The organism is Ruegeria sp. CDSA221, from assembly GCF_059611825.1.
On record NZ_JBXWPK010000001.1, the window covers coordinates 456,616 to 514,286 of the forward strand.

A 57,671-nucleotide genomic window follows, 5' to 3' on the forward strand; every position below is an offset into this window, starting at 1 on the left:
AATTGGCAAGAATGCAGCGGTTGAGCTGGCTGCGCGTCCACGTCCGGAAATCAGTGGTCAATAGCACCTACGCTTCAACGCCTACTGCCCAAGCATGAGGTTCGGCAGCCACAAGGTCAACGCAGGGAAGAACACGACCAGGGCCAGCAAGACAGCCAATGCGATTAGGAACACTCCGGCTTCACGCACGACCTGACCAACTCTGGCACCAGACTGGGCAGCGGTCACGAACAGCAAAATGCCAACCGGTGGAGTAACCAGACCAATCGCACCGGCCAGGACCACCACAAGTCCAAACTGAACTATATCCACCCCCGCCATGATCGCTGTAGGTGCCACAATCGGGGCCACAACGATTGTGATGATCACCGGGTCCAGTACCGTCCCCAGAATCAGCATAAAAACCGCCACAAGCGCCAAAAACATTGTCGGAGTGGGCTGAATCCCATTCACCATTGAAACGAATTGCGCCCCAACCCCCATGCGTGCGGTGATCCAGATGAATGCACCGGACACACTGACGATGATCAGGACCTTGGCGCTGTCAATCGCCGCATCCCCAAGCGCCGCACAAAAGCTGCGCAGCGTCGTCTCGCGATAAATGAGAAGTGAGACAATTATCGAATACAGTACGGCAATCGAACCAATTTCTGAAACAGTTGCGAAGCCAGATACCATCCCTCCAATGACGACAACTGGCAGGATCAGCGCAAGGATACTGCGCCGCAATGCGTCCCAAACCGCACGCCAGCCCTGCCAACGCTGAGCGGGATATCCGCGCTTGATCGAAACGACGATCGATACGCCCAAAAGGAAAATCCCCATGAGAATCCCGGGCAAAATCGCAGCCACGAAAAGTCGCGTGATATCTGCACCCGTAAACAGCGCAAAAACGACCATCGGAATTGAGGGGGGAATGACAATTCCGATGGTCGCAGAGGCTGCAGTCACCGCCGCCGCGTAGGCAGGGCTATACCCATCGCGTTTCATTGCGGGGATCATTACTGATCCAACTGCGGCGACATCAGCTATGGCAGAGCCTGAGATACCGGCGAAAATCATGCTCGACCCGATATTGGCATGGCTCAATCCACCCCGGATATGCGCCAAAAGAGTCCGGGCGAGATCCAGCAATCGCGCACTCATGCCTCCGGCGTTCATGATTGTGCCAACAGCCATGAAGTAGACCAGCGCCGTAAAGGCGGAATTGTCGAGGCCCTGAACCAATCCCTGCACCACGACCGAGGGGCGCATGATCGGTGCATAGACAAACGCAAAAGCTACGACCGAAAGTGCCATCGCAAAAAACACCGGAAACCGTAGCAGCATCAGGACAATCATTACGGCTACGGTGAACGCAGTCTCTAACACGGCTTCAGTCCTTTCGAACGAGTGCCGTGATACTGACCAAGATCAGTAAAAACGACCCCACCATCACTGGAAAGAACTTCTGGTTTGCATGCGCACCAGGTATTGATGTCAGATCAATCTGCGCATAGCGGGCCGCAGCCTCAGACGCGTGATACAACAGGAATCCACCGCTCACCGCCATGGAAAGCTGTAAAACAATTTGCCCTACCCTGCGCAGGGACCGGATGTTTGGCACAGGTATGAAATCGACGGATATATGCGAACGTTTCATCCACAACAGAGGGGCGCCCAGCCAAGCCAACCACATCAACCCGATTGTTGAAACATCTCTTGCCCAAGGCAACCCCAGCGCAAAAAAGTAGCGCAGAATGACCTGCGTAGACTCCAGCAACACCAACCCGACCAAAAGCCCCCCCAGCACAGCCCGCAAAAACCATGTAAGGGAGGTGTCGATCTGTTTAGACCAATCAACGACGTGCAACATGAACCTCAGAGACCTCTGATCTGGTCGTACAACCCAGCGGGCCACATCTCTCCGTCAAGTTTTTCGATGACTGGGGCTATGGCCTCCTGAAAGGCCTCAATATCCGGCGTCGAAATCGTGACACCACGCTCCGCCGCAAGCGCCTGAGCGGCCTCCATCCGGGCTTCTCCGGCCGCGTTTATAGTCGCAGAAGTGACAGTTGCGGCTTCGGTCACCCAACCCTTTTGCTCCTCTGTAAGTGTGTCCCACTTTCCACCTGACATCCAAAGCCCCATGCCGGCATGGACGGTATTGATTGGCGCGTAATAGGGACTGGCCTCATCATAGCCCGCGTCAAGGTAATCTACGAGACCTTGATCTTGACCATCTACCGTTCCGGTTTTTAAAGCGATCATAAGTTCGGGCGACGGGATCGGTGTCGGCACCGCACCAAACGCTTCGTAGGTCGCTACGATGGCCGGGTGCATTGCTACACGCACCCTTTGGCCCGAAAGGTCTTCGGGTTTGACAACTTCAATATCACGGGTGGAAACCGCACGTGGATAGCGATCGCCAACATACCCGACATAATGAATTCCGGTCGCAGTGTCAGCGCGGTCCATCATGGCCTTGAACAGCTCGCTTTCTGTAAACCGGTGTAGATGCGCTTGATCTTCAAACAGATAAGGCGCGAAGAGCACTGAAAAGTCCGACGCTTCCTTCATGAAGCTGACGCCGACAAGTTCAAACAGATGCAGATCCAGATCACCGGCCCGCAGTTGAGCCCAGTGATCCGGAATACCCCCCATTGCGCCGCCGCCGACAATATCCACGGCAACCGTTCCGCCGGATAGGGTGTCCAGTGACTCGGCAAAAATCTCGGCACTTTCCTGAAACACCGAATTTGTTGGTGCGGTATGACCTAACAAAAGTGTGACATCTGCTGCATATGTAGCGCCTGCGCTTAATGTCAGTGATGCAATAGTACCGTTCATCAATCTCGTAAGCATTCCCATGAGTTTTCCCCTCCGTATTCGGTTTCAAACAACCCTGAATTAATCCAATCGGCATCTCTCTAAACTGGACAGCCATTGGCGCGGTTGTTTCCGGGGCCGATCTCAGAATTCACATTGAGCGCATCAGAGATGTCGCAAGCCTTGCAAGCTGACGGCACATCGGTAGCGTTGGTCTACATTTCGAACCTATTAGCCAAAACCGCCCCCAATTCGGCTAACGATTGTAGCCTAATGTCGTAGAAACCATTGTGTGTAATACATAATTTTTGCCCCATTAATATCCTATTGGATATGTATTAGAAAACTACAAAGAGGTTGCCGCAATGGAAATCCCGAGACAGCTCCCAAACCTAGTGAGCGAGGAAAAGGCACTCAATCTAACCTGAGAAATCCGCCTTAGGTCGGTCATCCTGGCCAGGATGACGCATCGCGCTTGTCAAAAAAGATGCAAAACTTCGGTTTTTGTGCAGACTAGAAAAGAAACCGAAGGGAGAATGCGCATGTGCCAGGTATTTGCCGGTCAAGACCCGGAACGTTATGCGAGCGCAACGCGGCGCATTCGTATTAATGGCCAAAGCACGAGCATCAGACTCGAAAATGCATTTTGGCAAGTCATTGATACGATTGCGGATAATGACGGGATGACGACACCGGTTTTCATCTCGAAGCTGCATAGCGAAGTTCTGGAGCTTCGCGGAGAACCCGTTAATTTTACGTCGCTTTTACGCTGTGCCTGTTTGAAATTCATGGAGATTTCTACCCATGATGAACAGCCAGCGGTAGCCGCGGAATAGCCGCGGAGTTCTTAGAATATAAATTCTGCAGGGTAGTAAGCCTATACTACCTGCCTAGCCAATGATGGTCTGTAGACTGCTTCTGTCACAACAGAAGGGGGAAGCGGGCTTTGGCAAAAGCAATACACTCGATGATACGTGTTCTGAACGAGGCACGATCCGTCAGCTTCTACGGCACAGCATTCGGCCTCAAAGTTGCCGATCGTCTTGATTTCGAGAATTTTACGCTCGTTTATCTCAGCAACTCTGAAAGTAGTTTCGAGCTGGAACTGACCATCAACAAAGGCCAGACCGAAGCCTATGAGCTGGGAAATGGCTACGGCCATTTTGCGGTGTCTGTCGATAACCTTGATGAAGAACATGCGCGGTTCGAACGCGAAGGGTTATCTCCACGTAAGCTCGTCGAGTTTGCCCCGGACGGCAGACTTGTCGGCCGCTTCTTCTTTGTCACCGACCCGGATGGCTATGAGATTGAAGTTCTCGAACGGTCTGGTCGCTTTCAGTAAAATCAAAGGGAGGAAAAGATGGAGAGTTTAAAACGCCGGAAGGGACTGACACGTCGACAGCTTTTGTCCAATGCGACAGCAATAGGCGCGTCCTTCGTCGTCGGTGCAACATTCATCGCCGCACCAAACGCAGCCTGGGCCGTCGAAACGTCAGTTCTAAAGCCCGAGACATTTGCAACGCTGGTTCAGATGGCACGCGATATCTACCCGCACGACAAAGTGGGTGACGAATTCTACGTGATCGCGGTCAAAGGATATGACACCGACGAAGCCGCAGCATCTGTCGAGGCCGGTATTGACGCCCTGAACGCGGCTGCACAGGGCAAGGGATATGACAGCTACCTGGGCACCGGCTGGGAACGAGATCGCGTCGATATTCTGCGCAGCATGGAAGATAGCCCGTTTTTCCAGACAGTTCGCGGTGGTCTTGTGACCGGTCTTTACAACCAAAAAGCCGTTTGGCCAATTTTTGGGTATGAGGGCTCCTCTTTCGAGTTCGGGGGGTACATCGACCGAGGCTTCAACGACATCAACTGGCTTTAAAGGGAGAGATGGCACCATGACGGCACCTTTTGATCTCACCGACGACAGCGTTGTTGTCGTAATTGGAACCGGCGCTGGCGGCGGCGTTCTGTCAAACGAATTGGCGCAGAAAGGCATTAGTGTTGTCGCGCTCGAAGCTGGCGGGCGATACCTGCCAGAAGATTATGTAAATGACGAATGGGAAAGTTTCGGCCAGCTTGCCTGGGTCGACCCTCGAACGACATCGGGTGACTGGCGTGTTGCAAAGGATTTTTCTGGCCTGCCTGCCTGGATCGTCAAGGCCGTTGGCGGCACCACAACGCATTGGGCCGGAGCGTCGCTGCGCTTTCAGGACCACGAGTGGAAGGCCGCGACGACCTATGGTGACGTTCAGGGTGCAAACCTATTGGACTGGCCCATCGACCCGCGCGAGATGGATGATTACTATACCAAAGCCGAAAACAAACTGGGTGTGACCCGAACCGGAGATCGTGCCGGCTTGCCGGGAAACAACAACTATCTCGTCTTCGAAAAAGGCGCAAAGGCGCTTGGGTACGAGCAGGTTAATACCGGTCGTATGGCAATCAACTCTGCCGAAACCGAAGATCGCTTGGCCTGCCAACAAACCGGGTTTTGTTTTCAAGGATGTAAGTGGGGTGCGAAATGGTCCGCAGCGTACACTGATATCCCAGCAGGCGAGGCCACCGGCAACCTAGAGGTGCGCGAAAACTCCCATGTCGCACGCATCCTGCACAATGATGAAGGCAAAGTCACCGGCGTCGAATACTTCGACAAAGATGGCAATCTTCAGATGCAACAGGCCCGTGTAGTTTGTGTTGCGGGCAACTCGTTCGAAAGCCCGAGAATGCTTTTGAACTCTGCCTCTTCGATGTTCCCTGACGGTTTGGCAAACAGCTCTGGCCAGGTTGGGCGGAACTATATGCGTCACATGACCGGTTCGGTCTATGCTGTCTTCGATCAACCCGTGAAAATGTGGCGCGGCACCACGATGGCAGGGATCATCCAAGATGAATCACGTCATGATCCAAGTCGCGGTTTTGTCGGCGGTTATGAACTTGAAACTCTGGCTCTTGGGTTGCCATTCATGGCGGCCTTCTTGGATCCGGGCGCTTGGGGCCGTGAATTCACATCAGCTTTGGATTCATACGAGAATATGGCCGGTATGTGGATCGTTGGCGAAGACATGCCACAAGAAACAAACCGCGTTACGCTCAACCACGAAGTGAAAGACCAGCATGGACTGCCAGTCGTGAATGTACATTTCGATGATCACCCAAATGACATTGCAATGCGCAATCACGCCTATGCGCAAGGCGCTGCTGTCTATGAAGCGGTTGGTGCGACACGGGTCTTCCCGACGCCACCTTACCCCTCCACCCATAACCTCGGGACAAATCGAATGTCCGAGAATCCGCGGGACGGCGTGGTGAATAAATGGGGCCAGACCCATGACATTTCCAACCTCTTCATCTCGGATGGTTCGCAGTTCACAACCGGCGCTGCCGAGAACCCGACACTGACCATTGTGGCTCTTGCCATCCGTCAAGCCGACCACCTTGCCGAACAAATGTCAGCGGGTAATCTCTGAAACTTTATTTGCGTGCCCGGGCAATCCGGGCACCAAAACATCATATTTGGATCGCATTATTTCAGCGTGAATCCGCTGGATTTTGAAGATACAAGAAAAACTATGCCAGAGCCCATGTTTTTAAGGGCATTTCATCGTTGTATTCGGTGCTCAGCCTAGACTCAGAAGGCTGAAATTGCTAGTTTAAGATACATAATAAAAAGCCAAAATAGCACGCGGACAAACATATCGCTTTTTGTCACGGTTGTTGCCCCGTTGTTTTTTTGGCGAACCGAACAAACAGGGAACTGCGAGATTAGGCATGGTTGATATTTTCTCGAAAAAAGACGGCCCGCGCCGTGAAGACCAAGACGCAAGGCGCCTTCTGCAAGGGAACGGCGCAACCATTCGTCGACTAGCAGATCAAATCAGCGGCGGCGGATACTCGCGCTCCCGCGCTGCCATGGCAAACGCCAAGAAAGAACCAGAGCCGGAGGGCCTGAACATCCATGTCTATGGCGGTCCATCTGCGCCCTCGGAACTAAATCCCGTCGTTCGCATCAGTACAAATGAACGTGTTTTTGTTATGGATGCGAACTCTGGTAAACAAATGGAGTTCCTAGGACAAATACGCGTAAACGATGGCGTAAAGTTCTTCGCTCTGGCGACCAAAGAGAATGGGTTCGTATCTCCACTCCCCGATGAAGTCACAGAAGTTTTGAGCGACCTGAACAACATCGTAATCGAGTCTGATGAAATAAAGGAAAAGCTCGCAGATGTCATAACACGTCGTCTCGAACTTTGAGGCCATCCCAGAAGTAGCCGTTTTTTGAACCGCCTATCTATTAGAGGTGGTGTCAGTGAAAGAAAAACATGCGAAACAGATCCTCCACCTTCCCCAAAACCCCCCTCACGCAAGTCAGCAACGACAGCGACCAAAGAGCGACAATGAACGCTTGGGAAGCTTTCGTCGACACTGGGCGAAAGTCCGAAGAAGTCGAGAAAACCGTAAGACGGGAAATTCTGGACTCGTGGACGAGGTGCACAGATTTAGGCATCAACGCACTGACGCCGGCGGGCACACCGCAAAAAATTGGCGACGAACGCGTAGACGAATTGAAGCGGAAAAACGCTTCTTTATGCCGTGCTGCGCGCTCGGCTTTTCTGCGGCTTGGTCCCCATTTGTCAGAGTCCGGTGCTGTCCTTCTTTTGACCGACCGAAACGGAACAATAATCGATGCCATTGGCGATGATAAAACCCTGGACGAAGGGCGTGATATCCAACTGGAAGTAGGCGGTGTCTGGGACGAAAATGTCATTGGCACAAACGGTATCGGCACAGCTTTGCGCACAGGAAAACCAACCTATGTGCACGCGTCAGAACACTTCTGTCAGGGCATCAAATCCTGGACCTGTGCCGGTGTTCCGATCTTTGATCCGCTTGACCGGCAAGTCTTAGGGGTCGTCGATCTGTCGGGACCACTGGATATTTTTCGCCCCCATAATTTAGCGCTGGTTGTGGCCGCCGCAAAAGAAATTGAAATCGCTCTGGCAGAACAACAAAGGGAAGAACGAACCAATTTGCTTGAGGCGTTTATCGATTTGCAAAAGCCGCGCAGCACAGACGACACTGTCGTCTTGCTGGATTCAACCGGCCGGATCGTTTTCAGTCGAAATACCGAGGTTGAACCTATTCTGAAAACTGGCGGCCTACCGATCGGAAAACAGCTTTTGTCCTGGACGCCAGATATGACGGACGGGGATCTGGTCGCAGCATTACCATCTTCACTGAGCGGTATTGAGATAGATATTCTTAAGTCCGGAACGCAGATTCAAGGCGCGGCACTAATACTTGCAGAGAAAAGAACGTCCCCGACACCTACACGATCCACTGGGATCACCATTCGGCCACGGCATGGCGTTGAAGAAGACGAGATCCAAATTCTCGGCGAATGTCCTAAGATGCTGGAAGCTATCGAATTCGCCCACCGGGCCGCAAAGGCAAACGTCACGGTTCTTGTTCAGGGCGAAACAGGCGTTGGAAAAGAACTGTTCGCCCGTCTCATCCACAGCCATCACGCCGATAAAAAAGCCCCCTTCATTGCCGTCAACTGTGCAGCGATTTCGGGTGAACTTATCGGGGGTGAACTGTTCGGCCATGTTGCCGGGGCCTTTACCGGTGCCTTACGTGAAGGTCGGCCCGGAAAGTTTGAGCTGGCAAATGGCGGTGTCCTTTGCCTGGACGAAGTTGGCGATATGCCACCCGAGCTGCAAACATATCTGCTGCGCACGCTAGAGCAGAGGGCGCTTTATCGAATTGGCTGCGACAAACGCCGGCCGATTGACGTTCAACTGGTGGCGGTGACAAACAGAAACCTTCGGCAGGACATCGAAGCCGGCCGGTTCCGCAGGGATCTTTTCTATCGAATTGGCACCATAGTCATCGATGTACCTCCACTGCGTGAACGTGGGCGGGACATCGTCTTGCTGACTGAACATTTCAATCAAAAACTGTCAGCGAATTTTGATCGTGAACCGCTGCAATTTGATCAAGATGCCATGGCCGCTCTTCAAAGCTATCATTGGCCTGGAAATGTCCGTGAATTGCGCAACATAGTCGAACGGCTTTGCCTGTTGCACGGTACCGCAAGGGTATCTTTCGCCGATCTACCCGAAGAGATTTCCAGCCCCGAACCAAGCGACAGCATGTTTGGGAATACACCCCGGAATGTATCCACCAATTTCAATCTGCATGGAATTGAATCCGAAGCCATCCAACGTGCCATTGAGCAGGAAAATGGGAACCTGACGAAGGTGGCTCAATCACTCGGAATTTCGCGCCCAACTTTGTACCGGAAGATAAACCTGTACGGTCTTGGCCGCGGGAAATAATAGATGCGGCGACAGATCAAATCTGCCGCCGCATTTAGGGACCGATTTTCCATGGGGAGACGGACAGAACAGGTTCCCTAATTAGGCTGTTATTCGCGACTCTAAGGAACGATGACAGCGCGTCCCGTGAACTTGCGATTTTTAAAATCGTCAATCGCTTGATTGATGTTATCAAGCGAATACTCAGTCTGGTGCATCTTCACCAACCCATCGGCATTCAGCTCCATCAACTCTACAAGTTCGGTATAGTCTCCAACCAGGCTACCGCCGATTTTGATCTCATTGACTACCAGGTCGACAGTCGGGATCTCGATCTTACCACCATAACCCACAACGATCAGTTCGCCGCCTTGCCGCAAAAGCTTCCAGCAAATGTTCTCGACGCCAAGCTCGCCGACAAAGTCGATGACAACATGGCTACCACCGCCAGTTACATCCATGACCTGTTCGATCAGATCCGGACCACCATCAAGAACAATGTCGGCACCAAGTTCCTTGGCCAAAACCTGCGCGCCTGGCTCACGGTCTACTGCGATAACTCGGGCGCCGCACAGGTTCTTCAAACACTGAATCGCAATATGCCCTAGGCCACCAACGCCCAGAACAGTGACATATGCGCCTGGGTAAACCAGTTCGGCCGCACGCTTTGCAGCGCGATATGCAGTAATGCCCGCATCAGCCATAGGGGCAACTTCCAACGGAGTCACATTGGTGTTCAACTTGATCAATGAGCTCTCGTTTGTAACGAAATACTCTGCAAATCCGCCGTCCAGACCGAGGCCGGGAAACAAGCCATGATCACAATACATATCGTGGCCATACCGACAGTTTAAACAGATCCCGCAACTGCGATGTGGATGGCAAATCACCGCATCACCGGGTTTGACAGAGGTCACGTTGCTGCCAACATCTTCCACCCAACCGGCATTCTCATGGCCCATAATGTAAGGCAAAAGGCTGCCTTCGACATCCATGATATCTTTCCAGACGCCTTCAATGATGTGCAAATCAGTACGGCACAAACCTGCGGCACCGACTTTCACAATCACCTCATCCGGAGAATTTACCGTTGGGGCAGCGACCTCTTCGATCTTTAGCTGAACATTCATGGCCGGATCGTAATCATACAAGCGTGCGGCTTTCATGTTTCATTCCTTTTCTTAACTTATTTTCGGGTCTTCAAAAGCGATAGGTTACGGGCGGCCCAACAATTCGGCACCGCCACCCAGGGCCGGGCCTTCGGTCGGATCGGCTTCACCTTCTGACAGGTCACCGACCAGTGTTTCAGTGGTCAGGATCAGCGTTGCGACTGATGTCGCATTGACCAAGGCACTGGCAGTGACACGAACGGGATCGATTATTCCTGCTTCAAACATGTCTCGGAACTCGCCCTTTGACGCATCAAAACCGTGCCCTCTTGGACCGGCCGTAATGGATGCAATCACTGCATTCGGATCCGCGCCGGCGTTGCTGGCGATCCGTTCGACTGGACGGGTCAGAACCGAGCGAACCAATTCAACACCTTTGCTGACATCGCCGTCATTCGCCGAAACAATGCCTTCCAGGACCGAGCCAATCTGAGCAAGCGCCGTTCCACCACCTGCGACGACCCCATCTTCAGAGGCCGCGCGAACCGCACAGAGGGAGTCCTCGATCAACTGAATTTTGCGCTTTTGTTCAACAGGTGTGAAACCACCGGCATAGATAACAGCAGTTCCGCCGGATAGTTTGGACACACGCTCACGCAACTTGTCCTGCTCAATATTCGGCGGAGCGGCGTCATGCTGGCGCTGCACCTGCGCGCGTCGAGCGCGCACAGCAGCCGGGTCACCGTCACCCTTCAGTATGCTGGTCAGAGAGGATGTAACCCGCGCCTTTTGAGCACCACCTAGTTGTGCCAACGTGACGTTTTCGATCTTTTTGCCAAGGTCACGCGCAAGCACTTCACCGCCGGTCATGATCGCAAGATCATCCATCATCGCGGCGCGCCAGTGACCATACTCGGGAGGGTGCACAATCAGGTATTTGCCCGCACCGTTATTGTCCATCAACGAGATCACGACTTCTGGCGCAATTTCTTCAGCGATCACCAACAAAGGTCGTTTCTGTTCGTCGGCAATGCGTCTTGCATTATCCAGAATCTCAGGACGCAGGATTTTTTGATCCGTCATCAAAATCAGCGGATTCTCCAGGACCGCTTCCATGTTTTCACGGTCCGTCACCATATGATGTGAGATATAGCCCCGTTCGAAGGACATACCCTCGACCACCTCAAGCGTTGTGTCGATCGTCACCCCGAAATCGGCAGTGATTACACCCTCTTTCCCTACACGTTTGAAAGCTTCGGCAACCAACGATCCCAGTTCAGGTTCTGTTGCGGACACCCGCGCGACGGATTCCAGATAGCTGGAATTGTCGTCGCAGGACCGCGATGCCTCATCCAGCGCGTTGATGATTTTGTGTACAGCCAGCTCTATGCCTTTGCACAAATCCACGGGTTTGACACCCTCGGCGGTCAATTCGACGCCTTTCTGGATCAACGCATTGGCCAGAACTATTGCAGTGGTCGTACCGTCGCCCGCGACTTCATTGGTCTGCATCGACACTTCACGGACCACTTGGGCACCCATGTTTTCAAACCGGTCGGACAACTCAATTTCGGATGCGATGGATACACCGTCCCGGGTCACCAAAGGGGTGCCGACGGGCCGGTCAATCATCGCGTTCAGCCCCTTGGGACCAAGGGTCGGCTCCACTGCCGCGGCCAGTTTGGAAACACCCTTGGCGAGCGCCCGCCGTGCTGTTCCGTTGTGTATCAGTAGTTTTGCCATGACTTCTCCCTTCCATCGGCTTAGAACCGATGGCTTCTTATGTTGACGGTTACGCGTGAAACGTTTTTAGCTGCGGGCTTCAGAAACTCTTGGTGGCACCCGGTTCTGGATGAAATCGATCAATGTCGGTCCATCTTCACCAATTTCAACCTCCTTGTACCGTGTGGATTGAAGCCCCCGACAAAGCGCGCCGTTGAACTCCATGTTGATGCGAACACCCCTGAGCTTACCCAGGTAGTCGCGCAATCCAGCCGCTGTTAGACGGTCACCTTCCCAAGTGACAAAAGCCGGATCTTCTGCTGATTTTGCCAAGTTTTGGGACAGCAGCAATTCGCGGTAACGCGGTTTCTGCTTGGACTCCTCACCGCCGGAAAACTCGATGGCGTCAAATTCTGAAAGTGTCATGTTGACGATCTTGGGCCCGGAAAAACCTTTGGCTTCCAACCCAAGCAATACGGTTTCCTGACGGCGTATAAATGCCTTCTCCAGAAACTTCGCACGGATTGAATTGAGATCATCACCATTACAATATTCAGCGAACACTTCGGTGAAGTCTTTCTCACCGTTAACGCCGTCATTCACTCGATCTGCAAAACAGTGATCATTAAGGGTGACTCTCACCTTACGAACCCAACTCAGCTTGCCAAGCTCATGGCGAATATCAAACGCCATGAGAAAAGCAAAATTTGGAGAGCACCAATAGGTCGGGAGCCGAAATTCGACCTCTACAAGTTTTGAATCGATGTTCACATCAACAAGTTCGACAAACCCCATATCGGTGATCGGTTCGTCCAACTCAGGGTCCGTGACCAGATCGAGACGTTGCCAAATCTCCAACTCCAGCTCATCTTTGTGCATCTCCAAAAACATCGGCTTACTCCGCCGCGATCTGCACTGGTGATGCGCTAAGCTCAGCCTTCTTAGCTTCGACATCGATATCGTAAAGCGCTGCTGCATTCAGACCCAGGATCTTTTCTTTGATCTCATCGGTCAGTTGAACGCCGCGTTCTTTGGCGATGTCTTCAGGGATCTGATACTCCCAGAATTGCTCAACAAGCCATTGAGGGGTCCAGATTGCATAGTCCGAGCCGAACAGTATCTTATCCTCGCCGATCCAGAACAGCAGTTCCGCCATCACTTCACCGAAATACCTGGGACGGGTGAAAATGAACGGCATGGCAACGGCAAGACCGCCGTAGACATTGGTTTCCTGCGTCGCAATCCAGCAGAAATCATCCAAGCGCGGCAATCCGCAATGCTCAATTATCCAGTTCAGATTCTGAAAATCGGTAGCGGCGTAATCCACATCACGAACGTCAAACGCATCCATGCTGAGCGGAATGATGGTCGGACCTTTGTGAACATGGATATTCTTGATACCCAGCTTGTCGCACAGTTCAAAGCACTTGTAAGCGGCAGGGTCATTGAGGGCCCAACCTTTGCTTTCTCCGTTCCATTCAGCGGTGTACATTTTGACACCTTGGATATCGAAGTTTTCCTTCATGTAATGGATGTATTCCAGCGCTTTCTCACCGTCTCTCGGATCGAATGACCCGTTCACGATAAAGCGCTCAGGATGGCGCGAGGCCATTGTGCTGCTGCGCTCAATGCTAGAAAAACCATTCTTGTAGAAGTCGCGCAGATATGTCGACTGGATGATCGCCACATCATCAGGCCCATCGATGAACAGATCCCGATAGACATCGTCTTCCGAGTACTTTTCGAACCGTCCTTTTTCCCACAGCTGTTCCGGCGGGCTTAGGTTGGTGTGGTAAGCATAAAAGCAGTCAATGAACTGCTTACCGTGAATATTGCTCTGGTTTTCCGGGCTGCCGTCCCAAAAATGAGTGTGACCGTCGACCACGAATATTTCTTTGCCATCTTTGGTTTTAAACATCGATTCCTCCTCAGGTAGTCTGAATTTTCACGCCGTGAAGTTTGGGAATGCGAACCCGAGCAAAGCCGGGTTCGCACATCGATTTTGTCACTCGATATATTCGAAGACGTCGTCCATGTTTCCAAACAGGACGACGGTGTTGTCATCGACCCGGACCATCCGGCCATAATGAGTGGACGTGTTGACTTCGAAAGTTTCCGCAGTCATTTCGCGACCCAGAAATTCACTGATCTCATCCATTTTGAAAACCAGTTTGCCCTCGCCGTCGACACGGATGGTCGCAGGGTTGTGGGTTACTGTGACTTTGGGATCTTCGCCCATGAACTCGGCAATCGCCCGGGCTTCAACAGAGTCATTCATGGTCACACCGCACTGATGCGAAATGGTCTGTTCAAACTTGATTTCGTTCATCGGCTTGAAGATGTTTTGTTTTGAAGCGTCGCGTGCTGTACTCGACATCGTAAATTCTCCTTTGGGTTAGCGGCTCAGGCCAAGTTCAGACAGGATTTGGCCAAGACGCTCTTGCGAGACGGCTTTGACATCTTCGAAAGCAACGGGCTTGGAATGCGGCTGTGACCAGACTGGTTGCAACGCCAGTACGGCTTTGTCAGCCAGATCAGCATGTTTCTTGATCCAAGTTTGGAACAATGCCTTGTTATGCGCACCATGCTCTTCGTCGTTTGCCAGCAGGTACATTAGGTCGATTGTGTTCGCGAGGTTGCGCTCATAATCGGCCTCGGCGGCCGAGATAACTGGCGGCGTAATGAAGTCATTGTTCGCAGCGGCGGCCTGCATCAGGAAACCCGACCGGAAAAGCTCACCAACCAGCGGTTCAAAGATCAGATTGATCGCGAAATACTGCTCAAGGTAGTCTTCCGACCCCATGATGGTTTCGATCGCCTCGCGGCACGGTTGCCACATTGGATCTTCCAGCCAGGCTTTCTTGCCCAGTTCATCGTTCCAACCTTCGATATCCATTCCGATCTCGGCCAGATACAACGTGATATCCTGGCACAACCGCATTTTGTAGGACGAGTTGGTCAGCGTGGCGTTGTTGATCATCTGAGTATAGCCATACCGCTGGGCTTGCATCAGAGATGTGCCAAGACCAAACTCTGCATGTTTCCAGGCACCCAAATGAGTTTGCAGGATACGCTCCCAAGCCTTGTCAAACGACTTGTGGGCCCCAGCTTTGCGCGCATTGTCGACGACCGATTTTACCATTGAACAGATTTTGGATTGACGCTGATAATGCGTGCGCTCCCATTCCTGATCAGGGGCTCGGAAGGCGTGCCAGTTTGAACTCAGCGCAGCTGTATTGTCCTTTTGATAGGCACCGCCGCCTTTGCCGCCTTCGAACTCGATGATCCAGTTTTGGATCAGATAGCGTTCGGGATCTGGTTGCACGTCGACGGTTACGTCTTCGTAATGCGTGGCGCGTTTGCCGCGTGGTTCAAAATAGTTGTATTTGCGGCTGGTCGATCCGACGAACGTTGCAGCGCCTGCGGCACCGGATCCAACGGAACTTGATGTAGCTACCATGGTAGCCTCCCTTGTTGTGTTTCATTCACATGACTAGCGATCAACCCAGCATCAGTGGGTCGATGAACCGGAAGTCGGTGTGAATTTGTCGTAAAAAACGCGCTCGCCATCGAAGTCGTTCATGAACAGCACCGGCGTCAGTGCATCGATCATCGGAGGGGGGCCGCAGGCGTAAACATCGCCTTCTCCATCGACGTCCAATTCCTTTAGATATTCGTCCACGATCTCGTGAACGAAGCCCCTAGAACCCGTCCAGTTATCGTCATCATCTGCGTGGCTTAACACTGGGATGAATTTGACATTCGCATTGGCGCCAGTGATCTCTGCGATCTCGTCCAGCTTGAACAGATCCTCTTGCGTGCGAGCCCCGTAAAAGAAATAAATATCGCGATCTTCGCCACTGCTGAGTTGATCATGCAGTATTGACCAGACCGGCGACATGCCGGAACCCGCCCCGACCAGGATCACCGGTCCTTGTCGGCCTTCCCGTCGGAAACACATTCCGTACGGTCCGCTGATTTCGACGGTGGCTCCTTTTTTGATCCCCCCTGCGTCGAGCTCGTTTGAGAACCTCCCGTCTGGGTATTTTTTGATGATGAAGGAGAGTTTCTGGGCTTCGCTCGGCGAATTTGCCATGGAGAACGAGCGTGTAATCTTCTCCCCTTTTTCGGTGGTAACCGTGATGTCGACATATTGCCCCGCCCAAAATTTGAGCGGTGTATCAATTTCAATATCAACACCGCGAATGTCATGGGTCAGCTTTTGGAAATCGACAATTCGGCCATTGAATTCTTTGACCGGAATGGATTTCGATAAAACCTCCTCGTCATAGTTCAGGAGTTCAATTTCGACGTCGCTATACGCCACAGTTCTGCACATCAGAACGTGTCCACTTTCCTTCTCAAAGTCATTGAGTGCGAAGGTTGAATACTTGAGCATTTCGGTTTCGCCATCCAACTGGACACATTTGCAAGCCGAACACTGGCCTTCTTTGCATCCATGCGGCAGAGCTATGCCTTGGCGGAAAGCGGCATCGAGAATGGTTTCATCCTCTTCAACCTCTATTTCCAAGCCAACCGGCTCAAAACGAACCCTGTATATTTCACCCATTAGTCGAGTCTCCTGTGTCCCGAAATCACGCGCGGAATTCGGACCTTCCTGTATGCAAGGGCCAATCAAGGCCCTTGCAAAAGATTGCTTTAGTTGAAGGGTGTGATGGTGAAACCAGCACGGTACTCGGCCAGATGTGCTTCACGCTCACCGTCCGACATGCCACGCAGTGCATTAAGCGGCGAGCCAAGGGTATGACCGCGAACATCGTCCAGCGTCCACATATCCTTGTTGTCAAAGCGCAGATGCGGCTGCGGCACCAGTGTCTTACCGTCTTCACGAACGAAGTTGAGGTCTTTGATGGCATCCGCCAGATCCCAACCGTCGTAAACGGTTTCCCACTCACGTTTGCCTGAGAACTTGCCCATCGCCGGCGTTGGCCGACCCTGGTATTCGTCTGCGAACGCTTCAACAGCGGTCCAGCGATCAAGCTCATGTGCAAAGGTGTGCAGCTGACCGTCGATTTCGTCGACAACCATGTCTTCGCGGATCAGGCACGGCACCAGGCACGACCAGCAGCGATGCGGATAAACATAGCCAACTTCTTCGTTGAAGGTGATGACTTTCTGGCCCGGAACGCTCAACTTGGCATACCATTTCCAGAAGTCGCCAAACTCGGCATACCAACCCGGATACTTGTGCTCAAACCACTCAAAATCTTTCTCGGTCTGAGCTTCAATCCGCCAGAAGTTCACCGGCCAACCGACTGCGAAGAACTGAGCAACTTTGTGCACATAGTTCTTCTCGGTGATCCGCTTCCAGGCTTCCTGCACATCGTCGTGATGTACTTTTACGCCGTATTTCTCGAGCGGCAGCATGTAGGTCCGGTAGTAGTCTTCAAAGATCCAGCGATGCCACATCTCCGCATAGGATTCCTTTTCCTTGTCGCGGTTGGTGGTGCCATATTCGATGAACGTACCGATCGCCGCATCAACGATGGCGTGGTTCTGCCAGAAGGAGTACCGCAGGTCGCGTTCCAAAAGCAGATGGTTCTCTGGCTCTTTCAGGGCCGCCATCAGAAGCGAGTGACCGTTACCGATGTGACGGCTTTCGTCAGACTGAACCGACAGGAACACAGTTGGCAAAGCATAATCGCCATTGCGGGCGGCCTCTGAAGGCATTGCCACAAAGAGAGTGTTCGTAAACGCGGTTTCAGCAACAACGGTCAGATACATGCATGCGGCGGTCATTGTGTCGCCGGTGATGAACCCTTCGCCGAATTGACGGCCAATGGTGGTGGCATAACACTTACCAAAGGCTTCTTCGGTGATGTCGAAACCAGCCGGATCGATGTAGTTTTCCATGTACCACTTTTTCAGGTTCATCTGAATTGTGGAGTGACGGAATTCATCAACCATCTGCATAGTGAAACCTGTGCGCAGGTCTTCACCCGGCGCCAGACGAGCCACCATGGCCATCGAACGCGCAGCCGAAATTTCCGGGAACGGAATGATCGCCAGGAACAGCTTCATCCATTCGATCCAGCGCGGTTCAACGTTGCGGAACATGTCACCACGCAGCGCAGCGTCGAGCGCACCGTATACCCGGTTGTCTTTCTCTTCTTCCATCGGGAAGTAAGAGCGCAGAACCTGCTTCATCGGGTCGCGCGGCGCTTTGGTGATCTTATAGTCTGTGGGGAAAGTATTCGCTTCCTGAACATAGGTTGGATTCCAACCCAGGTCCGAAATCTTCTTGGTGGCCTCCCCTACCGAGATTCCTCTCTGAGAGGTAATTTTATTTAGCGTAATCGCCATGCCATGAGACTCCTTTGTTGCTGACCAATTTCTCGGTCGGTTGGAGACAGCGCATGCTGCCGTTTCTTCGACCCGATCACTGAACAGAGCCAAAAGGCACGGTCAGTTGATCCAGTCGTTCGGATCACGGCAAAGGTTTCGGAATGTATGCTCGGCGCTACGCGTCAGTTCCTGCCGAAATCATCGGCGGGCACTCACTTCTTTGGCCGAACCCTCCCTGGTCCTTCGTTCTTGATGGTCCCCGTTTGAACGGGAACGCGGCGTTATGCCTAATTACATGCAAGGGGCATGCCAGATTTTGGATTTGGGTGGTATTTTGGCTTGGAAAAGCAGGGTATTTTATCTAACATATTGTTTTATATGTTTATTTTATTTCTAAAAATTCTACTTCGTTCACACATGCAGTGAAGAGATCGTGTTTTGACAGTTCCAGAATCCTGTCAAAACTGTCACGTTGCTTTACAAACTTTACGTTCACACCGCTGTTTACACTTAGCGTTACGATTAGGCCGCACGCACGGTAACATGTATTTTTTCTGCGCTTATATTCCGACTTCAGAGGCTTCTTTGCTCGAATTGACGACACACTCTGTGCTGCGTTGAACCTGTTCCGGACCACGCGCCACTTTCAGAGTGCATCTACAGGAGCGCAAATACGTAAGCCCACTACCCGAGCGCTTGGCAACCCAATGCGCAAAACCGATCGCGAATCACCACCTTGGTCAAACAGGCATGCCCAACGACAGCAGGACGTTGAATTTTCCCTTTGTAAAACAATGAAACTAATCCGCGTTACACTCTGTAAACATGTTTAACTAATCGCGCCAAGGTTGTGAAAAAAGATGCTTTTTCGAGGCATATTTTGCGCTGAACATTCTTTGTAGACCAGACAACTGATGATAATTTGAGCACTGCAAACATCGCACGTCTTCAGTCAGGTCAGCCGCAATCGGGCGAAGCGTTTTGAGGCAGCACAGTCGAGTAAGGACAGTGTTTAATCGTATCTTTTCGGGGGATCAAATGAGCGACCAAGGCACAATCAAAATCGCCCCAGGTCGCCGCGTGGCAGTGCCTCAAATGTCAGTTCGGTCGTTCGGTTTTCACAGCGTAAGGCATCTGGTCCCAAATCGCTTCGATATCGCTGCTCAAGAGCGCGTGGAGTTCCCGCAGTATTTGTTCACGAAGATCACCCGAAGTTTGTGCCAGCGCCTCTTGCGCGGCTACGAGGTTTATCGGGCTTGGCTCGGAAGCCGCCTTTTCAGCCGCATGTGTCAGCAAGCTGTCCTTACCGCACAAATCCAGACTGATTTTGTGCAGGCCCTGAAAGAACCGATCGGTTACGTCTTTCTGTTTCACGAGAAGTCTCTCATCTGTTCCAAGCAACAGCTCGAATTTCTAAAGGAGGTTTGAATGGCCGGTCAATCCTCAGCAGTCTCGGATTTGTTTCTCAAGCGCATGGAACTAATCAACGGTTTGTCGCAAGCCAATGTAGAGCACCTGCGCATTTTACAACAAATCGCCGGCTACGACATCTTACTGATGAAAGACCCGGACTGTGCGCAGACGCTCGATGCAATTGACAAATCTTCGAACGAATTGACCGCTTCACAGGAACATATCGACGCTTTGGAACGCGATGTTGCGAAGATCGATGAACAAATTGAAAACGCCCGCAATCTGGAGGACGGATAATGGTCGAAAATAGTGCCGCAGGGCTTTCTTTGTTTGACCTTCTGGGCCGAGACTGGGCATTGGATGATGCAATAGATCAGGTTCTCTTCAATAAAGAAGACAGTTGTGCAGCCTTCAAACTGACATCTGGAAAATTGGCGTTGGCTGCTGTCGAAGATCTGGAAAGTCCAAAAATTCGAACCCGAATGGATTTGGAAACCGGTCGGACAACCATCCGTCCGCGCGAAAACCCGATAGCGCCGGTTAAGACCCCGGACATCTCTGTCCGTACTGACCTATCCATCGTTCGTTTTGGAGCGCAGGGCTTCGCGGCAATCTGTGACGGCGGGGTTCTACGGCAGATCACGGCGGGGGGACAGGTTGTTGACAGGCTCAAGCTGCAAGATCGGAACGTAACAGGTGCCGCAGGCACTAATAATGGCGATCAAATCGCCATTGCGGCAGACACGCTGATTGATGTCATCTCAACATCAGAATTGACGTCCGTAATCACACTCACAACAAGTCATCCTGTTGTTTGCCTGTCATATTCCGACGATGGCTGCGCTCTTGCTAGCTGGGGTGATGGCAAACTGACCCTGTTTGATCTGGGCGCCCCCGATACGGCCCCTGTCACATATGACATCGCAAGCGAGATTACGGAAATCAAATGGCGTCATACAGCAAACCATCTGTGTTGTGCCTCAGCTGACAACAGCTTTTATCTTATCGACCGCAGTGCGGGATCGGTCCAGCAGGTCGAAGGATACCCTGCACCGGTTCGCAATGTCGCGTTCAGCAAATCGGCCAATGCGCTCGTGACATCAGGTGCGTTCCGTCTTGTTGGCTGGGACGCAAATGACCTGCCGCAGAATGACGAGGCAGGCACACCAATCGCTACTGGCAAACCCGGCTTTGTCGTTCTGAACGCGATTGCCGCACATCCCAAGCGGGACGTTGTCGCAACAGGATATACCAGTGGTCTGGTGACTTTAGCCAGCGTCGGAACTCCACAAGACATGATGTTGCATCAAGAACGCGGAACCGAAGTGACCAGCCTGGCCTGGTCAAAGACCGGAGAGCATCTGGCAATCGGTTTTGCATCTGGAAAGGCTGCACTGGCGACCTTCCCTTCTCAGATGTTCAAATAAACCACTCCACCCAAGCCATCAGGAGATAGAAAATGTCCAAGACCTTGTCCCCGGAAGAGCAAAGTAAAGATAAATACTTCGCTCAACTATCGAAAATTTCAGAAGCGATGATCGAAGAACATGGCAAAGACTTTGCCATGGGCGCTTTGGTAATGGCGGCGCAATGGATCGCTAAGAACCAGTTGGGCCCGCAAGAAGATATCGTGCACTAGAACTAACTGTGCAGAACTGCCAACACGCCAGCCGCGTCAACCGCAAGCATCCGCCTCATCTGATCAACGGTTACTTCGGAAATCAGCGGCGTCATGCGCCCGATGCCATCATGTGCATCTGGCCCTTCAGCATTGCGAACCGCAGCCAGATCCTGCCCGAAATCACCGTTTAGAACATGAGAATACGCACACATCTCTTGCAAGCGCAGAGTGACGAAATAGAGGCAATCCCCGGTTTCGTCGAACTGGCCTGCGTATGGTTTGGATCCACGTTTTCCGGAACCAGAGAAAGAGGTATGAACAGCAGTGCCCAGGATAGCCTTAACCTGTTGGCGCCAAGCGGCATACGTCCCATCCTGATCAAATTCCAGGCCTGCGCGGTAAAGTCGTTCGCTTACTGCTTTGAACGCGCGACCGCCTGCAATATGACGCCGCCAAAAGTCTTGAGCTTCTTCGATGGTCGTGCACTCGACAAATCGTTTGGCCAGCTTCGGTCTGGATACAAACGCCAGCGCCATGTCCACATCTTCAGAAATAGATCGTGCAATCTGCATAGACGGCGTCGGCAAATCATGTTGGAAAAGCAACCGGATCGCGTCCAACTGTTCGATCATTCGAAACGTCAATGCGCGAAGCGCCTCCCACTGATCTGTTGTAAGCCCACTGTCCGGCAAATTGACTGCCTCAACCGACGCAGAGTGCAGAGACGCAACCCAGATGGCAGCCTGATCAAACATAAAGAACGTATCGACTGCATGGCTGTCGGTACCAATGTCCCAATCTTCAAGAAAGCTAAAGCCGCGAAATCGGACAATCGTCTTTCGCCAAACGTCATCCAGGTCGAGACCTTTTGCCGACCACATTTGCCGGGTCCGCGCAAGAAGTTGAGGGGAAACACCGGGATAGCTGCGTTCAAAAGAGCCTGGGAAAACATGAGACGTGTCAGATTGCATGTCGAATTTGTCTCTCATTGGGTTGCGTCAGTCTATCAACGATCTCTGACGCGACAAACCATCAATGCAAGGCAACCGCGCCAAACGATACGTAATTTCGACCGATCTTTGGCATTTGAGGTCTGAGGGGTAATCCAATGGTTATGAGTTTCCGACATTCGCAACGTCAGACCGGGCTTTTGAACCACTCGATGGCGCAAGCGATCAAGTTGATGCGGATGCATAAGTTCGAACTACTGAACCACTTGGCACAAGTCACAGAAGAAAACCCGTTTCTCGAAGCTGGTTCTGAGGACCTTGGAGAGCAATCAGGCGGGTTAGTTGCGCCCATGACTGACATGTCCGACACTGTTGCCGACACCAAGACCAGCCTTTACCAAAATATAGCTGAACAACTGCCGCTGATTTTCGACAAAAAAAGCGACATCAGCATTGCATTGGCATTCCTGGCCGAGATCGAACCCAGCGGATGGCTTGGGGCTTCGGTGGATGACGTCGCAGCTGCCTATGGCTTTTGCCCCAAAACCTGCGCCGAAGTCCTGTCAAAGCTGCAAACAGTCGAACCGGCTGGACTGTTTGCCCGCGACCTCAAGGAATGCCTGCGCCTACAGGCGAGTGACCGCGGAATTCTAAGCGGAGCTATGTCGAAACTGATCGACAATCTCGACGCACTGATGGATTGCGATCTGCCAGGTTTGGCACGAAAACTCGGGGTGGATCTGGCAGATATTGCACGATGTCTGGATGACATACGCAAAATGAATCCAAAACCAGGAGCTAACTTCGAAAGTGATGAAACACTGGCACGGGAAAGTGACGCCACAGTAGAGATCGTTGGTTCCGACCTGTTGATAGCGTTGAATTCGTCAAGCTTTCCGACTGTTCGACTATCGCAGGCGCTGAACTCGAGCGAGCCTGCCAAAGCCGCACTGCAAAATCACCACGTTTCAATGATACGACAAGCCAAGTCATTGCGTTCAGCATTGGAGGTCAGAAACGCAACTGCGATGGCAGTAATTACAGCGATATGTATGCGTCAACGCAGGTTTCTTGCACGCGGATTCTATTCGTTGCGCCCAATGCGCATGAGTGATGTTGCCGAAGACACTGGCTTCAGCGAAGCGACGATAAGTCGGGTCGTGTCAGGTCTGACGATTCAATGTCCATTGGGTAATATTTTGGCCAAATCGCTTTTTTGTGCACCAATTGCCCAGGGTGCCCTGTCCGAGACCAAACATGTGGCGTTGCATCAAATCAGGCGTTTAATTGCGTCCGAAGACAAATTCGCTCCTCTCAGTGATGGAGACATCGCAGTTCATGTGAATAAATCTGGTTTCGCTCTGTCTAGGCGAACAATTACCAAGTACCGGCAATCACTTGGACTTAGCGCACCCAGCGTCAGACGAAAAAAAGCCGAAATAGAAATGCTGTCGATAACCGCAAGAAAGGGAAGAACCTTAGGTCAGCGGGGATTTGGCGAGAAACAGAACCTGGGAACCTGAATGTCCCAAGGTAACCCCCAGTGAAACCCGCTATTATTCAGTCAACTGAGAAACAGGCGACGCCTGAAACGAAACAACCATGAACCGAACACCAAACGAGTTCGTAGAGCCGGTTATGTTGCGTAGCTTACGCCCTGTCTCGCTCGATGACCTTGGGGCCGTGCACGCGGCCCTTCAAAACCACGACCTGGTCCGCTGGCTGGGGGCATTGCCATTGAATGTCGATTGGGAAACGTCCCGGAAGTACCTTGAGTTCCTCCTGGACCCAGAAGTGGAATCTGCGGCAATCTGTTTAGGTGACCGACTGGTCGGAACCGTCAGCAATGGCCTTGAATTATCATTCTGGCTGGAACCTCGCCTTCACCGTCGCGGCTTGGGAAATTGGGCTATCTCGACTTTTATCCAGAGGCTTCCATCTCATTGTCACACGATTACTGCATGCTGCATGATAGACAATTTCGCGGCTTCGGCAGTACTGGGGCAAATCGGGTTCCAGCGAGATAACCTGCCGTTAAGACGATTTTCGTTTGTTCACGAACACTCTGTTCCGATGTGGCGACACACACTGAAACGGTTCCCTGAAATTTAGGAATCCCAGCACAAATTTCGCTTGCTAATTTACATTGCCAGCTATTGATACTCAACCTCTGCGGATTACTTTGATAGCGTTGAGATACTCCGGAAGCTCGGTAGGGAAAAGCCTTGCCGAGGAAACCAATAGCTGAGGACGTCCTTACATATGTGCACTGTGGTGACCTTGTGAAAATAGCGTGCTCATTAATCACCAGCAGCGCGCCTAAAACAAGCGGAGCGCCAAGGGGCGATCAGGTATCTTCCTGAGCGGACTATTGATCACGCCCCTACGATCACAGCAGGATAGAAATTGAAAAGGAAACAACTGAAATGACAAAAGCAGGCTCGTCAGACAGATCATTCTTACACGGACATGCTGACGGAGGCGTATGGGATAAGGCCGGTGCTCCCACGGGCGAAGATGGGTGGGATCCGATTGATCTCGGGAACGGGATTTTTATGTTGGAAGTCGGCAGTGGGAACCCCGGCGGGACGCTCGGGCTTTTGGTTGGTGATGAAGGTTCTGTCCTGATCGACAATGGTTTGCAAAAAGCCGCCGATGTCACTGTATCCACAACCGAGAAGCTGGCTGGCGGACCGATAGATTTTCTTATCAGTACGCACCTTCATGGCGATCACGTCGGCTGTAATGCGAATTACGCGGCAAGGGGCGCAACTATTCTAGCCCATGACGAAACACGCCGCGCGCTGTTGGAAGATGATCAGTTCGACAAGGCCGGACTGCCGGTCATCACTTTCAATGACAGGATGACGTTCCACCTGAATGGGCAGACAATTGAACTGATGCACTTTGCTAATGCGCACACCGTCAGCGACACAATCGTCCATTTTGTCGAGGCTAATGTCATTCATGCTGCTGATCTGTTCTTTAACAAGATCTATCCGTTCGTCGATCTTGAGAATGGCGGTAGCATCGACGGGTTTATTTCAGCTCAAAGACAGATCATCGATTTGGCCAACGACGACACTGTTATCATTGCAGGGCACGGTCCGGCGGGTAACAAGTTCGACATGCAGGCTTCGGTCGATTTGATGCTTGCGATCAAGGACACGATGAAACCCCTCGTCGATCAGGGCATGTCCATGGATGAAGTCCTGGCGCAAAATCCGTTATCCGTCTTTGAGAAGTTCGCCTGGTTTCACATTCCAACCGAGCGGATGACGATGATCATCTATTGTCTGCTGGCAGAGAGCTGAAATTCTCTTGGCCGAAATCACCTCCTAGAATTTGGCCGTCGAGAATAAGGGCACAATGCGAGGCAGTTAACTGCCTCGCTCAAAACCCCACACAGCCCGCAAAAGGCGCGCTTCACAGATGATAATGGACCCGCAAGATCAGCGGAATTCGCTAGCCTGTGCCAGTTGAGGCAACGGTAGCGCAGCGAGTGTTAACCAGCCTTCTGGAGATACAAGTGTAAGGGATTTCTTCCAGGTTGCAGAGAAAGGCACCTGGCGAAGAAACGGAACAGATATCTCCTGCAATAGGTTCGAAGTCCGCTCGGAAATGTACGGTGCTTTTTACACAGATAACCGCGTAGTTCGTTGGGTCTAATCCGATATGAGTAAAATGCGCGCGATCAAGACATTGGTTCCGTATACTTGTGACAACAAGGTCAATACTTGCCTCGTGCCCAACCAAACGTAGGGCAGCTGTCTCGCCCAGCGTAGCTACCCCACCGCCATACATTTTTCCGGTATAGCGACAAAGGCCATCACCCAAAGCCAGAACTTCAAACTCTGCTTTGACTGGAACGTGCCCAGCCAAGTTGGACTTTGCACCGACCGCAAGTTTTATCCGTGCACCTTCTCCGGCCTTATGGGCTTGTTTTGCACTTTCAGGGTCATGGAACAGACCCATTAAGACACTCTTTGTCCCGCCCTCAATCAGTGCTGCCAGCAAGCCTGTAGTATCTGATGTCCCGCCCGCACCAGCGTTGTCCTGGACATCTGCGACAACAATGGGTTTTCCCCGCCTTTCGCGACATATCGAAACGGTTTCCTCCAGAGACAACATCGAACAATCAAGATCGGCTTCGCGAGATACGAACAAATGCACGACGTCTTCCGCGGCAGCAGCAGCTTTCTGGGCGGTGGCCGCGTAGGCAAGACATGATGGGCCTGTGTCTGAGAAATCCGCCGCGGTGAAGCCGAGGGCAATTTCTGCCAGAATTTCCTGCTTCTCAAATCTTTCGGGCAACTGATAGATCTCGCTGAATGGCTTGGAGCCCGTATGTTGCGCATGCAGAGGGATGAGGTAAGGCACCGGTTGGAAAGCCTTGTAGAGCGTTTCGCCCGCTAGCAACCGCTGCAGGACAGGAACGCATCGTGCGCCCGTTTCCGCCATATCCAAGTGGGGATAGGTTCTGAAAACAGACAAATAGTCTGCATTGTCGACCATCTCAGCCGAGATGTTGGCGTGAAGGTCCAAACTTGCGACCACTGGCACTTCGAAGCCCACAACTTCACGTACACGACGCAGAAGCTCTCCCTCACCGTCAGCGAAGCTTTCGGTGACCATTGCCCCGTGGAGATCGAGATAAACGCCATCAATGTCGCCCACATCCCGGATGCGATCCAACAACATCTCGCAAATTGTTTCGAATGCGTGATCGGTTACATGTGCGGACGGTTCGGCAGAACACCACAGGGTTGGTGCGACTTCAAATCCTGCTGCCGCTGCAGCCTTCGCAAAACCGGCGATAGGTAGGTTCATGCCAAACGTTTCCGATATCACCTGCGCACCGTGCAACATGCCGGGCCAGGAATCGGCCATCTCAAACTCGTGCAGACCGGCCTGCGTCACACCAAAGCAATTAGTTTCATGCTGAAAACCCGCGATCGCAATACGCTTGGTCGCCATCATGTGTGCTCGATTTCTTGTTCGGCATGGGGTGCAGCAAAAACACTTTGGCCATTGCGGATCGTTTCAAGCACCCGCGTATCTGTCAGGCGGTCCGGATCGTGCAGTGGGTTACGCGAAAGGACAACAAAGTCAGCAACTTTACCCGGTTCGACAGAACCGCGCTGCTCGTCCTTGAAGACTTGCCAAGCAGCGTCGATGGTCTGAGCGCGCAAGGCTGACAGAACGCTGATCTTCTGATCTTCACCGAGCACGCGGCCAGAAACGGATTTTCGATTTACCGCACAGTGGGCCAGATGAATCGGACGCGTCGGGGTGACCGAGGCATCATTATGGATTGTATATCGCAAGCCAAACCGTTCAGCAGACGCCGCAGGGGATATCCGCTCGGAGCGCTGCGGCCCCAAGAACGTATCGTAGTGGCGATCACCCCAAAAATGTATATGAGCCGGAAAAAAGCTGACGGTAAGTCCAAGCTGGACCATACGCTCCAACTGATCATCCCGCAGAGCCTGACCGTGGATAATGGTGTGGCGATGATCTGGGCGGGGATGCGCAATAAGCGCCTTTTCCACCGCATCTATGAACATCTCGGCACCGGCATCACCATTGCAGTGGCAATGCATTTGCAAGCCCTTGCTATGGAGTTTTCTGACGTCGGCATCTAGCTGTTCTTGTGAGGTGTAAACCATCCCACAAGGGTGACAGGGATCGGATGGCTTGAAATACGGGGTAGACAAAAACGCGGTCTGCAACTGAAAAGCCCCGTCCGTGAACAATTTGCGCGGACCCAGTGTGAAATGCGGGTTGCCGGGCCAGTTCGTACCTATCCAATGCTCGGACAATTCGGGTTCCAGACTTCCGACGGGTAAGAGCTCAATGTCTATTCCCGGATCCAGATCCGCGGGCTGGCTGGCAAAGTGTTCCAACATGGTTTGCGACGCCCAGGCGTTTTGGGCATAGGTCACACCATAGGATAGGTATTCGTCACGACAGGCCTCAAAGCCTTGCCAGAACCTTTCGCGGTCAATCAGGAAATCAGTATCGCCCATCTCGCCCATGGCCGATAATCCTTCGATCAATCCCGTCAGGGCTCCGGTTTCAGGATCACGGCCAAAGCGGCCGCCTTCTGGATCAGGTGTTTGACAGTTTAACCCGCGCCTCTGAAGGGCAACAGAATTGGCTACGCCACAGTGCCCCGACGCATGAATAACCCAGATTGGATGACGCTGTGATACATCGTCCAGCTCAGCCCGCGTAGGCATGCGGCCTTCGCGAATGGCAGTATTATCAAACAACACCCCCATGACCCATTCACCCTCGGGCGTCTCGCCAGCCTTTTCCCGAATCCTGTTCAACGCCTGCGCCATGTGCTTGCAGTCCCCTAAAGGGGGCGACGATAAGTCGACACGGAACAGCCGTATGAACCCTGGATCCGGGAAATGCCCATGCGGGTCGATAAACGCCGGCATCAGTGTACGACCTTGAAGGTTATACTCATGTGAGTCAGCCGGCATGCGTGCGCGCAGATCTGCTTCAGCACCGACGGCCTGAATTCTTTTGCCCTCGGTCAGAACAGCCTCGGGAGAGGAGTTCTGTGCATCCATAGTCAGGATTGTGCCGTTAAAATATAGTGTGCTTGGCATTGGGTTTCCTACTACGACAGCGGGGCCAGACAACGCAGCCCGTGGCCGCCATTTACTTCCCATTCCGGAGTCTGGGTGCAGATATCCTTGGCAAAGGGACAACGCTCGCGGAACTCACAACCGGACGGGCGTTTGAGCAAACTGGGGGGCTCACCTTTAAGAGCGATCCGTTCCAACCGCGCATCCGGGTCCGGCTCTGGGTTGGCACTCAGCAGGCAGCGGGTATAGGGATGGCGCGGCTCGTTAAAGATGGCCTCGGTTGTACCTTCTTCAACCAATCGGCCCAAATACATGATGCCCATTCTGTCAGCCACATGGCGTACGACGCTAAGGTTATGCGTGATAATCACCATCGCAAGCCCCAGCCTTTCGCGCAGGTCGTTGAGCAGGTTCAACAGCTCGCCCTGAACCGACACATCGAGACCTGCAGTGGGCTCATCCGCAAGGATCAATTTGGGTTCCAGTGCCAGTGCACGTGCCACACCCACACGCCGAGCTTGGCCACCAGATAGCTGATAAGGATAGCGGTCCGCGAAATGCGTGGGCAAGTTGACCATTTCCAACAAGCGCTTGGCTTCGGCGTCCATGTCACGGTCCTTCATGCCCTGAATGCGGTAAGGCTCGGTAATCAGACTGCGGATGGTCAGACGCGGCGACAGGCTTCCTACCGGGTCTTGAAACATCATCGCCATGTCTTTGCGCAACAGGCGCATGACACTTTCGGGTGCGCCCCGAATTTCCTGACCTTCGAAGGTGACCGAGCCATCTTGCGCAGGTGCTAGCCCGGCAATGGCGCGAATGACCGTGGTTTTACCAGACCCACTTTCACCAACCAGCGCGTAAGTCTCTCCGGGTTCTACGGTAAAGCTGACACCCGCCAGTACATTGACCGGGCCATAGCTGGTATTGAGGTCCACAACGTTCAGCAAGCTCATGATGCGACCTCCTGATGGTTCAGCCAGCACGCAGCGTGATGGCCTTCTTTCAATTGATCCAAGGGGGGCACTTCGGTGGCGCAGCGCGCCATGGCCTGATCACAACGATCCCTGAAAATGCAGCCCCCCGGCAGGTTGGCCAAGTCGGGCACTTCACCGGGAATGGTTGGCAATACACGGGCACGCTCTTTGATGTGACCGGGGTCGCATTCGATCAGTCGGCGTGTGTAAGGGTGTTTAGGATTGTGGAAAATCTCCCGCACGTCCCCGCTTTCAACAACTGCGCCAGCATACATCACAACAACCCTGTCGCAGAGTTCTGCGATCACGCCCAAATGGTGCGAGATGAACAGGATGGCACAGTGAAACTCGCGCTGCAGCTCTTGCAGGCGCTCAATAATCTGCACCTCCAGTGTCGCATCCAGTGCAGTTGTCGGCTCATCCGCAATCAAAAGATCAGGTTCGGACATCAACGCCATCGCGATGGCGATCCGTTGACGCATCCCGCCAGAGAATTCATGCGGATATTGCGCCAGACGCGCCTCAGGGTCAGGAATGCCAACAGCGCCCAACAATTTGGCCGCGTGCGCCAACTTGTCAGCCTTGGACTGTCTGGATCGGTGCTGAATATCCAGCATCTGCTGACCGATAGTCAGAACCGGGTTGTGCGTTTGCATCGGATCCTGAAAGACGATGGATATATCCGCCCCGCGCAGGTCCCGCATGTGCCGATCAGAAGCTTGCAGCAAATCCTTCCCCTTGAACCTAATTTCTCCTTCACGGAACCGGGTATTGGGCGCGGTCAAACGCAGAATGGATGAAATCAATGTGGATTTACCACAACCGGACTCTCCCACGATGCCAACGATTTCGCCTTTGTTGACGTTGAATGTGATGTCCCTCAATGCCCTGAGGTCGCCACGGCCTGTTTCGTAATCGACGCAAAGCTGGTCGATTTCCAGAAGTGTCTCGGTCATCGCTGTTTCCTCAGTTTCGGGTCAACTACATCGCGCAGGCTTTCACCCAGAAACGTGAAGCCAAGCGTTGCCAGAATGATCGGCAGGCCTCCGCCAACAACCAACCAAGGAGTTTGGCGGATCAGGGAATAGCCATCCTTAAGCAAAGCACCCCAGCTCGGGGTCGGAGGCTTAACGCCCAGACCCAGGAAGGACAGGCCGGCCTCAAGCGCGATGACTGTGGGGATATCCATGGCTGCCAACACAGCCAGAACGCCAATGATGTTGGGCAGCATATGAACGCCTAGAATGCGCGCCATGCTGGCCCCCATTGAACGTTCAGCCAGGATGAACTCAGAGTTGCGGAGTGTCAGCGTTTGGGTCCGCGCCACACGCCCATATGTTGGGATCGAGGTCGCCATGACGACAAACACGACCGTCTGCAGACTGGGCCCGATCAGGGCCACAACGGCCAGCGCGAACATCACTGTCGGAAAGGACCGGATGGTATCGAAGAACAGCATTAGAAGATTATCGAGCCATTTCGGCCCATACCCTGCAATCATGCCCAGTGTCAGGCCAATCGCCATTGCTCCGAACACAGCGGGCAATGCCACCTTGAGCGCTACTTGGCCCCCCGCGATGACCCGCGAAAACGTATCGCGCCCTAACTGATCTGTGCCCAGCAGGTGTGCTGTGGACGGTCCCTGCAAGCGGGATTTGATATCCATCGCAATCGGATCATAGGGTACGATCCAATACGCAAAGATTGCGCAGAAAACGATGACACCGACGATGATTAAGCCCATGAGACCAAGCGGGTCGCGCGCAACGCCGACTATGATCTGGCCCATTTCGGAACGAGATTTTTCCATGTGCCTGCCTCCTCAATGAGCCGTGCGCGCGCGTGGATCAAGCAGCGCATTGATCAGATCGGCCAATGCGGTCGACACCACGAACAAAGCTGTTGATACTAGGACAGAGCCCATCACAATCGGGTAGTTTCGGGTCGTAATGCTGTCGATGACCAGTTTGCCCAAACCAGGTCGGGCAAAGACGATTTCAGCGAAAACCGCCGAGCTGAGAAGAAAACCCATCCCAACACCGATCACGGTAACCACGGGCAAAATGGCGATCCGCAGCGCGTACACCATGACCACGCGACGTTCGGCGATACCAAAGGCTCGGGCCGTGCGGACATGGCTTTCACCCATAACCTCCAGCATCGAGGCGCGTACCAACCGGGCAATATAGCCAACCCAACTGAGCCCGATGGCAAAGGCGGGCAGGACCAGATGGTCAAGACGGTCAAGGAAGCCTTCCCCGGCACCGATCGCGGGAAACCACTGTAGATGCACCGCAAAAACCAAAAGAGCCAAGAGCGCGACAACAAAGGCCGGAGCGGCCACAAAACTGACAGATATCGCGGCGGCAACTCGGTCGATCAACGTATTGGGATGCGCAGCCGCATAGGCGCCGAGTGCGATGCCCAGCGTAGCTGACCACAGGATCGACGCGAAAATCAGTTCCAATGTGAATGGTAGTTGCTGGAACACGATGTCAGTCACGGAACGACCCGAAAAGACATCGGTTCCCAAGTCACCCTGCAAGAGGTTTCCGTAAAAAATCAAAAGCTGTTTCCAGATTGGCTGGTCCAGCCCCAACGCTACTGTGAGTTGGGCCTGAAGCTCGGGCGTGGCGCGTGGGCCGAGCATGATTTGGACCGGGTCGCCTGGCACGGCGCGGATCATCAGGAACATGACGGTGACCGCCACGAAGAGGATAAGCAGCGACAGCCCGAAGCGATGGGTTGCGAATTTCAGCATGGCCAACTGGCTCCTTTTGGCTTGATGGCGTTGGTGTTGGTACGGCGAGCGTTACGCACCCGCCGCACCCGGTCGACCTGGGGAGATCAGGTCGCCTTGCCAAAATAGCGAAGCAGGGACAGGCCATCTGGCCGCAGCGCTGGAATGACGCGTGCGCTGTGAATAACCGGTGTCGCCTCGTGAGTGATAAAGCGATAAGCACCGCTTTCTTCCATCAGATCCTGCGCACGCTGATACATTTCAGCTCGCTTTGCGATGTCCGTTTCAGCAGCCGCAGATTCATGGATTTCGTTAAATTCCGGGCTGTTAAACCGTTCCCAGTTCCATTTCCCGATCTGTTCTGGTGTGAACCACGACGTCGCATAATACGGATCAGGCGTCATCGAGAAACGGTTCAGAACAAGCTGTAGGTTCTCATTGTCACCGGACGCCCAGAATGCCCCAGATTCCAGAACGTTAACCTCAACCGTGATTCCAATCTGCGCCAGCGTCGCCTGAATAATCTGTGCAGTTGTTGTAAAGGTCGTCTTGTTCAACGTATCGAGGGTTAGCTTGACATTGGTTTCACCGGATTCCGCGAGCAACTGCGCGGCTTTCTCGAAGTTCGCCTCAGGTGGTACAAGCGAAGATGGCCGATGGCCAGCAAGGCCCGGTGCGATGATGCCGGTAGCCGGTTCAGCAGCTCCAAAATATGCTGCCTCCAGGATGCTCGGAACATCCACTGCGTGCTGAATTGCCTGCCGCAGTTTTTGATTTTGCAGCTTTGGATGCTCGACGTTCATTCCCATCCAGACATAGTAAAGCGAGGGTTTCTCAACCAGCGACCCACCATTGGGAACCCCGGCGCGATACCGCTCAACCGAGCCCAGCGACACGCGAGTTACGTCCAACTCGCCTGCCTCGAACGCAATCTCGGCCGTGTTTTCATCATCGATCGGATAGATCTCGACGGTATCCCAAGCGGGGGCATCCCCTTTCCAGTCAGGGTTGCGCTTTAGAACGGTCTTTTCTTTGGGCGACCAACTGTCTCGCAGATACGGGCCGGATTCCGCAACCGGATCAGCACCGATCCGGCCACCGGCGGCTTCGACCGCTGCCTTCGAGACGATGTTTCCAGTAATATACGGCAGGGCAATCGACCAGATCGGGGCAAACGGGCTGTTCAGAACGATTGTCCCTTCACGGTCTCCTGTCACTTCAACATGGCTGAATGGCCCTAGGTCGGGCTTATTCGGACTGTCGGTCGTGTCGTCCACGATCCGTTCCATGCTGAATTTGACGTCTTCAGCAGTCATCGCGCCAAATCCGTTGGTGAATCCAATATCGTCACGCAATGCGAACTTGATATGGGTCGGGTCAACCTGCTCGATCATAGTTGCCGCATCCATTTGCCAACCCCATTCCTCGCCCGGCTTGTATTGGATCAGCTTGTTGTAGATGGAGGCATGCACTTCTTCTTCAACGACACCAACGGAATGTGCTGGATCCATGTTCTGTGCATCACCATAAGCCCGCACCCGCAGAACACCGTCATCTGCTGCAAACGCGCGGTTCGCCCACCCCATCGGAAGCGCTGTAGCGGCCCCTAGCGCAGTTGCGCCTTTCAGAAACCTCCGGCGACCAACATTGGCCTTTGTCCATTCGATCTTCATAGTATCCTCCCTTAGATTAAGTCAGAGAAATCCGCGTGGAACGGTTTCGGACCATTCCCTTGTTAGGACTTCGATTTCATTTGCGCCTTCAGTGGCGCGTAGTTTGCGGTAGAGATAGAAATTCTCGGTGTCACAGGTCATGCGGCACTCGGTCGTGATGGCGACCTGCCATTCTTCGCGCTCGAACGAAAAACTCCAAGCGGTCTCGAAATACGCGGTTGTCGGATCATCGGGGTGAATGCGGTAACGCATGCGTACGTCGCTACCAACAATCAGATCGTGGTAGGGATCGCGCGTTTTACCATAGTCATCAAACGTCTCCAGAACCACGCAACCGCTTTCCGTCACCGTGCGTTCTGATTGCGCTGAAGGTAAACGCAACTGCTCAGCTGCCAGAACCGGATACGCCTGCGCCGGGCCGGGTTCAGAGGCTTGAATTTCATGCGCAACTTCGCGCACCGGCAGATGAAGAGTACAATCCAGCAAGTGTAAAGTTACCGTGGCCGATTGAGGTGCTGGCCAGACAATCGGCCAATAAGACGTCGACAACGCTAGTCGCAAAACGTGGCCCTCGCGCAAATGGTGCGCACATTCGTTCAGCGTGATTTCAGCCTCGTAGATCTCACCTGGCTGCAGGACCTGCGGCGTCTCATGACTGTGGTAGTGACACAGGTTCAACGGACGATAGCTGATCCGCTGTGACACACCTTCGGGTGAAACATCACACAGCCGCGCGACAAGCTGGGCAACAGGCTGATCCACTGAAAACTGGAACTTTAGCTTTGCCCGACCCAGCAGCTCGAGCGGTGCTTGCAGCGGCGAGCTGTCAAAACAGACCGATAAGGCATCATCACCGGCCTGATCCCCTGCAAGTTCATTGTCGATACGCATGCCCGCACAGAAATATCCGCCTTCCCCACCAACATGGTTGGGCGACGTGACAACGACCGTACCAACCACCGGGTCCCGCGAAAACCCACCAGGAACCAGATGCCAGACCCGTTCTGAGACATGAGGTGACGGCCATGCCGTCTCTGCAATCCAACGACCTTTCCGAGGACCGTTTTGCGCAGTCGGATTGAAGTGTTCCTGCATGTATGTCCGATAGGCAGGCAAATCCTCGGCGCCGTTTTGTTGTCCCTTCAGCCAGCGGTCAAACCATCCAACGACTTCGGAATGAAAATCTGCGGGATCGAGCTTTGAGATGTGCGGATAGCGGTGTTCCCACGGCCCAATGATAGCTTTGGTTGGCGCCGTCAGGTTGGCTGCCAAAGCCGGAGGCGCATTGACGTAAGCATCTGCCCAGCCTGTAATCGCCAAGACAGGGGTTTGGATCGCGGTCCAATCCTCGCAAACTGAGCCGTGCTTCCAATATGGGTCGCGCGTCTGATGTCGCAGCCAATCTGCAGAAAAGAATGGGACGTTTTGCAGTCGGGCAAGCCAGTCCTGTCGCCAATCTGCTCGAAGCTCTGGATCAGCTGGGCGCGTCAGATAGGCAAACATCTGACTGCCCCAATTCATGTTGTCACTCAGCAGGCACCCACCCATGAAGTGGATGTCATCGGCATATCGATCCACAGTCGAAGCGACACTGACGATGGCTTTCAGTGCAGGTGGTTGCCTGAAGGCCAGCTGCAGACCATTAAACCCGCCCCAAGATATCCCAATCATCCCGACATTGCCGTCACACCAATCCTGCGCGGCAATCCAGGCTATGACTTCCTCACCATCATGCAGTTCCTGTTCCGAGTATTCGTCGTCGAATTGCCCTTCGCTGTCCCCGGTGCCAGCTATGTCGACCCGAATACAGGCATAGCCCGCCTTTGCAAAAACCGTGTGTGTTGTTTCGTCTCTGGGCGCGGTGCCGTCACGTTTGCGATATGGCAGATATTCCAGAATGGCCGGTGTGGGGCCTGTCTCGGGCAACCAGAGGCGCGCCGCAAGCCGTCGCCCATCGGCAAGTGTGATCCATGTGTTTTCGATTGTTTCGATTGGCATCTGAAGCTTGTCTGTTACTATCTGATGCTGAAGAAGAAACCGATTTGCAGATAAATCAAATTGTGCAATCTTATGCGAGTTGACGCAGTTTGCAGTGATATAGCGTCAAAACGCGAAAGGTTTTTCTTGTGTCCGAGTATTTTTCTGCCAACTTACGATCGTTGTGCGCAGAGCATGGAAACATTTCGCAGATTTGCCGCGAAATCGGCGTCAATAGACAGCAATTCAATCGCTATTTGAATGGCTCCAGCCTGCCCTCTGCCCATAACATGCGCCGCATTGCACGTCATTTCGACCTGACCGAAGCACAGCTTTTCGAGGAAACTGCAAGCTTCGAACGAATGCTAAGAGGCGTCCTGCCACAAGTTGGGAAAACGCCCACAGATGCGTTTTTGGAACCCTTCCGGGGGCAACAGAAGAACTTGCGGCGCTATATAGGTTTTTATCATTCCTATTTCTGCACGCCATCTTGGGAAGGAAAAATCTTCTGTTCGTTGATCCGCATTCAGGAAGTTGAAGGGCTAATCACGATCCGGTCCCGTGAAATTGCCACGTCTCCAGACAAGAGCATGCATCAGATTTCGCGCTACGCTGGCTTTGTAACTATGCGCGGGAACAGGATATTCGTGACTGAACACGAGCTCGCGCGCGAAGGCAGCGTTTCCAATACAATCTTGTACTCGGCGCATCGCCAGCAACTGAAGTATTTGCGAGGGATGACCATGGGCGTTGCTTGGCGCCCATACCCCCATCCATACGCAGCCAAAACAATCTGGAAACGTCTGCACGAACGTGTAACTGCGCGCGAGGCGATCGCAGCTTGTGGCATTTACCCAATTCAAAGTAATAGGATTGATCCAACTGTCAGAAAGCACCTGACCGAGGTTTGAATCGCCGGATTGACATAAGCGGCAGCACCGTTCTTTAGGTGCTGACTCCAATTTCGATAGCAATTTTTCGTCCAAGCTGTACGAGATTAATTCGTACCAGTTCTTCGAGACAGCACTGACAATGCCGCAAGTCTAGCTCGTGCAACGGGTAATGTTCGTCTCTGATTGCAGCGAAGAGGCGGACTATGGCCCAGGCATCACCACCGATCTAGCAATACCATGTGCGCGCAGTAGCATTTGTGCTGCTTCTGCAAACATGCTGCCTGTCTGACGTCTGGCACGAAACACTGGTCAGAACTTAATCCACCGCTGCACGAAAACGCCGCCCCCGATCAAAGGGGCGGCGCAAGGTTCGTAACGCTATAGTTTGATTACTCGGCAGCCTGTGTGCTTGCGTCAGCATGCTTGTCACGCTGTCCGTCGCGGTAAAGCGCTTTGGTCAGCGAGACCATCATCAGCGCCATCACCATGGTAAATGGCAATGCACCGATGATCATCGCGTTGCGCAACGCATCCATCGGGTTGTTTTCCCCTGCAGCAAGGATCAGCGCGCCGATCACAGCCGTCAGGATCACCCCCCAGATGATGCGGTGCTTGATGCCGGTCTCCTGGCTGCCGCCGGACATGATGGTGTTCATCACCAGAATGCCCGAGTCAGCTGAGGTCACCAGGAAGGTCATGATCAGGATCACGCACATGACGTTCAGCATGGACAGCAGCCCTCCGTCGATCATGTAGGACAGGGTCACGAACAGCTTGTTTGTGTTCGAGGCACCAATGATCGCGCCTTCTGCGGCACCGGCCAGTTCCAAATCAATCGCGGTGCCACCCAGTACAGTCATCCAGGCGAAGCACACCAGTGCCGGTGCAAGCACGCAGCCCAGAATGAACTCACGCACGGAGCGACCTTTGGAGATGCGCGCAAGGAACAGACCCACGAACGGCGAGAACGCGATCCACCAGGCCCAGTAGAACGTGGTCCAACCGGCCTGCCAGCCGAATTGACGACCCTGCTCACCAGCGGCATATGCCGCGGCCAGCGTGGCCTCGTCCAGTTCAGCTGCTGCGCCTTCCAAGCCGCTCTTGAAGCCATCAAAGCTGCCCCAGGCGTTAGTTGCGCCACCCATCAGGGCATCCGCATGTGCCTGCGCTTCGGCGGGCAGAGCCGCCGCAAAGGCCTCGGCTGACAGCGGACCATAGGCACCGAAGCTCAGCGAGAGGAAGTTCAGAAGGTAGTCAACCAGCGCTGTACCATAGGTGGTCATAGCAAAGACAAAGGACCCGAAGATCACAAACGTGCCCAGCAGGATGATCGACAGGACAAGGTTCAGGTTCGACAGGTATTTAACACCCCGGCCAACACCCGACACCGCCGAAATGATGGACAAGCCCATGATAACGACCAGACCAGCAATCAGACCAACTTTGCTTGGCGTCGGAACATCTCCGCCAAAGTCCATGATCCATTCCATGCCGGTGATGGCATAGAGACCGTCGATGAACTGGCTGACGCCAAAACCGATGGTCACGGACACACCCAGGATCGTTGCAACAACGCCCAGAACGTCGACCACATGGCCAAGGAATCCGTTCATCAAACGACCGAACAGCGGGGTCAGAGCCGCACGGATGGTCAGAGGCATGTCACGGGTATAGGCGTAATAGGCCAGCGACAGGCCAGTCACCACATAGATTGCCCAGGCGTGGAAGCCATAGTGCAGGAAGGTATACCGATAGGCCGACTGAACGGATTCGGGATCGTTGCCAGCAACTGCACCGGACACGACCTCGGGGTTTGATCCCCACAGGCCCAGCGGTTCAGCGGTCGCAAAGACCATCAGGCCGACACCCAGACCGGCACCAAACATCATCGAGAACCACGAGAAGTTCGAGAACTCGGGCTTTTCGCCAGGTGTTCCCATGACCCGCTTCCCTGTCGACGGCAGGATCGCCACAATCACCAGAAAGATGGCAAACAGGCCGACAATAACAATGTAGAAGCTGTTGAAGATTTCCAGCAGCTTGCCATTCCAGCTACCGAGGGTGCTGTTGGCATTGGCCGGGAAGACAAGCGCCCACAGTACAAGGGCAACCATGATGCCCTTGCTGATCAGCGCGATCGGTACGCTGTAATTCTCATAGAAACCGGCATCCGCCGTTTCTATCTCTAGATCCGTAAATGGTTCAGGTAATGACATAAGGTTCCTCCCAGTTGTCACTTTTTCATTATTTTTCCGCACAGGTTAGTTGGCTTTGTACCATGAACCCGACGGGCCTTTGGTTCGAACACACGTGCCGATCTTCTCATGCAGCGTGGCGGTTAGCGCTACGTCTCCGGTAGCGGCACATTCAAGGATTACCGACGGTTCACATCTGGTAGCCGAGCATTGCTCGCCGACTGAAACGACGCGATCAGGTTCAGAAGTGGTCACGTCTGGCTCCAAATTCGGCAATTCCGATTCAGAGCAGAATGCAGCTAGAGGGCGATATCAGTCAAACTCAATTAGCTTTAATTAACTTCAGTAAAGATGAAGTCGGTAACTTTCCTTGCCAGAATTCAACAACCGCACGGATCTACTTAGGTGCATGCATAGGGTCGACACTAATGATCTGAACCGCGCCAACAGGTCGTAACCTTTGAATAGCGTTGGGCCTATCCCGCCCTATCCGACGCGAAACCGGTTCAGTCAATTTCGGCCTCGGCCGGGTTGGTAATAGCTACAGTCCCCGTCGCATAGATCTCTATCAGGGCTTCGCCAGCCTGTGATCCATCTAGCTCCACCTCAATGATCTCAAGGAATTTTTCGGTCTCAATCGCAGCCACCGCCATTGTCCGCAAATAGATTTCCCAAAGATTATACTTGCGTTTGGACGAAAGATTCCCATCATTCGATACACAGTCTCGTTTTGTGAGAATTTCATTAACATGCACCTAGAACGTCTGATCCAGATACTTGAAATCATCGCAGTCGTCGGACGCCCTGTTTCGGTGGCAGAGGTTCAACGTGCAACCGATCTGCCGAAGCCCACATGTTACCGGCTCATTCAGTCACTTGTTGAACAAAATCTCCTCGACGAACCCTCTGATGACGGAAAATACATCATTGGCGAGCGGATGATCAGGATTGCCTTGCTTGGAAAGTCCGATGCCGATGTCCGACGCTGTGCAGCCCCCCTCATGCGCCTCGCAGCGACAAATTTTAATGAAACGGTTTTTCTTGCGCGCTTTCGCGACAACAAAGTTGAAATCATCCACGTAGAAACACCCGATGATCCCGCTCGTGCCTTCATTCATCCGGGCTTGGGCGTACGTCCCATGCATGCCTGCTCGTGCTCGAAAGCCATTGCCGCCTTTGCGGAACCGGAATTTCGCGAAAGCATCATGTCAGGGAGCCTGAAGGCGTATACTGAACACACCAAGACGTCCGAAGATGAGCTACGCCGCGAATTCGAGATAATTAGCGAACGCGGCTTTGCCGATTGTGATCAGGAAATCGACATCGGAATTGCCAGCGTTGCGGCACCGGTATCGATCGGCAACATCGGAGCTACGTTCAGTATTGGTGCGGTTGGCCCCATTCGCCGGTTCCGCACCGAATACCGCATCGAGATCGGCGAGAAACTGAAAGGCTTGTCCAAGAAGGTCAGTGGCGCAATCCAGCTGTGCAACGTGACGGATACATAACGAAACGAACAACTACCGGCCATTTTGGCCAAAAGGATGACACTGAGAATAGGAAAAATTCAACAAACCGGAGGAAACCAAATGAACCTGAGACCAGATCCAACGTTTCACGCCTCGCCTAAGCTTGCCATGCAGGCACCGGTGGAAAACTACGCCTTCACTGTAATGCTCAGCCCGGACGGATCGCAATCTGATGGCATCGCGGTCATTGACCTCAAACCGGACTCCGACACCTATGGCCAGATCGTACATCAGGTCATTGTTCCCAACAAAGGCGACGAATTTCACCATTTCGGCTGGAACGCCTGTTCGTCATCTCTGTCTCCTCTGACCGGGCACGCCTTTCTGGAACGACGTTATCTGATCGTACCTGGAATCCGATCCTCACGTATTTACGTCATCGACGTGAAAGACCCGTTGAAGGCCAAGATCCACAAGACGATCGAACCCGAAGAACTATTTGCAAAAACCGGTTATTCGCGCCCGCACACCATCCATTGCGGTCCCGAAGGGATCTATGTTTCCTGCCTTGGAGGTGGCGGCGAAGACGGTACAGACGGACCTCCGGGCATCTTCATCATGGATTGCGAGACGTTCGAAATTATCGGGCAATACGAGATGGATCGCGGCAAGCAGAACAAGCACTATGATTTCTGGTGGAATCTGCCGCAGGACTACATGGTTAGTTCCGAATGGGGTTTGCCGCCGCAGTTTGAAAACGGTGTGGTGCCCGAGGACCTGTTGTCGAACAAGTATGGCCATTCGATCCACTTCTGGGACTTGCGCGCGCGCAAGAATATCCAGACGATGGATTTCGGCGACAATTACCAGATGGCACTGGAAATTCGCCCTGCGCATGACCCGACAAAATCTTATGGTTTCTGTGGTGTCGTGGTGGACACCACCAACCTGCAAGGCGCAATTTTCACATGGTGGCGCGGTGACGACGGCAAATGGCTGTCCAAGAAAACGATCACCATCGACCCGCGCCCCGAAAAGCCCGAGAACCTGCCGCCACTGTTGCAAGGGTTCGAGGCCGTGCCGCCGCTGGTCACCGATATCGACCTGAGCCTAGACGACAAATACCTCTATGTTGCGTGCTGGGGGCTGGGCGAGATGCATCAATACGATGTCAGCGACCCGATGAACCCGAAGCTGACCGGAAAAGTCGAGCTGGGCGGCATCGCCCGCGGCACCAAGCACTCCAACGGCAAGGATTTTGCCTATGGCCCGCAAATGGTAGAAATCAGCCGCGACGGCAAGCGCGTCTACTGGACCAACTCGCTTTATTCCACCTGGGACAACCAATTCTATCCCGACGACGAAGGCGGACAAATGGTGATGGCCGATGTGGGCGAAAACGGGGGGCTGACTCTGAACAATGACTTTTATGTCGACTTCCCCAAAGGTCTGCGCAGCCACCAAATTCGCCTAGAAGGCGGTGACTGTTCGACCGACAGCTTCTGCTATCCGTCCGTCTAAGAAATGGGCGACATAACAACAATGACAGCCCTTTGGTGGGCTGTCATTTTTTCTGGACTCTACCACGGTATCAACCCCGGCATGGGTTGGCCGTTGGCCGTTACGGCGGCGTTGATGGAGCGAAAGCACAGCGCCCTGCCAAAAGCGCTGGCAATGTTGGCCACGGGGCATTTCCTCGCGATGATTGGCATCTTGTTGCCATTCTCACTGATGATGTTCCTTGTTCAGTGGGAAGTTCAAATCCGCGTGGTCGCCGGGCTTTTGGTTATCGCCATGGGCCTCTATCTGCTGATCAACCGAAGACATCCGAGAATTCTGGCGCGCGTGCACCCTGCCCGGTTGGCGCTCTGGTCATTCCTCGCTGCGATGGCGCATGGGGCTGGTTTGATGCTGGTGCCGATTTTTCTGGGCATCTGTGCGATTGGAGCGAACGAAACCGGTCATGCCGCAGCACAAACACTTATGAGCAGCAACGTGACGACTGCGTTTCTTGTTGCAGCAGTACACACGTTGTCGATGACAGTTGCTGGCGGCACCATCGCAGTTGTGATCTACCTTTGGCTGGGGCTCAGGTTCCTCTCAAAGACATGGTTCAATCTTGATGTCGTTTGGGCACTCAGCCTCATCACCGTCGGAGCATTCGGACTCTATGCAGCACTTTTTGGCCATTGAAATCGGTCACCCGACCAAATGGCACCTGTTCACGAGCTGGTAGAAACCCGCAATCCCGGCAGTTAATCTTTCAACGCATCTTAGTGGCACCTGAAGCACCGCGTTATCGATTTAGTCAGGTGGAATTTCTCCTGCAGGCTCTGCCGCAAACTTTTCAACTTGATTGCTTGGAATAACCCCGACCGGCATGATGCGTGAGTCAATCTGCAGATTGGGTGGTGAAATTCTCACCGTAGGTCAAGATTGAGACGCATAAACGTAAGCACCCTAGTGGAGTTTCATGGCGCATGGACGAAACCTATCTCAAAGTGCGCGGCCATTGGATGTATCGGTATCGTGCGGTTGATCGCGACGGGGAAACCCTTGATTTTATGCCGCCTGAAAGTCGCGATACCGCGGCCGTGAAGCAATTCTTCGCGGAGGCATTGGCCAACAAAGGCATTCCGTTGCAGATCGTGGTCGACAAAACCGCCCCTCTCACTGCAAAATCTGTTTTCATTCCAAGATCAAACATCTTCTTTATACTGGTTACGCAACCAGTCCACAAAGATCTCGACCTCTGGTCGTACAGCTTTTTTGGAAACAGGTTGCATTAGGAAATGTGCATCCGGGTGTGGCAACGGTTTGCCGGCAAATCGAACGCCCGAGGCGAGCCCATTTTCGGTATTAACCAGTCGCGAGAACACTAGGGCATAGCCACCGCCACTCGCGACAAGTTGCAGCGCAGAAATGGTTGTGTCTACCAAGTATTGCGGGGCGTCTTGCGGCTTGGTGCAGTCATATGCGCTCAAGTATCGTTCCCAATGGCCTTCATGGCCTAATATGTGAACAAATGGACCAGACAGCAGATCCTGCACTTGCTTTGAACTGTTCTTCCGGCCTTTAGCGCATATCGGGACGATCGCTTCATCAGAGAGTTTCTCGGAGAGTGCGTCGGTCCAGTTGCCACGACCCAAGCGCAGCTCTACGTCGATCTCTTCTAAATTGGTGGTCTCTGTCCAGATATTTGTCACAAGGCGAAGATTTATCGTCGGGTGGTCTTTCTTGAACGACGGAAGACGGGGCGCAAGCCAAAGTGAAGCGGTCGATATCGGCGCTTTGATCGTAACTGTCTTCGTCGCCATCGACCCGAAAAGGTTTGCCGAGGCCATATCGATATCAGCAAGCGCCTGCCGGACAGTTGAACAATAAGCCTGACCAAGCTCTGTGAGAGACAGGTGTCTTGCGCGCCTCACAAATAACTTGTGCTGCAACTGCTGTTCCAATGATCGGATGTGCAGGCTGACGGCAGCCTGCGTCAGCCCCAATTCGACGCTTGCACTGGTAAAATTCAGATGTCGGGCCGCGGCTTCAAAGCTACGCAGCCAGGTTAGACTTATCTGGTTGGACGGCATTTACCACCAAGAAAAATTCGCGATAGATCGTTTTATCTATCAATTTTCTTCTATCAGCAAGTTCCCAAATTTGGTCTGGTTTTGTTCTTTCACTCGACCAGGAGATACGGGCATGACTGAAAAAAACATAAATCAGCAGGTAATTGGGGTTCTGTCGCAAACTTTTTGGATGGCAGAACATCAGTGGAATTGATTAGCAGTTTACCCCGCCAGTTGGGCGAACTGCTGAAACGGACGGAGTTTGGGTGTGAATTGACCTTTGCGGATCATGTTGACCAGTTCTATGCCTGCCAGGACAGATGCGGCTGAAGCGAAAGATTTGAAGCCCAGCATGGGTCTGATCCTTCGTTTGATGAAGCGGTGATCCTGTTCAATGATGTTGTTGAGGTATTTCCGCCTGACCATATCGATCGGGATCGGACAACCAAAGCCTTTCAACATCTTGTTGATCGCCTTGATGCCAGCAGTATTGGCACCACTTTTGTCGATGACGATCTTGCGTGGCAATCCGTTCAACTCGAGAGCGCGGGCGAAGAACCTCGTCGCAGCGGCTTTGTTCCGGCGCTCGGACAACATGAAATCCAGGGTCTTGCCGTGTTTGTCGATCGCTGGGTAAAGATAAACCCATTCGCCTTTTACTTTCACATAGGTTTCATCCATGCGCCACGAACGGTCTGCGGGACGCTTTCTATACCGCCCTGTTTCAGCAAGGGGACCTGCATATCGACTGACCCAACGGTTTAGCGTCGTATGATCCAGATCAACGCCACGTTCCGCCACGATTTCTTCCAGATCCCGGTATGAAACACCGTAGCGCAGGTAGAAGAAGACCGCGTGCAAGATGACGTCTTTCGGAAAATGCGCGCCCTTAAATGAGATCTTCACGGCCTGCTCCTGTCATGTTCCAGCACGCGCTACCAGAAATGCACTCGAACTGACAGGTGGGGGCGAAGTTTGCGGCAGAACCGCGTAAACGTTTGCCTCAGCGACATTAGCATTTACCCAAATTCCTCTAGCGAGCACCTCCAAGGGATCTTGAATCCATAATGATCATTTATTCCTCATTTTGATCATTACCTTGACAGTAGTAGAATTCGCCTCTGCGAACCAATCCAGTCAGCTCTTTGATTTTTTTGACGACGAGACCGACCTATCCCGGTCTCGTCACAGGACTAACCCAGATGGTTGCCAATCTTGTCGATCAGTTTTTGAGCCTCATCAACTGAAATTTCCCGCCCGCGTATCCTGAGGCGGAGTTCCCCAGATGTCACCTCGGCCTGAATTGTGCCGCCTGTGGGAAGGACAACCGGTGTCAAGCGTTGCACCTGTTGCGGGCGCCCGCCGCGCGATTTAGCTTTTTCCGCGTCCGGCACGCCCTTGATCGCAGCTTCAAGCAGACCCCATTCGGATTTGGAATCCAATGGGCCGGCGCCAGCCAATGCCTGGCGCAATCTGGTTTGTGCCCCGTCCCGCAATGCCGAAGCAAGCTTGAGCCCGGCCTTTTCTGACAACGACACGGGATGCTGCAGCAAATCCCCCAACGCTTCATGCACCATAGCAAAGCTACGGACCTTGGACCGTTTGGCTTTGGACGCAGCAGCAAAAAGCACATCGACAGCGGCCTCGGTTGAAGCAAAAACCCCCTGCCCTGCCGCCAGAACCGCGACGCGCCCGCGTTCATAAGGGCTGAGGTTCGAGCGCAGCTCATTCTCTTCCACCATCGAGACGTAAGCGCCCTGCCCTGTTCCAGCCTCACGGACAAATGCAGGAATCTCGATGAACCGAGCATCACTTTGGGACAGCCGCTTGAAGGCCTCCAGACGCCGATAGCCCGAGATCAGGCCAAAACTGTCACCGACCCGGCTCACCTCGATTGGCGTTCTCAAGCCGTGAACGCGCAGCGATTCCAACAGTTCCGCCATGGCTTCTTCGTCTTCAACCATCCGGTCACGGCGGATGAAATCCGGATCAATCTGATCCAGCGATATTTTTTCCGCAATCAAACCGGCAGTTTGTGCATCGCGCCATCGAGCTGCATCACCTTGGTCCTGGGCCAAAGCGACTCTGTCTGTCACGGACGCCATGCCACCCAAGGTAGCGGCCTCCGCTGCAACCTGAGCTATTGGAGGTGCGGACGAGCTTGCTTCAAACGGGCTGATCGACGGTTTCGCGGCGAAACCCGCTTCAAGCTGTTCGAGCTCTGTTGTGTCCGGTGCGATCAGTCTTCTGCGTTTAGCCATCTGCCTCTCCTCCCATCTGAGCGTCGCGCCACCAGCAACCGATCAGAACCTCTTTGAATTCTGCGTAAGTCCGGTCAAACGTTTCCCGACCCCGAACATACGTATCCCGGTTAAAATCACGGTAGTCGGCTTCGTAGATCCCATTCACCTGCTCACCAGCCTGCCCGACCAAAGCAGTATAGTCCTGCCGGTAGGCATTCATGAAATCCCCGAAATAGGCCTGAATTACGTTCGCCATGTCTGTTTGCTGACTGGCATCAAACCGGGTGATGATTGCGCGTACAACATCCCATTCGAAATTGAGCTCAGGCAAGCCAGCTGCGCGTTGTGCCGTGTTTTCACCATCCTCGATACTGGCAAAGGTCGTATAGAGCATGTCAAAGAACCGACCCGTTGAATCAAACTCCAGAAACGAAGCTCCAAGCGGAACCAGAAGGATATCTGCTGCAGCCAGTGCATTGATCGTAAGGTACCCAAGTGCAGGAGGCGTATCGAGAAAGACGATGTCATAATCGTTGAGGATACCTTCATCCTCGAGGAAATTGGTCAGGCCGTCCCACAAAGGCCAACTTCTCAGCCCCATCCTCCACACTGGGATCTGGAACTCGGCCCAGTAAAGGTTCAACTGCGCACCTATCAGATCAATATTTGGCCAATGGGTGTTCTGAATTACATCGCCAGGGGTCGTTTTAAGCGCCTCTTGCAAGGTCTCATCCAATGGAATTTCAGGTTGACCTGCCGCATTGCGCACGCGGTTTTCCTCCTGCACCGCCCGAGCATAGTCCTTCGCGATCAAGGGGAACACAGTTTGCCATTCATCTGCGACGGACCCGCCAAGGATCGACGTCATGGATCCTTGGCTGTCGAGGTCGATGACCAGAACTTTGTATCCGTCCAAGGCGGCGGACATGGCCAGATGGGCGGCGGTCGAGGTTTTTCCAACACCGCCTTTGAAATTTGCAACGGAAACAACCTTAGCCGGAAGCCCTTCAGGCCGGTAGGGAAGATACTCCTTCGTGCTGACGCCTTCAGCCGCAAAATGCTGGCGCAAGGTCAGGACCTCTTCCAAAGTGAACCATTTTGAACCGGCTTCACCTTCGCCTTGAGGAAGATCAGGATGTGCTTTGAGGACACGGCGGAGATGCGCAGGTGCAACCGGAATTAGGTACTTAGTTATTTCCCAAATTGAAAACCTACGCAGCCGCTTTTCCCCATCAGGAGCATAACCTCGGCGAGCAAGATCCTCACGGCCTTTGGCGCAGAATGCCGCTGCTTTTGCGAATCGAGAGGTTCCTATAGGATCAGGTAACTTCCCGGCCGCTGTTGCGGGATCAAGATTCAAATATGGCGGTAGCGGAGGTTGGTTTGATTTGTTCACTGTCGTTGCCTCAGAAGATGTTCGCCTTAGCGGCGTATATTTAGGAATGTAGCGAACATTATCTTCTAAAGCTATCCTGCGATCGGAAGTTTTCCACAGTTTTTGCGCGCAAGGCTGGGTTTCGCCACGAAACTCTAGAAAAATGAGAGAGCACGCCAACAAAGAGTTTATTATTTATAGAGTCTTTAAGAGATTTAGATTTATAATATAGTAATTATAACAACAAGTTAGATCACTTTAGGGACCCATTTACAGTTCCTAGGGTGTCCGATTCCGGGATCAAAGGTGCCCAGATACGGGACCAAGGGAACCATTCGACAGGAACAAGGGCACCGATTCGCAGGGACGTGGATCTTCGACGCTATTAGACACTTACAAAGCCGTTTCTAGTACGTTCGATCCTGTCTGAGTCGTTCTTATGACGGGCTCGCGATGATGGGTCTGGGGATAAGTTTCGGTATATCTGTTTAGGGTACCCGTTTTCGGGATGAGCCAGATCCTGTATTTGGGCACCTAATAGAAGTTGATTGATAGGTACCTTTCATGGCAGAAATGCAAAAAAGAGCAGTCAGGCAGAATCATGCCGGAAACACAAACAGACATGGATCACCTATCCGGAGCCTTGCGAAGGGAAACGGTGAAAAAGAACGTCGCCGCGATTCATATCAGCGGTAAGTTGACATTGCTTCAGCGAAAGCTGTCGAATGTCCTGCTTCTCAATGCCTATGATGCGCTGACATCTGCACAGACCCATACCATCGATGCACGAACTCTGGCGATGATGGTCGGCTATAACTCGAACGATTTTGATACCTTGCGTGCAAGCCTGCGCGCCCTGGCCGAGACTGTCGCTGAATGGGATATGTTGGATGAGCAGGGGCGTCAGGAATGGGGGGTTTCCTCTCTGCTGAGTTTTGCCAAGCTCAAGAATGGTGTTTGTGAATATGCCTACTCACCGGCGCTGGCGCAGAAGCTGTATGATCCCAAAATCTATGCGCTGATCAACGTTCAGATTCAGCGCAACTTTAGTTCTGGGCACGGATTGGCACTGTATGAAAACTGCTATCGCTTTGTGCGCATCGGGTCGACAGGTTGGTGGGCCTTGGACGTTTTCCGAAAGCTCATGGGGGTAGATGGCAGCGACTATTATACCAGCTTCAAACATCTCAACGCCAAGATCATCAAACCGGCGGTTGCCGAGGTGAACAAAAGCTCGGACATTCTGATCGAACCCGAGTTCCAAAAGAAAGGCCGGACGGTCACCGATATTCGCTTTCGGATTAAGGGAAACCCGCAAAAGGCGATGTTCGAAATTGATGACAGCGACGGTGCTCGGAATATGCAGGTGTACTCGAAGCTACGTGATCAAGGGGTCTCGGATCGTTTGGCCCGACAGTGGATTTCCGAACATGGTGAAGACTACGTTGCGCAGAAACTTGATTACGTAAGGCAAAAGGGCGGAGTGAAATCCACATTGGGTTATCTGTCGGCCGCATTGCGCGATGACTATCAGCCACCTGAACCGGAACAGCCAGCGAAGCCCAGCCCTGAAGCACTGGAAGAAGCGCAGGCGAGGCAGGCCCAAGTGGCGGTTGAAGACAAAGCCTATGCCGAACGGGTAGCCGAGCGGGAGGAGCGGGCGCGGAAACTCTCGATCGTAGAAGAGCTGGTTTCGCGGCGAAACCCGACACAGAGGGACGCAGATAAAAGACTGTTTCTTGCCGGTCTAGACAACGACCTAGACCGCGAGCATTTCCGAGCGCATGCGTGGCGCTCGGGGCTGAATGCAACCGCAATCTTCGAATTCTGGCAAGAGCTAGAGCCAGACGCTTTCGACTGATCGCGGTAAGGGCAGGGGGGTGCACACCCTTTAGCAGATTATTGTTTTTTGAACGCAGATTCCAGTGCATCTGCAAGTGCTCCCTGCTGCGCATTATTGCCGTTTTTTGCGCGTTGTGATTCTTTTTGTTTTGTATGGCTTTGCCGCGTTTGGTCGCTGCCTTGAACGCGCTTTTGCCGAGTTTCAATGCCACCATCCTTGCGCATCGTCAGACCGATGCGTTTTCGCGGCGCATCCACCTCGACGACCCGTACCTTAACTACCTGGCCCGCTTTGACGACATCATGGGGATCTTTGACAAACCGATCTGCTAGTTGGCTGATATGCACCAACCCGTCCTGATGAACACCGATATCAACAAAAGCACCGAATGCCGCAACATTGGTAACTGTGCCCTCCAGGGTCATTCCAGGTTTCAAATCGCTGATCTCTTCCACGCCATCAGCGAACGAGGCAGTTTTGAAATGTGGCCGGGGATCACGACCGGGTTTTTCAAGCTCGGAGAATATGTCCTGAACCGTGGGCAGGCCAAAACTGTCGTTAACAAACTGTTCGGCGCGCAGGCCTTTCAGGGCGCCTTCATTCCCCAGGATTTGCCGAATATCCCGCCCACATGCGGCGACAACGCGTCGGGCCACGGAATAAGCCTCGGGGTGCACGGAAGACGCATCAAGGGGCTCGGCCCCATCGCGTATTCTCAAAAAGCCTGCGCATTGTTCGAACGCGCGGGGACCAAGGCGCGCCACCTTCAGCAACTCTGAACGAGATTGAAAGGCACCATTCATGTCGCGGTGCAACACGATGGATTCTGCCAGCCCCGGGCCCAACCCGGACACATGCGACAGCAATGGGGCAGAAGCAGTATTCAGATCAACGCCAACGGCGTTCACAACGTCTTCAATGACAGATGCCAATGATTGCGAAAGCTTATATTGATCCACATCGTGCTGATATTGCCCGACCCCGATGGATTTGGGTTCGATCTTGACCAGTTCCGCCAAGGGGTCCTGTAAACGACGGGCGATTGAAACTGCGCCCCTAAGGGAAACATCCAGGTCCGGGAACTCTCGGGCGGCCAGTTCGGATGCGGAATAGACCGATGCTCCGGCTTCCGAGACCACGACTTTGGTGGGAGGAGTGACGGTTTTGGGCAAATCTCCGAGCGTGTCGCCGACCAGCTTTTCGGTTTCGCGGCTGGCTGTTCCGTTGCCGATTGCAACAAGCTCAATGCCGTGCTGGGCGATCAGGCGCAGGATTGTGGCCTGCGCGCCTCGAAGGTCATTCTTGGGTTGGAACGGGTAAATTGTTTCAGTTGCAACCACTTTGCCAGTTGCATCGACAACCGCTGCTTTGACACCTGTTCGTATTCCAGGGTCCAGCCCCAAGGTTGGGCGGGCGCCAGCTGGCGCAGAGAATAGTAAGTCTTTGAGATTGCGAGAGAAAACGGAAATCGCCTCGTCCTGGGCACGGCTGCGAAGGTCGGCCATCAGGTCAACCATCATCGTCAGCGAGAGCTTTACCCTCCAGGTCCAACCGGCCACCTTGCGTAACCAAGTATCGGCAGTTGAATCCGTGCGGGTTAGCAGATGTGATGCGACGATCGCTTCCGCCCGAGCAGCGCCGGTCTCGGGGTCCGGCGCGATGTCCAATGTCACGATGCCCTCTTTTGACGCGCGAAGCATCGCCAAAGCCCGATGAGACGGCGTTTTGGCCCACAGCTCGGAATGGTCGAAATAGTCGCTGAATTTCGCGCCATCCTGTTGTTTGCCATCAATCACCTTCGAGGTCAGCAGCGCCTCGCGCTGCATGAAGCTGCGCAGTTCGCCTAACAGGGTGGCGTTTTCGGTTAGTCGTTCGGTGACAATGTCGCGGGCACCGTTCAGGGCATCCTTGCCGGTCGGAACAGCCTCGGATAGGTAGGATTGGGCAAGGGTATCGGGATCGACAGACCGGTCTGCAAGAATTGCGTCAGCCAGAGGTTCCAACCCGTTCTCGCGTGCGATCATTGCCTTGGTGCGCCGCTTGGGTTTGTAGGGCAGGTAGATGTCTTCCAGCTGTGCTTTGGTGTCAGCCAGCGCAATGGAATTTGCAAGATCGACTGTCAGCTTGCCTTGATCCTTGATCGAATTCAGGATGGTTGCGCGACGGGCGTCCAATTCGCGCAGATAGGTCAGGCGTTCTGACAGGGTGCGCAGTTGGGTATCGTCCAAACCACCTGTCGCTTCTTTGCGGTAGCGCGCAACAAAGGGCACAGTCGCGCCTTCGTCCAACAATTTTACTGCGGCCCCTACCTGATCGGGTCGGGCGTTGATCTCGGTGGCGATGGTGCGGGCGATGCGGTCCAATGGGGCCTCCTGACAGTCGTTCGGAGAGACTTCTTAGCCAGCTGCTTTGCTGAGGGGAAGGGGGCTAAATCTGTTGGGCCAACTCTTGCAGATCGTCATAGAGGGTTTTGGCAATCTCAACATATCCGCGTTCGATGTTGCGGGCCCGGGCGGCAAACCGGCGTTGGGATGGCAGGCGCGCGCCCTGATCGGTGATGTCAGCGAACAGGCGTTCTGCCCTTGCATCATTCGGGTCTATGCGGCCACCGCTGAAATGTCTCGGATCGAAGGCCAGAAGGATTTCACCATGATAGGGGGCGCCGCCTGAGTTGCCGGCAAACTCCATGCTTTCCAGACTGGTCAGGTCGTCGATCAACGGACCGGCCAAGAGTTCGATCATGATGGACAGGGCCGAACCCTTGTAGCTGCCGAAGGTCAACATCGCACCCTCCATCGCAGCCTGCGGATCGTTGGTTGGGTTGCCGTCCTTATCGATTGCTACGCCATCGGGCAGGGGCTTGCCTGCGCGGCGATAGAGTTCGATTTCGCCACGGGCAAAGGCGCTTGTTGCGAAGTCAAAGGTGAAGGGATCCTTGCCCTGTCGCGGCCAGCTGAAGGCCAGCGGGTTGGTGCCCAACGAACCGCGGGTGCCGCCGGCAGGGGCAACCCAGGAATGGCTTGGTACCATCGCCATCGCCGCAAGGCCGGCAGCAGATAGCCGCTCCACTTCGGGCCAGAGGGCAGAGAAATGAAAACAGCGATTGATGGCCATGGCTGCAATACCATGGGTTCGGGTTTTTTCGATCAGAATTGGAAGTGCCTCATGAAATGCCAGCAGGGACATACCTCCGCGAGCATCGACCCGAACGATGGCGTTATCCGATTGGGTAATGGCTGGCGAGACATTTCCGTCAATCTTGCCTGCCTTCATGGTGTCATTGCACATGAACAGTCGGAACAGGCCGTGCGACTGGCAATCATCAATCTGACAGGTGACCAGCATATCCGCGATGGCCGCTGCATGGTCCGGCCCGTATCCGGATCCGGACAGGATGTTCAGGCTTAGGTTTCGTATTTCATCCAGTGTCAGATTGACCGCTTCGCTCATCTGCCATGTCTCCCATTGCGTTGGCAGAAGAAGGCATAGCTTGGTCTGGCTGGCAAGGAGAACCCTTGGCAATTTGCCATTCATTTATGGTTAATGCCGTATTGGATTGGTCTAATAATGCAATATGTGAATAAGTTAACAGAAGTTCCCAGACCTTTTGTACTCAATCAAAAGTTGTGGTGGCGGCTCAGCGACTCAAGTTGATTTTTCAGATCAGCAGAGGTCGCACTCTGCGTGGCGCCCTACAAAATTTTCAGAAGTTTTTTGGATGGGGAATTTTATGCATAGTCCTTATGATCGTGACCGAGTGATCTGCTTGGAGTTTACACCGCGCCTTTTGTCCGAATTTCGCAGCATAGTTGAAAGGTCTATGGGATACCGCGTGTCGAACGATGCAGAAAGCACAGGCATTTCTTACCATGAAAAAGCAATCGTTGTACGTCAGTGCCTGAAGCGTTTTGTGCCGGCCAATGCCCCAAAACCTGCCGGGTCGCATAAGCGCCAGCACAGTTTTGCACTGATCAACCTGGGTTTGTCGACGGCACGTGCCGAAGTATATTCGCAAGGATACAGCGACTATATTGCCTATCCATTTGTCACCAGCGAAATCCAGCACAGATTCAGTGCGGCGCAAGCATTGATGAAACAGGATGTCTCTGCCGAGTACTTTTCAAAAGATACGTTGGTCAATGCTGCTTGTAATTTCCTTTCTACCGAGCCCGAATTTGCCGGCGGCATTGACGCCTTGGCGCAAGTGGTCGGGTCAAACCGGAACACCTTGTCCAAGCGGTTCAAGGAAGAGTTCGGTGTTGGCCCCATGGCTTGGTTTCGGCGCTACAGGTTGAACTATGCAGCGGCCCTGGTTCTTGAGGGGCAGCACAGCATTCAGGACATCGCCTTCAAGGTTGGCTACGAGGATGCGAATAACTTTTCGACCGCGTTCAAACGGGAATTCGACGTCTCGCCGTCGGAGTATCGGCGCTATCGCAATTCGATGAATTAAGCCTCACCCAAAACACGTCCTGGATGAGCATGCTCCTGCGCGCGCGAGGCTGGCCAAAATGTGCACCGGTTACCGCGGGCAGGGGTCTAACAGTGCAAAGATCAAAGGAAATGATGATTCCTGCAAAGATCGAATTACAGAGTTCTCAGCTAGCATTGATTCACGATTTCGTCGTTCTCGACAAGAACCGCTAATGGAAGGAATCTGAAATTGGTTACCGAAAATATTCAACTCAGATTGGTCAATCACTCGGATGATGCCAATAATTCATCGATCGTTATTTTCCAGCAAAACGTGGCCGAAGATTTCGGCGAACTCGCTATCGCGTGGAAAGTCATCAAAAACCTGGGGCGTCTGGATTATCACCCCTTCAAATACCCGCTGAAGTTTCAGGTTTCGGCCTCGGACAGCTATGGGAACTATACGCCGCAGATGACGGCCTATGACGGTCAGGCCTATGAAATGGTCAAAGACACCAGCGGGGATATCTTGCGCCTGGCCAAAACCCCGGCAACGTCGCCGAATGAGGTCGAGCTGCGCAACAATCTGACCATGGGATCGATCAACGCGAATATCTATCGCGAAGGCAAACTTCTGGCCGCCAAGACCAACCTTGCGCCGGGGCAGAAGGGCGTCTTTCAGTTCCACCCGACCATCTATATCGGCGTGGTGTCGCAGATCGAAGAGGGCCAGGTCATGGACTCGGCGATCATCAGTCAGATCAACACAGAGATCAATCTGTTCGGCATCCAAAGCGCTGATATCGTGATGTCGGGCGGCGGGCCTGGCAAAAACTCTACCCCCTTTGATTTCCAGCTGGCAAACATCAATGCGTAAACGCGCCCTGCGGCGGATTACTAGCCGCAGGATGCACACCGCTTGACGGAGCTATGGAAAGAGGAGGTGTGTCATGACCAAAACTGCCGACACAACAATCGCCCTAAAACGCAAACGGTCTAAGGGCGACGAAGACAGCGATCAGAAGGCTGCCGCTGATACCCCGACGCCGGTAAAGCCCGCGAATCCCAAAAAGCCGGATTCGAAACCCAAGGATGACGCGGACAAGAAAGACAGTTTGAAGCCCATCAAACAGGTTTGGCAATCTGGCGATTTCCATAAGACCGGGCGCAACAAGCCCCCCTATAACGGGCTTCAGATCTCGGTTCAGTACAAGGTGGACGATGCCGGGAAATTTGAGGACGTGGCCGTCACCTTCACGGATTTTACATATTCCAAGGACGGGGTCTCATCCGAAATTCAGGCTCTGGCGGTCAGTGATGGCTGGGTTGAGGTTCCCAAACCCGCCAAACCCAAGCCCAGCAAAGACGCCAAGGCGTCACCGTCCAAGGGCGATAAGGGTAAAACAGATTTCACAGTGGTCGGCCACGTCAAAATCAGTGGCGAGCCGGATGGAAAGTTCTTGAGGTTGCGTCTGAAATCCGGCCTGGAGCCGGGGTTTCAACAGCTTGGTTTTATCATGAGGCTGTCGCCGCCGCCGTCGAGTTCATAACACAGATTCGTCAGGGTGGCGCGATGACAACCCAACTCGTATTTGAGAACCGATCATTAAACCCCAATGTGCGCAGGGTTGGCCTGTTCTGGGACTGTTTGGATCACGACCAGCACATTAGGCCGTTAACCTGGCAGGTTGTTCTGCAATGCCCGTATCGCTGGTACCGAAGCTTTCAGATTGACCTGACCCTGTCGGTCAGGTTCGTCAACCGCGAGGGCAATATTTCACCCGATGTTCTGGTGGATCGCAAAGTTGTCTGTGGCGAGGCAACGATCGAACCCCGGCGCAAAGGCGACGGGATTGACCTGACCATCACGGTTCCAAAAGGGCATCGGTTGCACAAGGTGCAGGTCGTGCGCTGCGGCTTTCCCCTGACCGAAACCCGCCTGCCTTTGCAGGGAGAATGCGTGCTCCGGGCTCCGGACCGGCTGAACTTTGCGGCCGATATGACAACGCGGCAGGGTTTTCGGATCGACCGCCGGGAAATAGGTCCGGGTGTGGCCAGTTTTGATCTGCACCATGTCCAGGCGATGCGCGTCGCCATGTATGGCGGCACGCCGGGTCCGAATTCCGATCCGATCAATTTTGTTGGTTACGACATTCAATATTCATGAGGCCCAAAGCGGGCGAAACTTTGGAGGAGTGAATTGATGGCTTACAGACGTACATCCGGAATTCTGACCGACGGTGGTGCCGATCCCAAGCTTGAGGCGGACTATATCGTTGCCGCCGCCATCGTAGGTCATTCGATCGAACAGATCCGCGCCAATGTCGATGTGCAGTTTTCAATGGAACCTTCTGACGAGATGCCCAGGCCCGACAAATGGTCCCGCGAATGGGATCAGCTTCAGCAAGCCGCCCAGAAAATCGGACAGCTGGCCGCTTTGGAAATCGACATGCAGGGTCATTCGGTCAGGGCAGGGACGGCCGTCGATCATAAAACCGGCGCTGTGATCGTTGGGGTTTATGGTTTGGCCGGGCATGAGCCTCCGACCGAGGGCGATATCCGCCACCCCGAACACCACCTCAGTGACAAGGGGCAGGTGCTATATGATGAGATCAAGCAAAGGGATCGCGACCCCGCTTATCAGTATATCGGGCTGGGGGCCTATACCGGGTTTGTCGATAACGGAAATGTCGAAGGCGACACCGATCCGGTCGGTCCGATGCCAAGCGCGCGGTTCCATATCCCTGATCTGGATGCGGGCGATCATGACGACAATATTTTCGAGGGATGGTACCCTCGGTGGTTGCCGCCCGAGGATTCTGCCCTGTGGAACCCGCGCGTTCGTCGCGATACCCATGACCATGACTGCGTTGGTTGGGGCATCATTGGCGGCGATCTGGCGCAGGATGCTCCGAAGGAAGGGGAACCCGACCACGGGGCGACAAACCGGTCGGACCAGATCACCAATATCATGCGCTTTGATCAGGGTATGAATTTCGTCGATGAAAGCGGGGACGAAGGCGTTAAGGGCTATACCCACGGTATGATCCAGGCGATCTACAAGGCCTATCATCTGGGCCCGCATTGCACGCCTTATGAAATTACGGTTGGTGACTGTACCACCAAGCTGGCCTCGTGTTTTGGCTGTACGATGTTCATGACCGCCAATGGCTATCCGCCCACCTCGACCCATCTGGGGCGCGCCGAAAGCTGGGTGCCACTTTACGAGCCCTACAAGCCGTCGACCTCACCTAAAACCGAGCGGATCGTGATCAACGACCTGAACGCCAGCTTTGCTGCCTATTGCGACAAGGTTCTGCGTACTGGGATGCGCGCGCTGAGCGTCGACAATATCGCGGGTGCCTATGACCACTGCCCGGCTGCGCTGGAGCATGTACTGGGCGGGCATTATTCTGCGGATAACCGGGTTGCGGTCTCTCTGTTTCTGGATGC

At 53.5% G+C, this 57,671-nt stretch carries 53 protein-coding genes (2 of these 53 only partly in view); 24 read left to right on the forward strand and 29 right to left on the reverse strand.

Annotated elements, in window-relative coordinates; translation table 11 throughout:
* Positions 1 to 64, forward strand: the end of a protein-coding gene (locus AC2FJ5_RS02090) for a TetR/AcrR family transcriptional regulator (RefSeq protein WP_496702039.1). The gene continues 575 nt to the left of window position 1, outside the view; 64 of the gene's 639 nt are visible here — the last part of the coding sequence; its start codon lies off the left edge, out of view; its stop codon occupies positions 62 to 64.
* Positions 65 to 81: 17 nt separating this feature from the next.
* Here AC2FJ5_RS02090 and AC2FJ5_RS02095 read toward each other — a convergent pair whose 3' ends face one another.
* From AC2FJ5_RS02095 to AC2FJ5_RS02105, 3 genes are read right to left on the reverse strand one after another with little or no spacing between them, the layout of a single operon-like run.
* A complete protein-coding gene (locus AC2FJ5_RS02095; protein ID WP_496792274.1) occupies positions 82 to 1,371 on the reverse strand; it encodes a TRAP transporter large permease in 1,290 nt (429 codons plus the stop codon).
* A gap of 4 nt (positions 1,372 to 1,375) precedes the next feature.
* Complete coding sequence (locus AC2FJ5_RS02100) at positions 1,376 to 1,855, reverse strand: TRAP transporter small permease (RefSeq protein ID WP_496792276.1); 480 nt, start codon at positions 1,853 to 1,855, stop codon at positions 1,376 to 1,378.
* Positions 1,856 to 1,860: 5 nt separating this feature from the next.
* Positions 1,861 to 2,850: a TRAP transporter substrate-binding protein gene (locus AC2FJ5_RS02105; RefSeq protein ID WP_496792278.1), complete on the reverse strand. Its 990-nt coding sequence runs from the start codon at positions 2,848 to 2,850 to the stop codon at positions 1,861 to 1,863.
* A gap of 500 nt (positions 2,851 to 3,350) precedes the next feature.
* On the opposite strand from AC2FJ5_RS02105, the gene AC2FJ5_RS02110 reads away from it, so the two are divergent.
* The 6 genes from AC2FJ5_RS02110 (at position 3,351) to AC2FJ5_RS02135 (ending at position 9,152) form a co-directional block, all read left to right on the forward strand.
* Positions 3,351 to 3,644 carry a ribbon-helix-helix domain-containing protein gene (locus AC2FJ5_RS02110; RefSeq protein ID WP_496697140.1) on the forward strand — a complete coding sequence of 98 codons (294 nt, stop codon included), beginning with the start codon at positions 3,351 to 3,353 and terminating at the stop codon, positions 3,642 to 3,644.
* A gap of 110 nt (positions 3,645 to 3,754) precedes the next feature.
* Positions 3,755 to 4,150, forward strand: coding sequence for a VOC family protein (locus AC2FJ5_RS02115; protein WP_496705248.1), 396 nt, complete (start codon positions 3,755 to 3,757; stop codon positions 4,148 to 4,150).
* Between the two features lie 18 nt (positions 4,151 to 4,168).
* Entirely contained in the window at positions 4,169 to 4,693 is a 525-nt protein-coding gene (locus tag AC2FJ5_RS02120; RefSeq protein WP_496702048.1) for a twin-arginine translocation signal domain-containing protein, read from the forward strand.
* Between the two features lie 16 nt (positions 4,694 to 4,709).
* A complete protein-coding gene (locus AC2FJ5_RS02125) occupies positions 4,710 to 6,281 on the forward strand; it encodes a GMC family oxidoreductase (RefSeq protein WP_496702050.1) in 1,572 nt (523 codons plus the stop codon).
* 301 nt (positions 6,282 to 6,582) lie between these two features.
* Positions 6,583 to 7,065, forward strand: a complete 483-nt coding sequence (locus AC2FJ5_RS02130) for a hypothetical protein (protein WP_496702052.1) — start codon at positions 6,583 to 6,585, stop codon at positions 7,063 to 7,065.
* Positions 7,066 to 7,208: 143 nt separating this feature from the next.
* A complete protein-coding gene (locus AC2FJ5_RS02135; RefSeq protein ID WP_496792280.1) occupies positions 7,209 to 9,152 on the forward strand; it encodes a sigma-54-dependent Fis family transcriptional regulator in 1,944 nt (647 codons plus the stop codon).
* Between the two features lie 101 nt (positions 9,153 to 9,253).
* Here the strand turns inward: AC2FJ5_RS02135 and AC2FJ5_RS02140 are convergent, their stop codons facing one another.
* The 9 genes from AC2FJ5_RS02140 to AC2FJ5_RS02180 all read right to left on the reverse strand — a co-directional run bounded on the left by AC2FJ5_RS02140 (position 9,254) and on the right by AC2FJ5_RS02180 (position 19,642).
* On the reverse strand, positions 9,254 to 10,297 hold the full coding sequence (locus tag AC2FJ5_RS02140) for an NAD(P)-dependent alcohol dehydrogenase (RefSeq protein ID WP_496697152.1): 1,044 nt from the start codon (positions 10,295 to 10,297) through the stop codon (positions 9,254 to 9,256).
* A 48-nt stretch (positions 10,298 to 10,345) separates the two neighbouring features.
* Positions 10,346 to 11,983, reverse strand: a complete 1,638-nt coding sequence (locus AC2FJ5_RS02145) for a molecular chaperone GroEL (RefSeq protein WP_496792282.1) — start codon at positions 11,981 to 11,983, stop codon at positions 10,346 to 10,348.
* A gap of 66 nt (positions 11,984 to 12,049) precedes the next feature.
* Complete coding sequence (locus tag AC2FJ5_RS02150; protein ID WP_496792284.1) at positions 12,050 to 12,853, reverse strand: iron-sulfur cluster assembly protein; 804 nt, start codon at positions 12,851 to 12,853, stop codon at positions 12,050 to 12,052.
* A 4-nt stretch (positions 12,854 to 12,857) separates the two neighbouring features.
* Positions 12,858 to 13,880 carry an amidohydrolase family protein gene (locus AC2FJ5_RS02155; RefSeq protein ID WP_496792286.1) on the reverse strand — a complete coding sequence of 341 codons (1,023 nt, stop codon included), beginning with the start codon at positions 13,878 to 13,880 and terminating at the stop codon, positions 12,858 to 12,860.
* Positions 13,881 to 13,967: 87 nt separating this feature from the next.
* Entirely contained in the window at positions 13,968 to 14,339 is a 372-nt protein-coding gene (locus AC2FJ5_RS02160) for an MmoB/DmpM family protein (protein WP_496697160.1), read from the reverse strand.
* A gap of 18 nt (positions 14,340 to 14,357) precedes the next feature.
* Positions 14,358 to 15,422 carry an aromatic/alkene monooxygenase hydroxylase subunit beta gene (locus AC2FJ5_RS02165; RefSeq protein WP_496697161.1) on the reverse strand — a complete coding sequence of 355 codons (1,065 nt, stop codon included), beginning with the start codon at positions 15,420 to 15,422 and terminating at the stop codon, positions 14,358 to 14,360.
* Positions 15,423 to 15,473: 51 nt separating this feature from the next.
* Positions 15,474 to 16,532: an NADH:ubiquinone reductase (Na(+)-transporting) subunit F gene (locus AC2FJ5_RS02170; RefSeq protein WP_496792287.1), complete on the reverse strand. Its 1,059-nt coding sequence runs from the start codon at positions 16,530 to 16,532 to the stop codon at positions 15,474 to 15,476.
* A gap of 89 nt (positions 16,533 to 16,621) precedes the next feature.
* Entirely contained in the window at positions 16,622 to 18,286 is a 1,665-nt protein-coding gene (locus AC2FJ5_RS02175) for an aromatic/alkene/methane monooxygenase hydroxylase/oxygenase subunit alpha (protein ID WP_496697165.1), read from the reverse strand.
* Positions 18,287 to 19,366: 1,080 nt separating this feature from the next.
* On the reverse strand, positions 19,367 to 19,642 hold the full coding sequence (locus tag AC2FJ5_RS02180) for a hypothetical protein (protein ID WP_496792288.1): 276 nt from the start codon (positions 19,640 to 19,642) through the stop codon (positions 19,367 to 19,369).
* 54 nt (positions 19,643 to 19,696) lie between these two features.
* Here AC2FJ5_RS02180 and AC2FJ5_RS02185 point away from each other — a divergent pair, with 54 nt between their 5' ends.
* From AC2FJ5_RS02185 to AC2FJ5_RS02195, 3 genes are read left to right on the forward strand one after another with little or no spacing between them, the layout of a single operon-like run.
* The gene (locus AC2FJ5_RS02185) at positions 19,697 to 19,978 is read left to right on the forward strand and encodes a hypothetical protein (protein WP_496703025.1); all 282 of its coding nucleotides are present in this window, start codon (positions 19,697 to 19,699) and stop codon (positions 19,976 to 19,978) included.
* Entirely contained in the window at positions 19,978 to 21,108 is a 1,131-nt protein-coding gene (locus AC2FJ5_RS02190) for a WD40 repeat domain-containing protein (protein ID WP_496792289.1), read from the forward strand. The genes AC2FJ5_RS02185 and AC2FJ5_RS02190 overlap by 1 nt, the downstream gene beginning before the upstream one ends.
* 32 nt (positions 21,109 to 21,140) lie before the next feature.
* Positions 21,141 to 21,320, forward strand: a complete 180-nt coding sequence (locus AC2FJ5_RS02195) for a hypothetical protein (protein WP_496697173.1) — start codon at positions 21,141 to 21,143, stop codon at positions 21,318 to 21,320.
* 2 nt (positions 21,321 to 21,322) lie between these two features.
* On the opposite strand, the gene AC2FJ5_RS02200 is transcribed toward AC2FJ5_RS02195, so the two are convergent.
* Positions 21,323 to 22,291 (reverse strand): hypothetical protein, encoded by a 969-nt coding sequence (locus AC2FJ5_RS02200; protein WP_496705258.1) that lies wholly within the window; start codon positions 22,289 to 22,291, stop codon positions 21,323 to 21,325.
* Between the two features lie 125 nt (positions 22,292 to 22,416).
* Here AC2FJ5_RS02200 and rpoN point away from each other — a divergent pair, with 125 nt between their 5' ends.
* The 3 genes from rpoN (at position 22,417) to AC2FJ5_RS02215 (ending at position 25,566) form a co-directional block, all read left to right on the forward strand.
* On the forward strand, positions 22,417 to 23,775 hold the full coding sequence (rpoN, locus tag AC2FJ5_RS02205; protein WP_496792291.1) for an RNA polymerase factor sigma-54: 1,359 nt from the start codon (positions 22,417 to 22,419) through the stop codon (positions 23,773 to 23,775).
* 115 nt (positions 23,776 to 23,890) lie between these two features.
* Complete coding sequence (locus AC2FJ5_RS02210; protein WP_496792336.1) at positions 23,891 to 24,364, forward strand: GNAT family N-acetyltransferase; 474 nt, start codon at positions 23,891 to 23,893, stop codon at positions 24,362 to 24,364.
* A 314-nt stretch (positions 24,365 to 24,678) separates the two neighbouring features.
* Positions 24,679 to 25,566, forward strand: coding sequence for an MBL fold metallo-hydrolase (locus AC2FJ5_RS02215; RefSeq protein WP_496709076.1), 888 nt, complete (start codon positions 24,679 to 24,681; stop codon positions 25,564 to 25,566).
* A gap of 151 nt (positions 25,567 to 25,717) precedes the next feature.
* Here the strand turns inward: AC2FJ5_RS02215 and AC2FJ5_RS02220 are convergent, their stop codons facing one another.
* The 8 genes from AC2FJ5_RS02220 to AC2FJ5_RS02255 form a co-directional block, all read right to left on the reverse strand.
* Positions 25,718 to 27,229 carry a M81 family metallopeptidase gene (locus AC2FJ5_RS02220; RefSeq protein ID WP_496792292.1) on the reverse strand — a complete coding sequence of 504 codons (1,512 nt, stop codon included), beginning with the start codon at positions 27,227 to 27,229 and terminating at the stop codon, positions 25,718 to 25,720.
* A complete protein-coding gene (locus tag AC2FJ5_RS02225; RefSeq protein WP_496693716.1) occupies positions 27,229 to 28,875 on the reverse strand; it encodes an amidohydrolase in 1,647 nt (548 codons plus the stop codon). The genes AC2FJ5_RS02220 and AC2FJ5_RS02225 overlap by 1 nt, the downstream gene beginning before the upstream one ends.
* 11 nt (positions 28,876 to 28,886) lie before the next feature.
* Positions 28,887 to 29,810, reverse strand: coding sequence for an oligopeptide/dipeptide ABC transporter ATP-binding protein (locus AC2FJ5_RS02230; protein WP_496792293.1), 924 nt, complete (start codon positions 29,808 to 29,810; stop codon positions 28,887 to 28,889).
* On the reverse strand, positions 29,807 to 30,787 hold the full coding sequence (locus AC2FJ5_RS02235) for an ABC transporter ATP-binding protein (RefSeq protein WP_496691388.1): 981 nt from the start codon (positions 30,785 to 30,787) through the stop codon (positions 29,807 to 29,809). The genes AC2FJ5_RS02230 and AC2FJ5_RS02235 overlap by 4 nt, the downstream gene beginning before the upstream one ends.
* Positions 30,784 to 31,641 carry an ABC transporter permease gene (locus tag AC2FJ5_RS02240; RefSeq protein WP_281995038.1) on the reverse strand — a complete coding sequence of 286 codons (858 nt, stop codon included), beginning with the start codon at positions 31,639 to 31,641 and terminating at the stop codon, positions 30,784 to 30,786. The genes AC2FJ5_RS02235 and AC2FJ5_RS02240 overlap by 4 nt, the downstream gene beginning before the upstream one ends.
* A 12-nt stretch (positions 31,642 to 31,653) precedes the next feature.
* Positions 31,654 to 32,592 (reverse strand): ABC transporter permease, encoded by a 939-nt coding sequence (locus AC2FJ5_RS02245; protein ID WP_496792296.1) that lies wholly within the window; start codon positions 32,590 to 32,592, stop codon positions 31,654 to 31,656.
* Positions 32,593 to 32,678: 86 nt separating this feature from the next.
* On the reverse strand, positions 32,679 to 34,244 hold the full coding sequence (locus AC2FJ5_RS02250; protein ID WP_496792299.1) for an ABC transporter substrate-binding protein: 1,566 nt from the start codon (positions 34,242 to 34,244) through the stop codon (positions 32,679 to 32,681).
* 21 nt (positions 34,245 to 34,265) lie between these two features.
* The gene (locus AC2FJ5_RS02255) at positions 34,266 to 36,242 is read right to left on the reverse strand and encodes a CocE/NonD family hydrolase (protein WP_496792301.1); all 1,977 of its coding nucleotides are present in this window, start codon (positions 36,240 to 36,242) and stop codon (positions 34,266 to 34,268) included.
* A gap of 128 nt (positions 36,243 to 36,370) precedes the next feature.
* Here AC2FJ5_RS02255 and AC2FJ5_RS02260 point away from each other — a divergent pair, with 128 nt between their 5' ends.
* Complete coding sequence (locus AC2FJ5_RS02260; protein ID WP_281972993.1) at positions 36,371 to 37,132, forward strand: helix-turn-helix transcriptional regulator; 762 nt, start codon at positions 36,371 to 36,373, stop codon at positions 37,130 to 37,132.
* A 371-nt stretch (positions 37,133 to 37,503) separates the two neighbouring features.
* Here AC2FJ5_RS02260 and AC2FJ5_RS02265 read toward each other — a convergent pair whose 3' ends face one another.
* Together AC2FJ5_RS02265 and AC2FJ5_RS02270 are read right to left on the reverse strand one after the other, a co-directional pair.
* Positions 37,504 to 39,330 (reverse strand): BCCT family transporter, encoded by a 1,827-nt coding sequence (locus AC2FJ5_RS02265; RefSeq protein WP_496792303.1) that lies wholly within the window; start codon positions 39,328 to 39,330, stop codon positions 37,504 to 37,506.
* Positions 39,331 to 39,815: 485 nt separating this feature from the next.
* Positions 39,816 to 39,956 (reverse strand): hypothetical protein, encoded by a 141-nt coding sequence (locus AC2FJ5_RS02270; protein ID WP_496792305.1) that lies wholly within the window; start codon positions 39,954 to 39,956, stop codon positions 39,816 to 39,818.
* A 102-nt stretch (positions 39,957 to 40,058) separates the two neighbouring features.
* Between AC2FJ5_RS02270 and AC2FJ5_RS02275 the strand changes: the two genes are divergently transcribed.
* The 4 genes from AC2FJ5_RS02275 to AC2FJ5_RS02290 all read left to right on the forward strand — a co-directional run bounded on the left by AC2FJ5_RS02275 (position 40,059) and on the right by AC2FJ5_RS02290 (position 43,567).
* Positions 40,059 to 40,817: an IclR family transcriptional regulator gene (locus AC2FJ5_RS02275; RefSeq protein ID WP_282021716.1), complete on the forward strand. Its 759-nt coding sequence runs from the start codon at positions 40,059 to 40,061 to the stop codon at positions 40,815 to 40,817.
* Between the two features lie 81 nt (positions 40,818 to 40,898).
* Positions 40,899 to 42,299, forward strand: a complete 1,401-nt coding sequence (locus tag AC2FJ5_RS02280) for a selenium-binding protein SBP56-related protein (protein WP_496792307.1) — start codon at positions 40,899 to 40,901, stop codon at positions 42,297 to 42,299.
* 21 nt (positions 42,300 to 42,320) lie between these two features.
* Entirely contained in the window at positions 42,321 to 42,971 is a 651-nt protein-coding gene (locus tag AC2FJ5_RS02285; RefSeq protein ID WP_496792310.1) for a hypothetical protein, read from the forward strand.
* Positions 42,972 to 43,258: 287 nt separating this feature from the next.
* The gene (locus AC2FJ5_RS02290; protein WP_496792312.1) at positions 43,259 to 43,567 is read left to right on the forward strand and encodes a DDE-type integrase/transposase/recombinase; all 309 of its coding nucleotides are present in this window, start codon (positions 43,259 to 43,261) and stop codon (positions 43,565 to 43,567) included.
* Here the strand turns inward: AC2FJ5_RS02290 and AC2FJ5_RS02295 are convergent.
* The 4 genes from AC2FJ5_RS02295 to AC2FJ5_RS02310 all read right to left on the reverse strand — a co-directional run bounded on the left by AC2FJ5_RS02295 (position 43,478) and on the right by AC2FJ5_RS02310 (position 47,983).
* Positions 43,478 to 44,365: a LysR family transcriptional regulator gene (locus AC2FJ5_RS02295; protein WP_496677278.1), complete on the reverse strand. Its 888-nt coding sequence runs from the start codon at positions 44,363 to 44,365 to the stop codon at positions 43,478 to 43,480. The genes AC2FJ5_RS02290 and AC2FJ5_RS02295 overlap by 90 nt on opposite strands.
* Positions 44,366 to 44,566: 201 nt before the next feature.
* The gene (locus AC2FJ5_RS02300) at positions 44,567 to 45,250 is read right to left on the reverse strand and encodes an IS6 family transposase (RefSeq protein WP_496792316.1); all 684 of its coding nucleotides are present in this window, start codon (positions 45,248 to 45,250) and stop codon (positions 44,567 to 44,569) included.
* Between the two features lie 287 nt (positions 45,251 to 45,537).
* Positions 45,538 to 46,605 (reverse strand): ParB/RepB/Spo0J family partition protein, encoded by a 1,068-nt coding sequence (locus AC2FJ5_RS02305; RefSeq protein ID WP_496792318.1) that lies wholly within the window; start codon positions 46,603 to 46,605, stop codon positions 45,538 to 45,540.
* Positions 46,598 to 47,983: an AAA family ATPase gene (locus AC2FJ5_RS02310; protein WP_496792321.1), complete on the reverse strand. Its 1,386-nt coding sequence runs from the start codon at positions 47,981 to 47,983 to the stop codon at positions 46,598 to 46,600. Before AC2FJ5_RS02310 ends, AC2FJ5_RS02305 begins: the two co-directional genes overlap by 8 nt.
* A 580-nt stretch (positions 47,984 to 48,563) precedes the next feature.
* Between AC2FJ5_RS02310 and AC2FJ5_RS02315 the strand changes: the two genes are divergently transcribed.
* Positions 48,564 to 49,823 (forward strand): replication initiation protein, encoded by a 1,260-nt coding sequence (locus tag AC2FJ5_RS02315; RefSeq protein ID WP_496792323.1) that lies wholly within the window; start codon positions 48,564 to 48,566, stop codon positions 49,821 to 49,823.
* 38 nt (positions 49,824 to 49,861) lie between these two features.
* On the opposite strand, the gene AC2FJ5_RS02320 is transcribed toward AC2FJ5_RS02315, so the two are convergent.
* On the reverse strand, positions 49,862 to 52,168 hold the full coding sequence (locus AC2FJ5_RS02320; protein ID WP_496792324.1) for a Tex family protein: 2,307 nt from the start codon (positions 52,166 to 52,168) through the stop codon (positions 49,862 to 49,864).
* Positions 52,169 to 52,232: 64 nt separating this feature from the next.
* Entirely contained in the window at positions 52,233 to 53,255 is a 1,023-nt protein-coding gene (locus tag AC2FJ5_RS02325; protein ID WP_496702413.1) for an Ldh family oxidoreductase, read from the reverse strand.
* A 370-nt stretch (positions 53,256 to 53,625) separates the two neighbouring features.
* On the opposite strand from AC2FJ5_RS02325, the gene AC2FJ5_RS02330 reads away from it, so the two are divergent.
* From AC2FJ5_RS02330 to AC2FJ5_RS02350, 5 genes are all read left to right on the forward strand, one after another.
* On the forward strand, positions 53,626 to 54,258 hold the full coding sequence (locus AC2FJ5_RS02330; protein WP_496792326.1) for a helix-turn-helix transcriptional regulator: 633 nt from the start codon (positions 53,626 to 53,628) through the stop codon (positions 54,256 to 54,258).
* A 210-nt stretch (positions 54,259 to 54,468) separates the two neighbouring features.
* The gene (locus AC2FJ5_RS02335; RefSeq protein WP_142640307.1) at positions 54,469 to 55,095 is read left to right on the forward strand and encodes a hypothetical protein; all 627 of its coding nucleotides are present in this window, start codon (positions 54,469 to 54,471) and stop codon (positions 55,093 to 55,095) included.
* 73 nt (positions 55,096 to 55,168) lie between these two features.
* On the forward strand, positions 55,169 to 55,768 hold the full coding sequence (locus tag AC2FJ5_RS02340; RefSeq protein ID WP_496702472.1) for a hypothetical protein: 600 nt from the start codon (positions 55,169 to 55,171) through the stop codon (positions 55,766 to 55,768).
* A 23-nt stretch (positions 55,769 to 55,791) separates the two neighbouring features.
* Entirely contained in the window at positions 55,792 to 56,385 is a 594-nt protein-coding gene (locus tag AC2FJ5_RS02345) for a hypothetical protein (RefSeq protein WP_496792328.1), read from the forward strand.
* Positions 56,386 to 56,421: 36 nt separating this feature from the next.
* Positions 56,422 to 57,671 carry the 5' portion of a hypothetical protein gene (locus AC2FJ5_RS02350; protein WP_281995014.1) on the forward strand. It continues 58 nt past the right edge of the window, so only the first 1,250 of its 1,308 coding nucleotides appear in the window; the start codon lies at positions 56,422 to 56,424; the stop codon falls past the right edge of the window.

Bases quoted from the DNA above. Each gene is read 5' to 3' on its own strand.
- AC2FJ5_RS02315 (WP_496792323.1), top strand. From the start codon at position 48,564: ATGCCGGAAACACAAACAGACATGGATCACCTATCCGGAGCCTTGCGA.
- AC2FJ5_RS02185 (WP_496703025.1), top strand. From the start codon at position 19,697: ATGGCCGGTCAATCCTCAGCAGTCTCGGATTTGTTTCTCAAGCGCATG.
- AC2FJ5_RS02275 (WP_282021716.1), top strand. From the start codon at position 40,059: ATGCACCTAGAACGTCTGATCCAGATACTTGAAATCATCGCAGTCGTC.
- AC2FJ5_RS02245 (WP_496792296.1), bottom strand. From the start codon at position 32,592: ATGCTGAAATTCGCAACCCATCGCTTCGGGCTGTCGCTGCTTATCCTC.
- AC2FJ5_RS02130 (WP_496702052.1), top strand. From the start codon at position 6,583: ATGGTTGATATTTTCTCGAAAAAAGACGGCCCGCGCCGTGAAGACCAA.
- AC2FJ5_RS02145 (WP_496792282.1), bottom strand. From the start codon at position 11,983: ATGGCAAAACTACTGATACACAACGGAACAGCACGGCGGGCGCTCGCC.
- AC2FJ5_RS02225 (WP_496693716.1), bottom strand. From the start codon at position 28,875: ATGCCAAGCACACTATATTTTAACGGCACAATCCTGACTATGGATGCA.
- AC2FJ5_RS02345 (WP_496792328.1), top strand. From the start codon at position 55,792: ATGACAACCCAACTCGTATTTGAGAACCGATCATTAAACCCCAATGTG.
- AC2FJ5_RS02200 (WP_496705258.1), bottom strand. From the start codon at position 22,291: ATGAGAGACAAATTCGACATGCAATCTGACACGTCTCATGTTTTCCCA.
- AC2FJ5_RS02295 (WP_496677278.1), bottom strand. From the start codon at position 44,365: ATGCCGTCCAACCAGATAAGTCTAACCTGGCTGCGTAGCTTTGAAGCC.
- AC2FJ5_RS02105 (WP_496792278.1), bottom strand. From the start codon at position 2,850: ATGGGAATGCTTACGAGATTGATGAACGGTACTATTGCATCACTGACA.
- AC2FJ5_RS02340 (WP_496702472.1), top strand. From the start codon at position 55,169: ATGACCAAAACTGCCGACACAACAATCGCCCTAAAACGCAAACGGTCT.
- AC2FJ5_RS02265 (WP_496792303.1), bottom strand. From the start codon at position 39,330: ATGTCATTACCTGAACCATTTACGGATCTAGAGATAGAAACGGCGGAT.
- AC2FJ5_RS02235 (WP_496691388.1), bottom strand. From the start codon at position 30,787: ATGACCGAGACACTTCTGGAAATCGACCAGCTTTGCGTCGATTACGAA.
- AC2FJ5_RS02250 (WP_496792299.1), bottom strand. From the start codon at position 34,244: ATGAAGATCGAATGGACAAAGGCCAATGTTGGTCGCCGGAGGTTTCTG.
- AC2FJ5_RS02110 (WP_496697140.1), top strand. From the start codon at position 3,351: ATGTGCCAGGTATTTGCCGGTCAAGACCCGGAACGTTATGCGAGCGCA.
- AC2FJ5_RS02305 (WP_496792318.1), bottom strand. From the start codon at position 46,605: ATGGCTAAACGCAGAAGACTGATCGCACCGGACACAACAGAGCTCGAA.
- AC2FJ5_RS02165 (WP_496697161.1), bottom strand. From the start codon at position 15,422: ATGGTAGCTACATCAAGTTCCGTTGGATCCGGTGCCGCAGGCGCTGCA.
- AC2FJ5_RS02240 (WP_281995038.1), bottom strand. From the start codon at position 31,641: ATGGAAAAATCTCGTTCCGAAATGGGCCAGATCATAGTCGGCGTTGCG.
- AC2FJ5_RS02290 (WP_496792312.1), top strand. From the start codon at position 43,259: ATGGACGAAACCTATCTCAAAGTGCGCGGCCATTGGATGTATCGGTAT.
- AC2FJ5_RS02285 (WP_496792310.1), top strand. From the start codon at position 42,321: ATGACAGCCCTTTGGTGGGCTGTCATTTTTTCTGGACTCTACCACGGT.
- AC2FJ5_RS02100 (WP_496792276.1), bottom strand. From the start codon at position 1,855: ATGTTGCACGTCGTTGATTGGTCTAAACAGATCGACACCTCCCTTACA.
- AC2FJ5_RS02175 (WP_496697165.1), bottom strand. From the start codon at position 18,286: ATGGCGATTACGCTAAATAAAATTACCTCTCAGAGAGGAATCTCGGTA.
- AC2FJ5_RS02215 (WP_496709076.1), top strand. From the start codon at position 24,679: ATGACAAAAGCAGGCTCGTCAGACAGATCATTCTTACACGGACATGCT.
- AC2FJ5_RS02280 (WP_496792307.1), top strand. From the start codon at position 40,899: ATGAACCTGAGACCAGATCCAACGTTTCACGCCTCGCCTAAGCTTGCC.
- AC2FJ5_RS02330 (WP_496792326.1), top strand. From the start codon at position 53,626: ATGGGATACCGCGTGTCGAACGATGCAGAAAGCACAGGCATTTCTTAC.
- AC2FJ5_RS02120 (WP_496702048.1), top strand. From the start codon at position 4,169: ATGGAGAGTTTAAAACGCCGGAAGGGACTGACACGTCGACAGCTTTTG.
- AC2FJ5_RS02125 (WP_496702050.1), top strand. From the start codon at position 4,710: ATGACGGCACCTTTTGATCTCACCGACGACAGCGTTGTTGTCGTAATT.
- AC2FJ5_RS02150 (WP_496792284.1), bottom strand. From the start codon at position 12,853: ATGTTTTTGGAGATGCACAAAGATGAGCTGGAGTTGGAGATTTGGCAA.
- AC2FJ5_RS02155 (WP_496792286.1), bottom strand. From the start codon at position 13,880: ATGTTTAAAACCAAAGATGGCAAAGAAATATTCGTGGTCGACGGTCAC.
- AC2FJ5_RS02325 (WP_496702413.1), bottom strand. From the start codon at position 53,255: ATGAGCGAAGCGGTCAATCTGACACTGGATGAAATACGAAACCTAAGC.
- AC2FJ5_RS02220 (WP_496792292.1), bottom strand. From the start codon at position 27,229: ATGGCGACCAAGCGTATTGCGATCGCGGGTTTTCAGCATGAAACTAAT.
- AC2FJ5_RS02135 (WP_496792280.1), top strand. From the start codon at position 7,209: ATGAACGCTTGGGAAGCTTTCGTCGACACTGGGCGAAAGTCCGAAGAA.
- AC2FJ5_RS02140 (WP_496697152.1), bottom strand. From the start codon at position 10,297: ATGAAAGCCGCACGCTTGTATGATTACGATCCGGCCATGAATGTTCAG.
- AC2FJ5_RS02255 (WP_496792301.1), bottom strand. From the start codon at position 36,242: ATGCCAATCGAAACAATCGAAAACACATGGATCACACTTGCCGATGGG.
- rpoN (WP_496792291.1), top strand. From the start codon at position 22,417: ATGAGTTTCCGACATTCGCAACGTCAGACCGGGCTTTTGAACCACTCG.
- AC2FJ5_RS02170 (WP_496792287.1), bottom strand. From the start codon at position 16,532: ATGGGTGAAATATACAGGGTTCGTTTTGAGCCGGTTGGCTTGGAAATA.
- AC2FJ5_RS02160 (WP_496697160.1), bottom strand. From the start codon at position 14,339: ATGTCGAGTACAGCACGCGACGCTTCAAAACAAAACATCTTCAAGCCG.
- AC2FJ5_RS02230 (WP_496792293.1), bottom strand. From the start codon at position 29,810: ATGAGCTTGCTGAACGTTGTGGACCTCAATACCAGCTATGGCCCGGTC.
- AC2FJ5_RS02195 (WP_496697173.1), top strand. From the start codon at position 21,141: ATGTCCAAGACCTTGTCCCCGGAAGAGCAAAGTAAAGATAAATACTTC.
- AC2FJ5_RS02190 (WP_496792289.1), top strand. From the start codon at position 19,978: ATGGTCGAAAATAGTGCCGCAGGGCTTTCTTTGTTTGACCTTCTGGGC.
- AC2FJ5_RS02210 (WP_496792336.1), top strand. From the start codon at position 23,891: ATGTTGCGTAGCTTACGCCCTGTCTCGCTCGATGACCTTGGGGCCGTG.